Below are 57,671 nucleotides of genomic sequence, written 5' to 3'. Positions count from 1 at the left end.
AGCAAGGGAAGCTTCCATGACATATCTCATAAAAACTTGCATTGCAATAACTACAACCATAATCATAGAAAAAATAACGAGGAACACTTCCTCGATATGCTCATTTAGCCACCTTACTACAAACACTAAGCACCCCTCACTTTTTATGTTTCATTATTAGTTACTTTTTATTATTGAAGATCCTCAAAACTATATACCTTATTGGGAGATCATTAGCTATGTAAAATAGTTTTATGGTGCTAAGATATATACTTTTATGTTTCTTCATTGAATGAAGAGAATTAAGGGACTTGAAAAAGCTTCTTATTCAAGTCCCTTTACTTCGGATGGACTAATCTTCTTGTGCTTCCCGTATTGCTTCGTATACTTGATCAACAATATCTTGACCGATGCGTTCAGCATATTTATCTAATATAGGCTGAACAGTATCAATCATTTCTTGGCGCGCTTCTGCATCAATTTCTGTGTAAGTCATACCAGCTTCTTGTAAATCATCTAAATATTGGGCATTTGCTTCACGATTTAATTGACGTTGATGTTGACCAGCTTCTCTAGCTGCCTCGCTTACAATTTCTTGTTCTTCTTCTGTCAGTGAGTCATAGAATGTCTTTGACATTAAGAAAACAAACGGGCTATAAATATGATGCGTGTTAGAAATGTGGTCTTGAACTTCATGAAATCCTTGTAAATATATAGTTGCTACAGGGTTTTCTTGACCATCTACAGCACCTTGTTGCAATGCGGTAAATAACTCAGTGAAAGCCATTGGTGTCGGGTTTGCACCTAAAGCACGAAACGCTTCAAGGTGAAGTTCATTTTCCATCGTACGAATGGATAACCCTTGCATATCTTCCATTGATGCCACTGCCCGACGTGCATTTGTTAAATCACGGAAACCATTTTCCCAATAAGCAAGCCCGACTAAATTTTGATCTTCTAACTTATCTAACATCATTTGACCTACTTCACCATCTAATACTTCATCGGCCACTTCATTACTAGGAAATAAGAATGGGAAGTCAAATACAGTAAACTCTTGAACAAAACCTGCAATTGGTGCAGTAGATGGAACAGTCACTTCTTGAGTACCAAGTTGCAGTGCTTCCATCATCGACCGGTCATCCCCTAATTGACCACTGTGATACGTTTCAACGACAATCGATCCATCAGTTCTTTCCTCAACCAACTCTTTAAACTTGAGTAAACCTAAGTACTGAGGATGCTGATCATTTAAACCAATACCAGCACGGATTGTTCGTTGTACACCAGGTGCTTCTTCACCTGCTGTCCCTTCTCCTGCATCTGGCTCAGCTGGCGCTGTCCCACAAGCAGCAGCTACAAAAAACAATGTGAAAATAAAAAGCGTTGTAAAAATTGTTTTGAAGTAATTCACCCGTAATACCTCCTGTTTTTTCTTTATGATGAACTTTAGATTTCATCCAGCGGCAGTAAATACTAACCTTTTGCTTTTGAGTTTTTGAACTTATAAGTTCGCAAATTCACTTTTCTTATTTTGATTTAGGAAAGGAATATTATGCATTTCTACTAAAGAAATTATAGAAATTTGGTATTTCCTTTCAATCCGGATACAATGATTGAAATTGCTAATATTAAGGGAGATAAGTACTTCTCTTATATAGGGGTTGAGCTTTTTAACTGAAAGGAAGAACGTATCGTGGATTATGTTATTGGACTAGATATTGGCACAACAAGTGCGAAAGCTGTTCTTTTTACGAGAAATGGGAAAGTGAAAGCAGAAAGTGAAGAAACCTATAATGTCTATCACCCTCAACCATCATGGGTTGAGCAAGATCCTGACGAGATAGAAAAAGCTGCAAAAAAAGCGCTTAAAACCATTGTTGAAGCAGGAGTAACTTCTACTGATCAAATTATCGTTGTAGGAATTTCTTCAGCGATGCACTCTCTTATTTGCATGGACGATCAAGGAAACGCCATTTCACCTTCCATTACATGGGCCGATGGAAGAAGTGTTCACCAAGCAGAAACAATCAAGTCAACAAGTGGGCTTGATATTTATATGAAAACAGGAACACCGATTCACCCAATGTCACCATTAATAAAATTAATCTGGATGAAAGAAACCAATTTCCCCCCTTACCTAGAGGCGAATAAGTTTATTTCAATAAAAGAGTACTTAATCAAGAAATGGTTTAATCAATATATTGTCGACTATTCAATTGCTTCTGCAACAGGAATGTTTAATGTACATACATTCGAATGGGATGAACAAGCCTTAGCAATGACGGGTATTCAAAAAGAACAGCTTTCAACACCTGTTCCCCCAACTCATGTATTAGAAGGGCTATCAAGTAAAGTCGTAGAGGAAACTGGATTAAGCTTGGATACTAAGTTTGTCATTGGGGCAAGCGATGGACCTCTTGCAAACCTCGGGATAGGGGCAATTAATTCAGGGGATGTTGCCATTACAGTTGGTACAAGCGGAGCTATCCGGCAAATGGCAAGTAAACCCCAAACCGATGAGTTACAAGAGATCTTCTGTTATGGTTTAACGAGAGACTCTTGGATCATGGGCGGGCCTACAAATAATGGAGGGATTGTCCTCCAGTGGTTAAAGGAGATTGTTGGTGAGCATCAAGTTTACCTAGCGCAAAAAGATGGAAAAAGTGCTTATGAACAACTTGTTCAACTTGCTAAGACAGTCAACCCTGGGGCTAACGGATTACTGTTCTTACCTTATTTAAATGGAGAGCGTGCCCCGTATTGGGATGCAAATGCTAGAGGGAGCTTTATCGGATTAACATTAGCTCATAAAAAGGAACACCTTATTCGTGCAGGAATGGAAGGAGTCACCTTTAGTTTACTATCAGTAAGTGAAGCACTTGAAAGACTTGCTGGCCCTACAAAAAATATCTTCGCAAGCGGTGGGTTTGCACGATCTCCACTCTGGCTTCAAATTTTAGCAGATGTTTTTGGACAAGAAGTTCAAGTTCCTAAAAGTCATCAAAGTTCTGCCTGGGGTGCTGCTTGGATGGGACTCGTGGGAGTAGGAGAAGAAAAATCTCTGAAAGATATAAAACAGTTTATTCCAATGGAAACATCTTATTTACCGAGCGAAGAAAATCATAAAGTTTATCAAACCCTCTATCACACATTTAAAAATCTTTATATTTCACTTCAACCTCATTACAAAACGATAAGTGATTTTCAAAGACGTCATTAGAGGCATACTTGTAACTTATCAATAATAACGAGCACCTAACAATAACTTTCCGTTTCTATTCTATCGGCTGAAATTAGGGCTGGCAGTTTGGAAAATTTAAAACCACTAGGAATATCATTCCTAGTGGTTTATTCAATATTCTCTTACTTTTCCTCACCTTTACACTTCTCGCGCTTTCCTAACGGCCTCTACAAATGATTTGGAGTTTTGCGTTAATTCTTCGAAAAATTCGTCAGTCATTTCTTTTTTTGTGTTTACAAGTGCGCTACCTAGACCTACAGCCACGGCACCCTTTTGAATATAGTCCGCAACATTATGTAAATCGATCCCGCCTGTAGGCATCAACGGAATGTGCGGCAGAGGTCCATGTACATCCTTTAGATATCCCGGACCGTATATGTTGGCGGGAAAAACTTTAATTACGTCCGCACCATGTTCATACGCTGTTAGAATTTCCGTTGGAGTTAATGCTCCAGGGATGCTAATAACACCATATCTTTTCGTTAAACGAATCGTTGCTTCGTTTACAGTTGGAGAAAATATAAATTGAGAGCCAGCGAGAATTGCTGCTCGAGCTGTCTCCGGATCAAGAACTGTACCGGCACCAACAATTAAATCTGGGTATTCCGTACGAACCGACTCAATTAAAGTCATAACCTTTGGGGTCTCAACTGTTATTTCTAATGTTTGTATTCCACCTTCTTGAAGAGCTTTAGCAATATGTAAAATATTTTTAGGGTCAGCACCACGAATAATTGCCACAACCCCATTTTCTTTTATCCTATCTAGGTAACCCATAAGTGATAACCTCCATTATCGATTGACATCATCTTTGTCTGTCTCATTTATGAATAACTCTAAGTCACGTTTATCAGGTAAACCTTCCACATCACCGTTTACCATTGCGACCATAGCACCTACACCGTTACCTCGTCTTACAGCATCATATAAAGAAAGTCCATCTAACAGTCCTGATAAAAATCCACTACAAAAACCATCTCCTGAGCCAACTGGGTCAATAACCTTCTTTACTGTAAAACTCGGAACAAATTCTTTCTTTTCTCTTGTAAAGTATTGAGCACCTCTTGGTCCCAACTTTAAAACACAGGTTGTTGGACCATCTTCCAAGAAGTGTTCTCCTAAATGTTGCGGATTGTCTACTCCATATAAAAATTTCCCTTCAGCGATCCCAGGGAGAACAATATCACTTTCCTTTACGAACTCAAGTAGAACCTGTCTCGCTTTTTCTTCATTCCATAATGTTTTTCTCAAATTCGGATCAAAAACAACGGTTACTCCGTTTTTCTTTGCTAGATGAACAGCCTCTTTTAACATTTCATAACAACTATCACTCAAAGCTGGTGTAATTCCAGTAATATGAAGATATTTTGCTTGAGCAATATATTCTTCGTTCAAATCATTCTTAGACATTCTACTCGCGGCAGAGTTTTTACGATAGTAAAGTACCCTGACATCGTCTTCGCGCCGTAATTCCTTAAAATAAATTCCTGTCTGTGCACTTCTTTCGACTTGAACTTCACTAACATCAACACCTTCACCTCGAATAAATGAGACCATTGCTTTTCCTAATTCATCGTCCCCTACTCGGCTAATCCACCCCGAACGATGCCCTAACCGGGTTAACCCAATAGCTACATTTGATTCAGATCCACCAAACTTACGAGAGTAAGTATGAGCATATCTCATCAATCCTGAAGTTTCTGGTGTAAAAAGTGCCATTGTTTCACCAATTGTTACTACATCCATACTCTGAACTCCAATCCTTTTTTTATGTTATACCATTTCAAGTTGATCTTTCCTTTATAGTTTTAACGTTCTTTAACCTATCTATGAATGTTTCTTTTTTACTAAAAAACAAAAAAACATAACCCCACGGATTATGTTTTATAAAACTATATTTTTGTGCTATTCTCCGGGTCTTTACATAACCGCATGCTTTGTTGAAAAGTTATGATAAACGTTGTCCCCTGTTCACTCGTATCAATTTCAATATTAGCACGATTCCTTGCCGCGATACTGTAACATATCGCTAAACCTAAACCTGTCCCTTTATCTTTTGTAGTAAAAAAAGGTGTACCAATATTTTTTAGTACGTCTGGTTCAATACCTGGGCCATCATCGATAATTTTTAATATCGCTTTGTCACTTTCAACATAAGTTCGGATCGTAAGTTGTCCACCTAAAGGCATCGCCTCTAGCCCATTTAGAGCGATATTTAATATGAGTTGCCTGATTTCTTTTTCGTCAATGAATAATAGCGGGCAGTCTTCTAAATCTAAGTTGACATGTTTATTTCCTAACATCCCTTCAGCCTGCAATAATGGGTGTAAAGCATAAATAATGTCATTTAAATTTTCAAGACGAGGATCTGTTGCTTTATCTTTTGCTAATGCAAGAAATTCGGTGATAATTCCATTAGCCCTTTCTAATTCACCTATCATCAAGTCAATATACTCGATTGGGGTAGGATATTCTTGTTGTTTTTTCGAAAGTTGTAAAAAGCCAAGTACTGTCGTCATCGGATTACGTATTTCATGAGCAATCCCAGCTGCCATTTCACCAACTAAATTCAATCGATCTAAACGAGTAATTTCTTTTTGCATTTTGACCGACTCTGTAATGTCAGTTATGACACTTATAATACAGGGATGACCGTTGATATAGACTTGTTCGGTAGAAAGTAGACCATCTCTTGTTTCGCCGTTCTTCGTTACGTATGTTACTTGTTCATTGTATAACCCATCATGTAAATCTAAAGAGTGTGTACCATTAGTAAACTCCTGTGTAGCATCAGGTTTAAAATGTAATAAGTTATCAAGTACACCTTCTAGTTCTTCTAATTCATAACCGGTGACCTCAGACCATATTTTATTTACTTGCAAGTACTTTTTATCATATAGGGACCGGATTGCCATCAAGTTTGGGCTGCAATGAAAGATTTTCCTGAAACTTTCTTGAGAAACTTGTAATTCTTCATTTGCTAAAAGTAACTCTTTAGTTTTATCAGCGATAATCACTTCTAAGTTCATATACTTTTGCTTTAGGTCGGCGGTCTGCCTTTCTAATTCATTTCGTTGTACTTCAATCTCTTTTCTATTTCTATATATTTCGACAAACGCCTCTACCTTACTTCGTAACAAAGTCGGATTAAATGGTTTAAAGATATAATCCACTGCACCCGTTGAGTAACCTTTAGAAACGTGTTCAGACGCTTTGCTTAAGGCAGTAATAAAAATAATTGGGATATGCATCGAAGTTTTTCGTTGTTTTATTAATTCAGCAGTCTCAAATCCATTCATCCCTGGCATTTGTACATCTAACAAAATAACAGCAAAATCATACTGTAGGACATATTTTAAAGCTTCTTCCCCGCAATCAGCTTTAATAAGATTATAGTACGGTGACGCAAGAACGGCTTCAAGTGCAATAAGGTTTTCAGGTCGATCATCTACTAACAATATATCTACTTTCTCCCCATTCACCATATCTTTTATCCCTCAATTTCCTTTAAAGTAGTTTTATGTTTTTCGGTAATCATGTCTAGAATTTTGGTTGAGGCCAGCGGTAGCGTTTTTAGGCGTGCCTTTAATATATATCTTCTCATCCCTATCAACTTCTTGATAGAAGTGTGAGGTGTCACCACTAGTTAGTGTCTCTTTATTGCCTAAACCTAAAAAACCACCATCACTTAAACTATGAAAAAAAAGATCATAAACTCTATTTTTCAATGAAGTATTAAAATAGATTAACACGTTACGACAGATGATCACATGAAATTCATTAAAGGAATGATCAGTGACTAAGTTATGGTGGGCAAATACGATATTTTTCTTGAGCATTGGCTGCAAGAGGACATAATCATGGTGGGCTGTATAATATTCTGAGAATTCCTTGAGCCCTCCAGCTTGCTGATAGTTTTTCGTATACACTTGCATATAACTCAACGGTATTCTTGCTTCTCTCGCCTTTTCTAAAATATCTTCGTTCATATCAGTAGCATAAATTTTTGTTTTATCATATAGCCCTTCTTCAAGTAACAAGATGGCCATTGAATATGCTTCTTCCCCCGATGAACATCCTGCATGCCATATACGAATGAACGGTAAGTCACGTAAAGATGGAATTACTTTTTCTCGGAAAGATTTAAAAAAGCTTGGATCACGAAACATCTCTGTCACATTTATAGATAAGTCGTTTAGAAAACATTTTAAGACGACTGGGTCATGCAGCACTTTCGATTGTAATTCGGAAATAGTGTTAAGTTGCTCAGCACGAACCCGGTGCCATACTCTTCGTTTTACGGAAGAGTATGCATAATTTCTAAAATCAAATCCATAATGACGATATATACCTTCTAGCAATAGTTCAATCTCTATTCTTTCCACATCTAAATCTGCGTCTTCTGAAGTAAATGCCATTGTCATTCATTTCCTCACTTATATATCCATACTTTGATTAGGGAAAGCAGCTGTTCCATATTTACCGGCTTACTTATATAGTCTGAAGCACCAGCTAAAATACATTTTTCTTTATCGCTTTTCATCGCTTTTGCCGTTAATGCGATGATTGGAAGTTCCTGAAATTCATCCACTTCGCGGATCCGCTTCATTGCTTCATATCCATCCATTTCTGGCATCATTATATCCATAAGTACAATGTCAATTGACCTGTCACTATTTAAAATTTCAAGAGCCTCTCTCCCGTTTTCAGCAAACAACACTTTCATATTCTGCATTTCAAGAGCTGTTGTTAATGCAAATACATTCCGCATATCATCATCGACAACGAGTACCACTCGATCTTCAAAGGCTTCCTTTTGCTCTTCATTTACAACAGGTGTCTCAATCTTTTCTAGTTCTGTATGGTGATTAGACTCTACAATTAGTACATTATTTTCCTTGGTTGCAGCAACTTCTTCCATTACCGATTGTTGGATCTCTGAAAGCTCGTAATAATCTGGTATGTGAAGACTAAAAGTACTTCCTTTTCCTTCAACACTTTCAATCGTTACATAACCACCTAATAGTTGTGATAATTCACGAGTGATTGACAAACCAAGACCTGTCCCGCCATATTTTCTGCTCGTTGTTCCGTCCCCTTGGAAAAACGCTTCAAAAATATCTTGTTGCTTACTTCTCGGGATACCAATTCCAGTATCAACGACTGAAAAGACAATTTTTGACCTAACGTCTTCTCTTCCTTTACTTAATCGAAGTTCAACTGATCCTTTTTGTGTGAATTTAAATGCATTGGACAATAAATTTTTTAAGATTTGTTTTAAGCGTTGATCATCCGTAAATATTATCTTTGGTGCATCCTCTGCAAGGGTAATTTTAAAATTCAAGCCTTTTTGACGTGCAACAGGATTAAATTGCCGCTCAACAAAGCTTTTCACATCATTTAAAAGCACTTGTTCAGGATAGATATCTATCTTCCCTGATTCGATTTTTGATAGATCAAGTATATCGTTGATTAGATCAAGAAGATCACTTCCTGAAGAATGGATCGTTAAAGCATACTCAATTTGTTTTTCTGTTAAGTTCCCTTCTCCATTTTCAGAGAGAATTTGCGACAAAATTAACATACTGTTAAGAGGGGTTCGAAGTTCATGAGACATATTAGCCAAAAATTCTGATTTATATTTCGAGCTTAATTCTATGCCACGATTTTTCTCTTCCAAGTCCTTTTTGATTTTTTCCAACTCTTTTGTTTTTTCATCTGAAGTTTTATATTGCTCATGTAACTGTTCATTTGTAAGTCTAAGTTCTTCTTGTTGCTGCTGAAGCTCTTCTGATTGAGTTTGCAGCTCTTCAGTTAGTGTTTGTGACTCGGTCAATAGTTTTTCAATTTGCATATGATTTATTATTCGATTTATAATTGCCCCGGATGATTCACTAACTTGCTTTAATAGTTTTAATTGTAAAGAAGTGAACCTTTCAAATTTAGCTAATTCTAAAACCCCTAGAACTTCATCTTCTATTTCTATTGGAAGAAGTACTAAAGAAGTTGGAGCCGACTCTCCTAAACCTGATTTGACCGATATATAATCTACTGGGAGTTTATCAATCTTTAAGATCTTATTATCTAGTGCGCATTGTCCTACTAGTCCTTCTCCAATTTTAAATGTTCCTTCTCCAACTTTTCTATTTTCGCTTAATGCATATCCTGCAATTTGTTTTAGTTCGCCTTCTTCTTTTAAATAAACTGTACCATACGTAGCCTCAACGGAAGATGCCACTTTTGAAATGAACATTTCACCAAACCGTTCAATATTCTGCAAGCCCTGGAATTTAGTCATAATCTCTGCGTACTTTGTTTTAATCCAATTCTCATTTTCAAGGTACTTCTTTAAATCTTTTTCTTGCTTAGAATAATCCTCTAGAGCATGGGCCATTTCATTGTACGCTTTTGCAATATCACCTATTTCATCCTTAGATATAACCTCAATACGTGGTAAATCTTCATTTACATGTCCTGGGACGCTCGTTATTACATCTCGAACTTGATAGATGCTCTTTGTAATACTACGAACGACAGAAATTGTAATTCCAATAACAATAATTGCGGCAACTATAAAGAGTGAAAATAAAAAAATCACCGTATTCCGAAAATCACTCTCAATACTTGCTAATGCTGTATTCATTGCCTTTTCTTCTATTTCATTAAGACGATCAAACCCTGTAACGATTTGGTTTCTCATATCACGATTATCATCAATTAATTCCCTTATCCCTAGTTGATTATTTCCTTCTAAAGTATGTTCAATCGCCCGACCAACAACTGCAAAATAGGCGTTACTTAAATCATGTAATGTTGAAACGATTTGCTTACTTTCTGCATTCGAATAGGGCATTACATCCAATTGAGCAAATAATTCTGTTGTATCGCTCCTTGACTTTTGGATAATACTAATATGTTCTTCAATCACGATGTCGTCACTCATCAATAGAAGCTCCCTAATTTCTCTTGCTGTCGTATTAATCTCATTTCGAAGCAATTCGATGAGTTTAACACGTTCATAGTTTTCATAAACGATGGAATTCATATTATCCTTCTGCTGATTCATCGTGTAGTATACATTGGCACTGAGTATAACAATAATGAAGAGAATGGCGCCAAATCCAAAATAAAGTTTTGTTTTAAGTTTCATCTTTTCCAATACCTTTCAAAATTAATAAAATTCATTTCAAAATTTCCACTATTATTATGGTTATTTTACTATATCGGCAACTCTGATTCTACAAAAATTACAAACAATTCTAACATTTTGTCATTTCTTATGTTTTTTATGACTTTTAAAAAAAGAGCTGACTTTATAGAGTCAGCCCCAACATTTATTATTCTTTTACTTCCAACGTCCAACTATATGGATCTTGCTGTTTCCCTGTTTGAATAGCCGTCAAAGTCTCGTAAAGTTTTTTAGCAAGTTTCCCTGTATGCCCATCATTTATAATTATTTGTTCATCATTCCATGTAAGCTCGCCCACTGGCGAAACGACAGCAGCTGTCCCTGTGCCAAAAACTTCTTCTACTAATCCTTCTTTATGAGCTTGAAAAATTTCTTCGATTGAAACTCTCCTCTCAACAACAGGAATGTTCCAATCTTTTAAAAGTTCAATAATTGACAGTCTCGTAATCCCCTCTAAAATGCTTCCATTTAAGACCGGAGTGACTACTTCTTCTCCTATTTTAAAGAACACATTCATACTTCCTACTTCTTCTATATACTTTTTCTCTACTCCATCAAGCCATAATACTTGAGAATACCCTTTATCAGTCGCTCTTTGTTGAGCAATGTAAGCTGCTGAATAATTGCCAGCGGTTTTTGCCGTTCCTGTCCCCCCACGAACAGCTCTTGTAAACTCTTCTTCTACGAAAATTTTTACAGGGTGTATACCTTCACGATAATAAGAACCGACTGGAGATAAAATAATATAAAATTGATATGTATTTGATGGGGCTAAAGAGAGATTTGGTTCAGTTGCAATAATAAATGGCCGTATATATAGAGAGTATCCCGCTGTTTTTGGTACCCACTCCTTTTCAATACGAAGCAATTCTTCTAAGTAAGTTATAACAAGTTTTTCATCTAATAGAGGGATGCTCAATCTTGCACTTGATCGGTTCATACGTTGAAAGTTCTTTTCAGGCCTAAATAATAATATACGATCATTTTCTGTGCGATAGGCTTTTAATCCCTCAAAAACAGTTTGTCCATAATGAAAAATCATTGCCGCCGGGTCTAAAGTGATTGGTTCATATGGAGTAATGCGAGGATGATGCCAACCTTTTTCTGTTGAATAGTCCATAACAAACATATGGTCTGTAAATTCCTTACCAAAAGCTAATTGTTCTTCAGCCACTCGCTGTTTACGATTCGTGTTTTTTGTAACGGTAAGATTGTGTTGTTTATTCATTCTCCCCACTCCTTTTAAATTTTTTTATAGTTGTAAATAAATATCAATTCCGACTATTATTCTAATATATACCAATTAGAAGTTTCTAGACACCCCTATCTTTCTTTTGTTCTTTATAATTGCCATTATGTATTTCACCTTTTACATAAGGACCGATCTTAAACTCTGTAATATTCACTCAAAAAAAGGCACTGTGTACAGTGCCCTAAATCGGTAATCACATTTATTATGAATCTTGTTTTAGTTTTAATAACTCACTATTAAGATTGGCCAGCTTTAATTTTATCTGCTCTGCCGTTTTTTCGTCCCCACTTTTTAATAAATCATTCAATTCTAGTAAATACTTATCAATACGACGGTAAATTTCATCTTCTTTTTTGCTTCGCTCCTCTTGCTTCTTTCTATTAATTTCTACTGTTAGTGGGACTAATTTATCAATCGTTTGAAGCATTTTTTCAGTTTTTATATCAACTTCAATGATCTCAAGAAAGGTTTTATGTTTTATCATTGTCAGTGTATGATTTCCTTCAGCTGAATAAATGTTTAAAACCATCTTACCTGAGTCAAAACCCCAAAAAATACTATAATTAACACTTAATACCCCTTTTATTAACCGATCTAATTGCTCTTTATCTAATTTTATTGAAAGGTCACTACATTGAATTCGTTTCATGGTTTCACCTCGCTACAAATTAATTCCCTCCATTTTTTATCAACTTAGTAATCCCTTACAATAAACTATTTCAAGTGCACTCTTTTTATGTTGAAAACAGAAAAAAGAGGCCTATGCGTTAGGCCTCTCTCGGTTAACCTTTAATTCCTACAAGCCACTCCTTGTAGCATTCACTACAAAGCGGATGTTCAACATGATCACTATCTTGAATAAAAGAAGCGTAATGGAAGTTAGTCTCTTCTAGTTCACCGTTACAATAAAAACATTGCTGATCCAAAGTGAACGTCTCCTTTTAGAAAGTGATATTGAATACGTACCTGAAATGAACGATGTCTTGTACGTTAGTTGTTGTTATTGTTGTTATTGTTGTTATTGTTGTTATTACGGTTGTTGAAATCTTGTGCATCGTTCTCGTTTGCAAACTCAGTGTTTACATTGTCGATGTTTAATTCGTTGTTGTTGTTGTTATTGTTGTTGTTGTTTCTGTTGTTACGGTTGTTGTTGTTGTTAGCCATGACCTACACCTCATTCTTAATTTTTTTAGTATTAGGTTGAGATCGAAGTAAAAGTAATAAAGGATATCTCCTTTTTTACTTTTGCGTCTCACTCAGTTCCCGTAGTTATTTTTCTCAAAAATCAAAACATCATACATGAAAAATTAAAAATTCCTGAGTATTTTGTCCATACCAAACAGTCTTCTTGCAAATAGAATATATTAGCGAAGACTGAGGAGGGATAATAATGGAAAGAAATCAGAACGAAATGATAGTACTTAATGAAAAAATAGATCAACTAAAACAGGAAGTGGAAGCATTATCAAGAGTTGTTGAAAAAAAAACCGATAAAAATGATGTAAAAGTAATTATAGATGAACAAATGAAGGAAAATAAGTACATGACAAATGAACAAGTTGCATTAACCGTTGATAAAATTTTGACTGAAAAAGATTTTACAACCGAAACAGAAGTGAAAAATAAAACAAAGGAAATTCACTTAAAGATTGTCAAATGGACAATTGGGACTGGACTTAGTGTTGCCGCCATCATATTAGCGTTATTAAGGGTTATATTATTATAAAAAAAATGTTTCCTTTCAAATAAGCAAAAAGGACTTCTCAACAGGAGAAAATCCTTTCTGTGAATAGAACTATTTTAATGTTTGTGAAAACACATCTTTTACTTTCGGGACAACGTACCCGCTTCCACCTTCAACATCTTCAACCATCATTAGTACAAGTAATTCAGGCTCGCTTGTGTTCATAGCAATAAACCAGCCAAACTCTTTACCATCTTCATTTTGACTTAATTTATATTCTGTTGTACCCGTTTTCCCTGCAAGCGGTATACCATCAATTTTCGCATTAGATGCCGTACCGTTTGGACTTTCGATCACTTGTGACAGGTCAGATAGAATACGATTAGCGTTGTCCTTACTTATAACGCCTTCTTTCCAAATTTCCCGGTCTTCATCCTTGAAAAGTATCGGTTTTGGAATGTTTCCTCCATTTATAAAAGCGGTATACATTAAGGACATGTGTAAAGGATTTACTAACATCTCAGCTTGACCATAGGCGGTATCTGCTAATTGAACTTCTGTTTTTATCCCGTCATTAGCAATCTGAGATGTCGTTAATGGATATTTAAAAGGAACACTTTCTTCAAATCCAAATAATTGTAAACCATCAACTACATTTTCTTCACCAAGCTCGATAGCCATTTGCGCAAAGTAAATATTATCCGAATACACGAGGGCATCGGTTAAGTCAATATCGTGATTTGGATCTTTTACACGTCTTACTTCATAATTCCCCCATGAATCGTCCTTCCGCCACCCTAAACCGTCAATCTTGTGCTTTTCATTAGGGTCCCAGCCATCCTCAAGAGCAATTGCAGCAGTTACTGCTTTTACCGTTGACCCTGGTGCGTATGCTTGAGTGAAACGATTGAGTAAAGGTCTATGTTCATCTTCACTATAGTTAGTTTCAGATACACTTCCAATTACAAACTCATTAGGGTTATATGCAGGTGCATTTACTAACGCTAAAACTTCTCCGGATGTCGGATGTAATGCCACACCAGTTCCTGCATCATTATCTTTTTTATATTGCTCATATATTGAAACTTGTACTTCACCATCAATTGTTAGTTGTAACGTCTTTCCATCAACAGCCTCTTTTTTAGCTAAGATATCCTTCTCGTTCCCGCCTTCATCTAAAATAGAAATGACTGCGCCGTTTTCACCTCTTAGTTCGTCTTCATATAAACTTTCAAGGCCAGTCCGACCAATTAAAGAATTTGAGTTATATCCCTTATCTTCATTTTTTTCTAAAAGTTCCTTTGTTATCGGCGTAATATACCCGATTAAATGAGCTGCCGCTTCTCCCAGAGGATATTCCCTTGCAGGAACGGGTAGGTATGTTACACCTTCAGAGATGGCGCGTAACTCTTTAGCAAATTCCATTTGTTCGTTTGGAACTGTTTTAACTGGGACAAATGTATCAGGTCTTACCCACGATTGATCCAGTGCTGCTTCAATCTCCTCCACAGACACGTCAATTTGTTTACTTAATTCGCTAATCGTATATTCCTCTAGCCCTTCCATACGATCTAGTACAAGCCCAATCTGAATAACCTGTCCATTCTTCGCTAAATATTCTCCATTCCGATCAACGATTTCCCCGCGTATTGGAGTTAAAGTTTTTACCCTTACTTGATCTCCCTGCTCAAGAGGTGGTAGTACCATCGCTGGTGTCCAATTGACTTTCCACTGCTTTAACTCATCTGTTTCTTCCAATTGTAAGTCAACAGCAGAATAAAAATGAAGATTACCTGTAATTGTATCGAGCTCCTGCTCATATTCAAGGATTGCTTCTGTCAAATCATCTGTTATTTCATCTTCCGGATCTCTGGTAGGTGTTGTTATCACTATATTTTCTGCTTGTATTTCACTATAGATTTTAGTATACGTTTCTACAAACTCTTCCTTAGAAATCAAGTTTTTTGCCTGTAATGAAAGAAGTTCATACATTAAATCGTAGTTCCCTTCTTCCCAATGCGTTGCAAATTCACTTAATGCATCTTCAGGTGTAGGCAGTTCTTCTGAACAACCTACTAGTAAAAACAACGTAACAAACAGTGCAATAATACCACTTATCTTCATCTGTTTACTCATTGATTTCCCCTCTCACTACTTGTATATGTACTATTGTTTATATTAACAAATTTTACAATAATTTAGGGGATTTATGGTGGAATAATTTTAAACAAAAAGATTTAACAGATAAAATATACGCAAAAAAAGCTGATTGAACCAAAAGGTAACAACCAGCAATTTTTTAGTCTTTTTTTGGTTTAGGGACAATATCGTAAATCTTGCCACTTTCAAATAGTTCAATTACTTGACCGAGCCATTCATAATAACTTCTTGCTTTTTCAAGTTTATTTCGGTCTATTTCTATAACTTCTTTTAACTTATTGTCTTCAGTTTCAGCATACAGTTCATCTAATGCATGGCTTAACTCTGTACCAGCTTCTAGATTATCATCAACAGCTGAACGCCAACGGTTTACAAATAATGAAGAAAATGATTTATACCAATCCTCTTCTGTTTGATAAAGATCTTTTCTTACTCCTTTTTGCCACACTCGTTCTACCATATCAGAGTCTAACAAATTTCGAATACCAGTACTCATGCTGGTTTTACTCATTCCAAGTTCTTTACTCATTTCATCTAAAGTTAATGGTTCATCAGCAAAAAAAACTGTTCCATATAACCGTCCTACAGAAGGAGTTATGCCATATAAATACATATTCTTTGATATCTCTTGGATAAACCGAGTACGATACTGCTCTAACTTTTTCCACTCTTCCTGTTGACTCATAGCCTTCTCCTTTTCTATCACCAATTCACACTTTACATATTAACAAAGAACGGAAAAACATAAAAGTTATGCTTTTATGTAGTATTTGTTCGTAATTGTTAGAAATATGGTGCATTCTAAAAATATACTTTGTACAGTTTAAACTTTACAAACTTTTTGAACTAAATATACGAAATATAAGGTTTGATTTGGAAAAAAATGAGGAGTATAGTTATAAAGTCAGCATTCGTTCGTTATTCGAAATGATTGAAGTAAACGTAAAGAGGTGAAATAAGATGTCAAAAATTAAGGTTGAAGAGCTTACGAAGATATTCGGCAAAAAGCCTAAACGAGCCTTAGACATGTTAAATCAACAAAAATCAAAAGATGAGATATTAAAAGAAACCAATATGACAGTAGGAGTGAATAAAGCAAGCTTTGAAGTTGAACACGGTGAAATCTTTGTAATTATGGGTCTTTCCGGTAGTGGTAAGTCGACACTTGTCCGTTTACTTAACCGACTCATTGAACCGACAGATGGAAGTGTTTGGATCGATGGTGATGATTTAGCGAAAATGGATGAGAAAAAATTACGTGAAGTACGACGAAGTAAAATGAGTATGGTATTTCAAAAGTTCGGCCTCTTTCCTTTCCGAACGATATTAGAAAATGTTGAATATGGCTTAGAGGTACAAGGCATTCCAAAGCAGGAACGAAGAGCTAAATCTCAAACTTCATTAGAGCTTGTAGGTCTAAAAGGATATGAAAACAAATACCCGAATGAACTTTCCGGCGGGATGCAGCAACGTGTTGGTTTGGCTCGTGCATTAGCGAATGATCCTGATGTTTTGTTAATGGACGAGGCATTTTCAGCACTAGATCCTCTTATTCGTAAAGATATGCAGGATGAACTCCTCGATTTACAAGAACAAATGAAAAAAACGATTATCTTTATCACTCACGATCTCGATGAAGCACTGCGAATCGGTGACCGCATTATGATTATGAAAGACGGTGCCATTATTCAAATTGGAACGCCAGAAGAAATTTTAACTAACCCAGAAAATGAATATGTAGAACGATTTGTTGAAGATGTCGATCGTTCTAAAGTTTTTACAGCTAAGCACGTTATGATGCGGCCCGAAGCAGTAAACATCGAAAAAGACGGCCCACGAGTAGCCCTTCAACGTATGAAAGAAGCTGGAATTTCAAGTATTTTTGTTACGAAACGTAATAAAGAACTACTTGGCATCGTTCATGCGGATCAAGTTTCTAAGCTTGTAAAAGAAAATACTAATAGCTTAGAAGGAATAGTCCAACAAAATGTTCCTCAAGTCACTTCTGAGACAGCCTTACATGACTTAATGGATATTGCATCTACAAGTCCAGTACCAATCGCTGTAGTCGAAGACAATAAATTAAAAGGAATTATTGTAAGAGGCGCAGTTCTTGCAGCTTTATCAGGAAGTGAGGTGAATTTCAATGGATCTATTACCGAAGCTTCCATTAGCTGATTGGATTGATAGTTTTGTAGATTGGTTAAAAAATGCAGAGTGGTTTTTCTCAGCGATTACAGGGGTCATTCGTTTTTTAGTCGATATAAATGAATTTCTACTTAGTTTGCTTCCCAGTTGGTTATTCATTTTGCTATTAACAGGGATTGCTTATTTTGTCACTAAACGAAAATGGGGCTTAGCTATCTTTATCTTTCTAGGGTTATTCTTAATCGATAATTTAGGGTTCTGGCAAGATATGTTACTTACACTGTCTCTCGTGCTAACGAGTGCAATGATTTCTGTCATCTTTGGAATTCCTCTTGGAATTTGGATGGCGAAAAACAAAGTAATTGATAGTATTTTCAAGCCTATTTTAGACTTTATGCAAACGATGCCCGCTTTCGTATACTTAATTCCCGCTGTTGTTTTCTTTGGGATTGGAATGGTACCTGGTGTCGTTGCATCTGTTATTTTTGCTATGCCTCCTACCGTTCGCTTGACGAACTTAGGAATCCGACAAGTATCGACTGAATTAGTAGAAGCTGCTGATGCTTTCGGTTCAACTCCGGCACAAAAACTTTTTAAAGTTCAACTACCGATGGCCAAGACAACCATCATGGCTGGTGTTAACCAAAGTATTATGCTTGCCCTATCAATGGTCGTTATTGCTTCGATGATTGGAGCGATGGGACTTGGTACAAAAGTGTACTATGCTGTGGGTAGAAATGATGCAGGCGGTGGATTTGAAGCAGGGATTGCTATCGTTATATTAGCGATTATTCTCGATCGTTTAACACAAAGCTTTAACAGGCAAAAAGGAACAACACATTAGCTAACGCTCGTCACTCTTTTACTAGAGTTGACATAGATAAAAAACAAAAGGAGAGGGTCAAAATGAAAAAGTATTTAAAAAGGTTAGGAATAGCTACTGGTCTATCTTTAACATTAGTAGCTGCAGGTTGCGGTTCAGAAGATGCTAGTCAAGAAGCACCAACTGGCGATAGCAATGATGATGCTGTAACAGAAGAAGTATCTGTAGGAGAGCAACTAGACTTTACTATTACAGGAATTGATGCAGGTGCTGGTATTATGGCAGCAACAGAAGCTGCTATTGAGACTTATGGTTTAGAAGACTATCAATTACAGCCTAGTTCTGGTGCAGCGATGACTAGTGCACTAGACGCAGCAATTGAAAGAGAAGAAGCTATTGTTGTCACTGGTTGGACACCACACTGGAAGTTTGCTGCATATGATTTAAAATACTTAGAAGATCCTGAAGGGGTATTCGGTGCAGCCGAAAGCATCCACACGATCGTTCGTGAAGGTTTAGATGCTGACTTACCTGAAGCGTACCAAGTATTAGATAACTTCTACTGGACACCTGATCACATGGGAGAAATCATGGTAGAAGTGAACGAAGGTGCTGAACCTACTGAAGCAGCAGCTGCTTGGGTTGAAGCTAACCAAGATATCGTTTCTGAGTGGACAAACGGTGTTGATGCAGTTGATGGCGATGCTATTACACTAGCATTCGTAGCATGGGACTCTGAAATTGCTTCTACTCACATGATTGGTGCAGTTCTCGAAACTATTGGATACGATGTAACATTAATGTCAATGGAACCAGGTCCAATGTTTACAGCTGTTGCAACAGGTAGTGCAGATGCAATGGTAGCGGCATGGCTTCCAGGTACACATAAGTCTTACTACGAAGACTTCAAAGATGACTTTGTTGATCTTGGTGTAAACCTAGACGGTGCAAAAATTGGTCTAGTTGTTCCAGCATACATGGATATTGATTCAATTGAAGACCTAAAGAACTAGAGTCTAATAATTAGAAACTATTATGAATAAATATTGAGAGGCTGGCTTATAAGTCAGCCTCTTTTTTTATAAAGAAATCTTATTCAGCGTTCCAAAACATTTACGCACGAATGAAATTACATTTTAAATCTGGGCATACTATTATTATAAAACGTTTATAAAAAACTGAAGTGATATGTCGGATGAACTAATATTTAATAATCGATTGTTTTTTCTTCCTTATCTTTTCCCTTTATTGTATTCTTAATAATGAACAATATTCTTTATTAAGAACAACGCAATATAGGAGGTTGTTTCACTTGCTTGAATATATCCATAAACATCGAAAACCATACCTCATAACCTTTTGTCTCTTTCTATTGTCATTAGCTGATGCAATATTTACCGATTTCGGTTTACGTCAAGCTTTAATTACTGAACTCAATCCCATTATGAATTCAGTCTACCACACGAGTATCTCTTTATTTTATGCTTTAAAAATCATACTGCCTGTAATGTTACTCATTTTTATCCCCTATGCCTTTTCTAATCGTTTAGTCAAACGAACATTAACTTTCGCACTTGTAATTTACTTTGGAGTATTCATTTATCATGTTGGATGGACCTCTTATGTTTTTTACGTTTTATGACCAAAAAATGTAATGTAAAGTACTTATTCTTTATACTTTAATCTCCCATCTTCAATGCTAATTTTCAAATCGTCCTGCTACCATGTGCCCTTTATTGTAAATGAACATACAATTATGTATGATAGACAAGATAATACATATCGTGAACTTCCAACAGTTTCTATACTGAACAAGTTCAATCACCAGGAAAAATTGGAGTTGAGAATGTGGCAAAAGTAGTTTTAAATCGCAAACGAAAAAAACGACTAGAACAAGGACATCCATGGGTTTATCAGAGTGAGGTCGCTTCTATTGAAGGGGACTACCAACCAGGAGATATCGTTGATGTCTACAATCATCAAAATTTCTTTTTAGCAAAAGGTTTCATTAATCCGAATTCGCAAATGATTGTTCGCATTCTGTCTTACGAAAAAGACGAAGCTATTGATCAAGCGTTCTTTTATCGAAAAGTTCAAAAAGCTTGGGCACATCGTGAGCGCTTTGTTCCAAATGTACGTTCTTGCCGTGCAATCTATGGCGAAGCGGACTTTTTACCAGGGTTGATAGTTGATAAATATGAAGACACGTTAGTCGTTCAAAATATGGCTCTAGGCATGGAAGTACGAAAAGACCTTATATTAGAGGCTTTACTTGAGGTATTTAAACCAAAAGCGATTTACCTAAGAAACGATGTATACGTCAGAGAATTGGAAGGTTTAGAACAAGAAAAAGGATTTTGGTACGGTGAAGGCCCTACTGAGATTGAAATTGAAGAAAACGGTGTAAAATATATTGTTGATATTGAAGGCGGTCAAAAAACAGGCTTCTTCTTTGACCAACGTCAAAATCGTGCAGCAATTAAACCGCTTATTACTTCAGAATCAACAGTTCTCGATTGCTTTACTCACACTGGCTCTTTCATGTTAAATGCTTGTAAATATGGCGCCAAGCACGTTACAGCCGTCGATATCTCAGACCATGCAATTACAACAGCAAAGCAAAATGCAAGCCTTAATGGCTTTTCTAATGTAGATTTTGTTGTTGCTAACGCCTTTGACTACTTACGTGATGAAGTTCAAAAAGAAACTGAATTTGATGTAGTTATCATCGACCCACCGGCCTTTGCGAAATCACGTCATGCTGTAAAAAAAGCATTACGAGGCTATAAAGACGTCAACTTAAATGGATTAAAGCTCGTTCGTGATGGAGGTTATTTTGTTACAGCCAGTTGCTCGTTCCATGTCCATGGTCATATGTTTGAAGAAATGGTTCAAGAAGCAGCATTTGATGCACGTAAAGTTCTCCGTCAAATTCATTGGAGCGGCGCAGGTTATGATCACCCTAAACTGCTTAGTGCAGAAGAAGGAGATTACTTAAAGTTTGCAATTTATGAAGTCAATAATCGTGGCTAGGTAAAACTAATTATAGTCACGAAAAAATATTTAGCTCGGTTATCCCTTCATTAGGATAATCGAGTTTTTTTATTAGAACGGTGTAATGTTTGCTGTTCTTTCGGCTCGTCTTCACTCTCCCCTTTTATTGTAACATAGCTGTGTTTCTCGCTTTTCCGACCCTTTTATTTCTTTTAGGTGAAATAGCTCCAGCGTACGCTCTCTTTCTTTGCACTATTTATTCTTATTCCATAGTTAACATCATGTCCTTTTCTCTCTTGTCTAAATAAAAACCTCATTATAATACTGGATTCATAGAGTACCTTAATATAATTAAATTCATAACAAAAAAGCTCACCTCCTGTATGAACCGGATCATACAGAAAAGCAAGCTTATTAGCTTGATTTATTAGCCTAAATCAACATTATGGTACACTTGACCGACATCTTCTAAATCTTCTAGAGCATCCAATAACTTTTCGAATTGTTCTTGTGCATCTTCAGGAAGCGTAATGTCACTTTGTGCAAGCATCGTTAGTTCAGCAACATTAAATTCTGTAATGCCGTTATTTTTAAATGCTTCCTGCACTTCATGGAACTGATCAGGTTCAGCGTAAACAATGACTGTATCTTCTTCTTCTAAAATATCTCGAGGATCGATATCCGCTTCCATTAATAACTCTAACACTTCATCGGCTGTTTTTCCTTCAACACCAATAACAGTCGTTGCATCAAACATATAAGATACCGAACCACTAACACCCATATTTCCACCATTTTTTTTAAAAGCAGCACGCACTTCAGCTGCTGTACGGTTCACGTTATTTGTAAGCGCATCGACAATAATCATTGACCCATTGGGTCCAAAGCCTTCATAACGTAATTCATCATAGGTTTCTTCTGAACCACCTTTTGCTTTTTCAATCGCTCGATCAATAATTGTCTTCGGTACACTATATGTTTTTGCACGCTCAAGGACTACTTTTAAAGCTTGGTTAGATTCTGGATCAGGCTCACCTTGTTTTGCAGCTACGTAAATTTCACGACCAAACTTTGCATAAACACGACTCGTATTTTTGTCTTTTGCCGCTTTTTTCTCTTTAATGTTATTCCATTTACGACCCATAATGAACACTCACTTTCAAGTTTTAAAATCTACGTTGTCTATTATACATTATAATCAACATTTGGTTAACTAGACTGATTAAAAGTACCTCTAACTTGTACATCTTATCTTAGCATTTAAAAAGTTATTCTACTGTCCACCCAATCATTCAACCGTTTTTTTCCAATTTTATTTATATCTATTAAACTCCCTTCCTATTTATACTATAATGAACACTAGGAAAGGTGGTACGCGCATGAATCCATATAAAATACTTTGGTTACTTTCAATCGCTCAATTTTTAGCGATGCAAGTCTGGTTTAATTTTTCTGCAGTACTCCCAGTCGTAGAAAGTGAATGGGGATTAACTTCAACACAATCGGGTGTTATCATCGCTTGTTTCCACCTTGGTTATGTTATTGCTATCCTTTTTTATAGCTTTATGAGTGATAAGTATGATCCAAAACAATCTTTTGTTTATGGAGCTTTAATTGCAGGAACAGCTGGTATCTTACTGAGCTTCTTTGCCCAAGGTTTTTGGTCTACTCTCATTTTACGAACAATAAGCGGAATCGGAATTGCTGGAATTTATGTACCCGGCATGCGAATCATATCGCAATTGTTCCCTTCACATGAAAGAGGTAAGGCTCTTGGCATATTTGTAGGTTCATTAGTTGTTGGTTCGGGGTTCTCCTTACTCGTCTCCGGGCTGTTTATTGAAAGGATTGGATGGCAAGGTGTTGTATTTATTACTTCTAAATTTTGTTTAATCGCTAGCTTAATTGCGTTTTTTGTTAAAGTTCCACCAATGCCTTCTAGTAATGGAAGTGCTTTTGATTTGAAGAAAATAAAGAATGTATTTAAAAAGCCGAACCTACTAGTGAATGGCGGTTATGCTGGTCATTGTTGGGAATTATATGCAATGTGGGCTTGGATTGGGCCTTTTCTCGTGTACTACTTTCTCCAACAAGGATTTGAACAAGAAGCGGCGATCCGCTTTGGTAACATTGCCGGTGCTTTAGTCATTATGATAGGTGGTATTGCTACATATATAGGCGGTAGAGTTTCAGATTCTATCGGCCGAGTGAGGGCTGCAACATTCTTTTTAATCATTAGTATTTTTTGTTCCATCGCCATTGGTTGGTCAGTCCAACTACCAATCATACTTATGCTCTTATTAGCAGTCATCTATGGTTTTACCATTGTGGCTGATTCTCCTATTTATAATGTATCAATAACGGAAGTAGCTGACCCAGATGTAATTGCTCTGGCTCTTGGTGTCCAATCTGTTCTAGGCTTTACGGTAACTATTTTTTCTCCAATTGTTTTTGGGTATTTTCTAGATCACTTTAATTGGGGAATGGCATTTACAGTTATTGGGGTTGTAACGATAATAGCTCCTATTTGTATGCTGCTATTAGGCAGAATACAACATACAACAAAATTACATCGAGGGAATTTAAAATAGAAATGTAAAATTCTGAGATGACACGGTGAGCCCTACGAATGGAAAAACCTACCTTTCGGTGGGTTTTTATTTTCCTATATTCCTACGTAGATTAACCCAAGTTATGAACACTCGTTGGTGCGAATGACATATATATGTTGAGAAGTTCCAAGCAATAAATAAATGTTGTTGTGTCACGTAAATACCTCATTTTTTTGTTCTTTATATTATAGATACGACTGGACAGCAAAAGTGATATAAAAAACGTTCTTCACTGTGACTCACAGTATAAAAATTTTGGTGAAACTCGTTTCTGTCTTTTTATACGGAACCATAGTACAATTGGTTTCATATTTTATTTTTTTAGATAGAAATAATCTTATGCCTTGTTTGCGTTCGTTCCATTTTTAACGACTAACGCGAGTATTTAACGAACTTTCAGCTATGTGTATTTATGCAACTTTAATTTTGGAGTGAAAAACATGATCGAGATTGACAAAAATCAGCGGCAAATCCTAAGTAAAGCCTGTTTCAATTGCAGCGATCCATATTTTCAACCTGGGCATTCTAGTTTACCTGTTATTGGTTGTTGTAGTTACAGTCCTGTAATCAGCCTTTATGAAATTTACCAAATGGTACAACAAAATGACCGTAATTTTTTTATCAATACAATTTATAACAATGAAAATTGTACAATAAATGACTTTAACATTATTATTCATGCGCATGTACATCCTCTTTTTGAAGAAGACTACACCGGTCAGCTCTCGTCCATTGAACTATCTGATTTAAAATTAAGCTATTCGACCTGTCAATTCTTTGAAAGTAATATTGGCTGTTCGCTTAAACCTTCCTATAAAAATGCAACATGTCGATCGTTTATCTGCTCTACCGTTGAAGATCAGTTAGACACTCAGCACCAAAAACAGTTATCTGAATGGTCTCGAACGATACAACTGGAAACCAAAACGTTTAATGATACCCATCAAGCTATACTAAAAGAGAAAGGCTTATCGTTAACTAAAAATGTCAATACCGTACTCGATTACCTAAAAAACATCTAAAATGAAATAAATATTATAATTTTCTGCCTATTTTTATTAGATTCAGTTGACCAACAGCTACCTTCTGTTATAGTATAGATGTAAGAAAATAATCTGTTATAAAACAGATTAGAATTAGGAGGCGGTTGGTAATGTGTCAAACTGAAAAATATCGTCATGTATGGTTTCTTTATTTATCTAATTGTGAAAAATACGGGATTGAAAGCAAATTAGACTTTTATCAGTTTGTGAATTCAATGACCGTAGATCAAATTGAACAATTATTTGATCAATCACAATAAACTCAATGTAAGGTAGGTAATTTATGGAGGTTAGCGCATGAAGGATGATGTTAGTGCTGTCATAGTTCAAATATAGAAAATGTCTGTTTCAATCAGCATCGAAACAGACGTTTTTTTATTTTGATTAAGTTCTTATGATAAGATAAACATAAATAAAAAGAACGGGGAGATTACTTCAAATGAAAAGGCTGTTACTGGGCATTATATACTTATATCAAAAAATCATTTCACCACTAAAACCACCTACCTGCCGCTTTCATCCATCTTGTTCCCATTACGGCTTTGAAGCGATTAAACGATATGGAGCTATTAAAGGCAGCTGGTTGACGCTAAAAAGGATATTAAAGTGTCATCCGTTTCATCCTGGTGGATTTGACCCCGTCCCAGAAAAAGAAACCAAGAATAAAAATCAAACGAGGTGAACCTTTTGAATTATAATCATGATATCGACTACGATCGAGATGGCGATCGTGAAGATCGACTAACAGATACAGAAATCGTAAATTTGCTTAAGTCAAGTTTACAGCAAGAAGAAGAAATGTTAAAAACGTACACGATCTTAGCAGAGCGAATTCATGATAATGATGTATTAAAAAATCGCTTAGCAAATTTTGCACAAGGTAATGCCAAACGCTCCCGCCAACTTGAAGAGGAAATCAAACAAAACGAGGAAAGCCATTAAGTGTAGCGGAGTCACACAGAGGTGCTAATCATACAAGCACCTCTATTTTACTTACCTATTTCACCTGACGAATTTAATCAATAATGAGATTTCGTAGTCCTCAACTATAGTTTCTTCCTTTTCCTGAATCGCTAATTTCAACAAGTTCCTCAGGGTATGGCTCGAAAAATGTTTGTTCGAGCATATAATCATTATCAAATCGATACGCCCACGCTTTTAAAATACTCACAACGCTACTAATTGGAAGTTTTTTTTCACGATACTTTTCTAATGTTGATAAAAAATATTCCTTTTCTTTCGTTGATAAATGTGGTGAAAAATAGCCGAATATCCGCTGGCATACATTGATGTTCGACGTGTAACGAGGGATTCTGCTAAAAAGCTGAAACAGTTCATCTTCATATAAACTAAACGTTTCTTCAACCGGTCTGTTATCTTTATTACTTAGGATTTGACCTAAAATCTTCAACCTTTTTTGGTTATATGACATGAACAAATATTTATTTTTCTTATGGAAGTCATTGAGTTGATTTAGTTTTAAAGATGACTTTACTTTTTTAAACTCTGTCGTCGTAAATAATTTCGTTAAATAGTGTTCTCTAATCTTGAAATTTTTTAGTCTTCCTTCATCTTCAATCGAAGATTTCGGATAATACTGTAATACTTTTGCTGTGAAAGCACCGCTGCCAGTTCGAACAGTTGGAGACTTCTCTAATCCTGAATATACTTTTACATCTGTAATCCCACAACTTGGTGAACGGTTTTTCAGAATAAATCCATCCACATCTTTTAACTCCTCTAAAAAGCCTTCTGCAAATTCTTCCATATCTGACGTTAAGTCTTTTCCAGTCTTCGGTTGTACCAGTCGGTCTTTTTCACCTTCAGCGACGAGACGAATAACTTCTCGAGGCGTTCCTAAACCGATTTCCACTTCTGGACATACTGGAATGAATTCAACATACGGCTTTAAATTATGTACAGTTTTGTCTGTTAATTTATCTCCATTATAACGGCAAGCAGAAAATTCAATACATTTACTGACCACGACTTTTGGCTTACAAAAATCTTTCATACATCCACCAACCCATTCTTAGTTCATTCATTAAATAACCTGCAGTCCTAACGTTTTATTAGGTTATGTAATCTCAATTTTAAAATGCAAACCTTCACTTTATATCTTTATCTTTATAAGTGGTTCCCCTGATGATCAAAGCGTTTCCTATAATTCCCCTTGAGCAAAAATTTCATGCTCTAAATTCTTTAAGTACCCATGTATAAAATTGTACTGGAAAAAGGATAATAATCGAAGAAGAAAATGACAGGCATTAAGTTAAATTTATACGATTTTTGGTCGAAATCCAATGATAATCGTCCAATCATTTTAGAAATGGAAACTGTTAGATTATTTTTATTGTAAAGGAGATTTATTAACTTATGCACAAACTCGCTATCTTAATTGTCCTAACTGTTACGATACTTACGTTTACAGCTTGCCAAGATCGTCCTGAAGATATTACACAAAGTATAGAAAAACAACATATGCGTGCGACAGACGGAATTGAACCCTTGCATCCTTCAAATAAAGATCAAAATAAAACAAGAAGAGATGTAACTGAAAACGCTGTTTCTTATGCTTCGGAATTTGGATATTACTTAAACCAATTATACGCTCATCTGGAACCGTTAAATAATTTGTTCTATACAGAAAATCCAACTGAAAAGGATGTCCAAGAGGCTCAAGAACACGTTCAAAAGGCTCAGGATTGGAGTGAGTACATACTTAGTTTAGATACACCGCCAGAGTTCGTAAACCTTTATATAGGCCATAGTAGTACACTCCTTGAACTAGACTCTCTTATGAAAAGTCTAGAGGATATGGACTTAAATGAAGAGGTTGACTTTAGAAGAGCTCGTTTATATTACGAAAACACCATCATTGCCGTAAAGTCCATGGAACGTGAATATAAAGGAGTACTCGAAGAACACGGGATCAAATAAAAAAAGGTGCCAGGCACCTTCACTACATTAAAGAGGTGAAGGTGCCTGGCACCGATTAAATTATTCGTGTCTAGGGAAGACGTTTTTTCTGATCTCTGATAGTTGACCGCCAATACCTTGGAACGGTTCGGCAATATCGTTCCCTTCAAGCACTGCACGAATTCGATTGACATTTCTTCGATCTATAGCAATGCGCACTCGGTCAAGATCAACTACTTCAGAAAGCTCTTCTTCAACTTCTTTAACAAGCTTCGGTCGATTTTGTTCCGGTGATTCAATGCCAATAAGTAACATTCCGTCATGGGGGAGCACATAAACTTCGTTGATATTCTCAATTGCCAACAGTTTTTGTCGAATAGAATCTTTAGTATCTAAAGTTTGAAGTTTTTCGTTATCAATTTGCTTATGTCTTAAATGTGGACGATCTCCAAGCACATACTTACCTCTGATTGTATTAGGAATATTATTGTAAATCCTTGCCCCACTTCGATTTGTACCTTGTGTTTTAAAACCTAAATTTCGTTCGCTTGTATAGTACATATTATTTTCAGCAATCGGTTGTGCCCGATCGGTACGCCCTTTTGGTACACCATCAGGAACCATCATATCACTCAAAGGACCTTCATGATTTCTAGCTCGATTAGTCCCGAAACCACTAAATCCCTCTTCACGAAAATGATTTGCCCCCATTGGGTGCTTCTGTTCCACAACGCCACATCCGGAGAACATCGCTAAGAGCAACATAAGCATGACGATAACCGAGGTTAGTTTTTTCATCATAATTCTCCTTTCTTGTTACTTATAAGTTGTGTACTATTAGTCGATTTCATGAGAAGAAGTTAGCGGAAATTGTTTCATTACAAGAGAAAAACTTTTAGAAAAGAACTCACATCTTGTCGATTTGTTGTTTATTTTTAAAGTTCATGACTACTTTTAGGGAATGTATTTAATTATCAATAAAAATACGTATAATTGTCGTTGTGTGTAAAATAAATTCAAACTTTCTCACATAGTAGCAATGAGACAATAAGTTTACACAAATTAATATTGATAAAAAAATGGAGTGGAAGAAATGTTATTGTATGCGATTGAACGAAAAAGAAGTCAGATGATCTTATTAGCTGAAAAATATGGCTACACTTCCGAGGCAACGGTTAAGTGCAGTCAAGAGTTGGACAGGCTGTTGAACCTAGCCCAGCAAACAACCTGTATGAATGTGAAGATGGCTAAATAAATTACCATTTATAATTTACCTTTCACGGCTACTATTGTTATAATAAAAGTATCTTTACCACTATACTCATATAGTTAACCCCTTTGTTTAAAAGTACTTTCTTCTACTTCAATGTGTAAGGAGTTGTATTTGTGGATGGTGTAAAAATAGCCTGTCAGGAAATTCTTAAACGCCTTCAACTGATGGATGGTGTCAAAATCTCTTATCAAACACAAGATGAGATCGAACGTATCATTAGAAGTACATACTATCTTGGATATGCAGATGGACAACTGGAAGCCAAGAAAAAAACAAATAAAAATATCATAACGGCTGATCGCTGACAAACGAAAAAGTGCCAGCATCACTTTTTACACTTAAAAGAAACAAATCGTAGATCTTTCAAGGTATTGGTTTGTTCTGGCACTTTAGAAAAAATTAATTAATTACTCTTGCGCGTTCAAATGGACGCTGTAAAATTCTACCAAGGTCCCTCATGAAGTTTTCAGAATCTATACCTTCTTCATAAGGTGTTCCCTCTCTCAAGTTATACAGTTGTCTTTGGAATTCGGAAAAACCTTGATCATCATGAATGACGACGCGAACTTCCACATCATTTGCGATAGCTGAATGTACTGTTTCTTTCACCTTGTTTTCTATTTCATCGTTCCACTCTTCTGTTGTATAAACACCTACTAAGACTATTCTACCTTGAATATAAACATGTGCGTCTTCAACTTCTTCGAATTGCAACAGTTGCTTCGTTAAAGGTCTGTTTCCATTATAAAATTCAATGTAATCCGCATTATCAGTTCTAGTATTTGTCCCATGCCCTGTATTTCTTCTCGAAGTAATAAGTTGTCTACTCATTAATGGGGTTCTCCCATCAACAGCCATCTCTGGATCTAACTCTGGAACTTGTTGTTCTTCAAGAATTCTTTGTTCATTTTGTTGTACCCCTGCTCCTGTACCACAAGCAGTTGAAACAATAACTAAAACCATTAACGATAAAAAGCAGAAACATACTTTTTTCACGGTACACTCCCCTTTCTTTTATTATCGTTTAATTTTTTTCAACATAATAACCCTGTAAACTATAGGAAATTAGAAAAGCGAGGGAGATTTTTAGAAAACCTAAAAGAATTTTCGATTAACCATTGCAATCAATACTACAATTTGATAAGGTAGACACAACAACAAGTGAATATTCTTTACTTCGAAATTGAAGTGAGGATAGAGGTGCAAAGATCATGAGTAAACAATGCGAGGAGGATGAGCTCTATTGAACATTGTTGAAAGGGGGATTTGCCGAAGTCTACGGTTCTCATACTAACCAAGGGCTGGGTCTGTATTGAATAAATGCAGAACTGTCATATAGTACATACTATATGGAGGGCTATCTTACGCAAGGATAATGGTAAATGTCATTCCTAGCAACAATGAGCAGCTCTTCTCATTGTTGCTTTTTATTGTTATAAAATTGTATTTGAAATGCACTAAGGGGGAAGCTAAAATGAATTTTGGAAAAGTCTTAACAGCAATGGTTACACCGTTTGACGTTTATGGAAATCTCGATCTGCAAGCTACGGAGCAATTAGTAAATCACCTGATCGCCAATGGTTCCGACGGACTCGTTGTCGCAGGAACTACAGGTGAATCGCCTACTTTATCTGCAGAAGAAAAACTCACACTTTTCAAACAGGTTGTTGAGGTTGTAAACGGTCGAGTACCTGTCATTGCAGGAACAGGTTCAAACAATACAGCAGCATCCATTGAATTAACAAAACAAGCAGAAGAAATTGGTGTCGATGGCATCATGCTCGTTGCCCCTTATTATAATAAACCTTCTCAAGAAGGCCTTTATCAACACTTCAAAGCGATCGCAGAGCAAACGAAACTGCCTGTTATGATCTACAACATTCCTGGGCGCAGCGCAGTTGACATTTCAGTAGAAACGACTGTCCGTTTATCACAAATTCCTAATATCGTTGCAACGAAAGAAGCAAGCGGTGACTTAGAAGCAATGGCAAAGATTATTAGTGAAACAGATAGCAACTTTAGCCTCTATAGTGGAGATGATAGTCTAACATTACCGATCTTATCCATTGGAGGTACAGGCATTGTTTCGGTTTCTGCTCATATTATCGGGAATGAAATGCAAAACATGGTAACAAGTTTCTTGAAAGGAAATGTATATGAAGCTGCGGAACAACATCGCACCTTATTACCATTAATGAAATCACTATTTACAGCACCTAGTCCATCACCAGTTAAAGCAGCGTTAAACATGAAAGGAATTACGGTAGGTTCAGTTCGCCTTCCTCTCGTTCCTTTAACAGAAGAAGAAGAACAACAATTACGAACCACCATTTTCCCTGAAGTTTCTTACAATGTAGGGTAAAAACAACTCTATCAAATGAGGAAGCACTTAATAAACGACTAAACAACCCCGAGTTAACCTAATGAGGTTATTCGGGGCTTTCTTTATAAATTCTTAGCAAAGAATTACATTCGACGAGTAAGCAATTTCTAGAGAGCTTACTATGACTATGACACTTGTCTTCGCTTAAAGACTCGCCATTCGGCAGTTCTTTAACCTACCTTTTGCACATTCCTCTTTTTAAATACTCGCCTCGTCACATATTCATCAATGAAACCGGTACCTAATAAAACGCCTAGTACGATAAAAACAAAACCAGTTAATTGTAATAACGTTATTTGTTCGCCTAACCATAAAGCTGAAAAAACTAATCCAAAGAAAGGAACAAAATTATTAAATACAGCCGTCTGCCCTGCCCCAAGTCGGTGGATCGCAGCATTAAATAAGAAATGACCTAAAGCTGTAGCGAAAATCGAAGAAACTAAAAAGATGCCCCAGATCCACCCAGTTTGTTCGATCATTTGAGACGTTCCTGCCGGCTCTACAAATAAGCTGATCACAAATAAAAAACTGGATCCCACAACTAACATTACTGCTGTCATTACTCTTGAATCAATCGTATTTGTTCCTTTCTTAATATATATAAAAGAAACCGCCTGAACGAACATCGCAATAAATATAGAGACATCTCCCGCATTTATCGATGTGAAACTTTCTCCACTTTGTAAAATGATTGAAGCTACACCACAGAAAGCGAAAACAATACCAATAACCCGTAACCTCGATAATGAATCTTTTAACATGACAGAAGCCAAAATTGATGTTGTTAGAGGCAGTAATGCTAATATTAATGCTGTGTTAGAGGCGGTTGTCATTGTTAAACCCCAGGCCAAGAAAAAATGGTGACCCGTCACTCCGAAAATCGTTGCTATAAAAATGTATTTCCATTCTACCTTTGTAAATTTCCTTAATTGTTTAATCAGTATACATACTGTAATTGCTACAACTCCCGCTAAGAATACTCGAAAAGACGTCATGGTAACCGTTGGGAAAACGTCAACAAGCATTTTAATAAATACGACATTCATCCCCCAAATAACCATAACCATCATTAGCAATACGTATGTAAAAATATTAGAGTTTTTGTTATTCAAAGTTGATCTCCCCTTTTATAATAGCTGCAACCAATGGAACAGATAGAGGAATAATGCTAATACAAACATACAAACAAAGACAAATTGACTGTTCTTTTTGGCAATATCAATAGAAGAATAGTTCATCAATCCAGAAGCCATTAAAACCGATCCAGAAAAAGGTGACACTTGCGTTGCTAATGTCCATGCAATCAACAAAAGGATGGCCATGAACTCAGAACTAACAGAAAAAAGTTGCGGTGACAGTGCACTACCAATCCCAATTACGATAACAACGGGATGAATCCCAAAAATTGATAAAAGTACCGCAAAACTAATGACAATTAAAGCCATTACATAAATATATCCTTGAGAGACTGTCAAGATCATTTGAGATACATGGACTCCCATATCGGTTAGTGATAGTGCTGCACCAAAAAATCCGGCACTAATAAAAATAACAATTTCATTTTTCAAACGAGCAAAACATTGATTAATATAAGAAGCCAGTTCCCTTATATAATCTTTGAACTGTCTTGAAAAAACAGCCCATAATAGTGGATAGAAAAATCCGAGCAGAGATACAACGGTTAACATATTAACGGGCAGGATGAATTCCAATAGGAATGAACTTAAAAACAGCCCTAAACCAAACAGAACTAATAAACGCAGGGATGGAAGCTCTTTTTCATGTTCTTTTTTCACACCTTTAGGCAGAACATGATTTTCATCATGTTCAAATTTCAATCGAGGAAAGAAGATGATGGAAATTACCGTGTAAATCATTCCAATGATTAGTCCGTATAACCCGATTGAACTCCATGAGACATCGAAAAGTACTAACACAAGTCCCACATTTACAAAATACGGGGACCAGAACATACAAAACCCGAAAGCTCGGAGTAAGATCATTACCATTTTCTTTTTAAAAAAGTTGGATAAACTTCCTTCAATAATTCGATGTACTAGAACCATAGACCCTAAATTAAGTACGGCCCCCATCGTTGCTGTTAGTAGAAATCCTAGGCGGTAAGGATGCGAATTACTGTTATTTTCCTGTTCCAATCGTTCAATACGGACTTTTAACGTTGTCAATAAACCAGCTAACGAGATAAACACCCCTATTAACGGTACGAGCAAAAAGAGGGATAATAAATTAATGTTATAGCCAAAAGCTAATAAAAAAGAGGTCGCATCCGATTCCTCAACAAAAAAAACAACCATTCCAATCGTTAATAATGGAATAGTAATGAAAATGCTGCTCTTTCTAACAAAAGGTAACGCAGCAAACAACAAAACTGCTGCTAATAAACTATACGACACACTCAATAGCATACTAGAATAAAAAACCGATAATAAGTACAATGCCACTGTTAAAAAGCAGATCAAACCTATAATTGTATTCCACTTCATACTCATATATATCTGCTCCCCTTACAAATGAAAAAAGCTGCAAAATGCAGCTTGACCTTCTAAAATTATAAAAATGTAAACAAAGATATGATAAATATGGCTATACAAGAAAAACCAATTGCAAAAAATATAGCAGCTAGGCGCTTATTTGCCTTCATAATGAAGAAAAAACCTAGAGCACCAAACATCCCAGTTAATAGAAAAAAGCCAAACCCTAATAAAACAATCATCATTCCTGGATCCATATATACAATCTCCTAACATTTCTTTCTCTATATTAACAAATATTTTAGTTTTTGTAACGAATTACGATTTATTTAAGTTCAAGCCTTTTTAAAATGATATCTATCGGTACACCATCTGATGTATCAATATCACTAAAACTGACAGTTCTTAAATCCCTTTTACCCACTTCTTTTGTTCCACTAACTTGATGTTCTGTCTTCAGAATACGAGCATCCCAATCTTCTACCCAGGATATATCGACCTTTTCTTTTTCGACGCTTATTCGTTCTAAGCGAGAAACCGCCATTCCTGTCTTCGATTTTTCTTGTGCTGAAGCTAATTGTATAATTACAAAACTCCAAACGACTACAAATAGCAAAGCCGATAGAACTACTAAAAGTCGTTGTTTCACTAAGTCCATAAAGACTACTCCCCCACCCTGTCTACACCTCTTTTTATCTAGTATTCTTATATTATCATAGGTATATATTCTCTAATAGATGGGTTTTAGGCGTTTTTTTGACTTTTACTCTAATTAACAGCCAATTCATTAAGTTCAATGTACTCATATTTATTTCCTACTTATCCACTAATGTATCTATTTTCCTATTTCAAACTGGAAAACTTGATCTTCATATGCTTTTTGACCTTGTACATAAGTTCGTTCACAAAAGGTCAATTGCTTTGATTTGCTAATCGTTATAACTGTGGAACATCTCGTTCCGTAAGTCTCCATTTTTATAAACATCGGCGATAATTGTTTTTCTAGCTCTATCCCTACCCCTGTTTCAGGTAATAATTGTACTTCTGCTTTTTCGTCGTTTGTAAGACCATCTAATAACTGCCCTATAATATCCTCTTTCTCGATTTGAAGAGTTTGTTCTACTAATGTTTTCCCACGCTCAACTTTTGGCCAAGACGTATTTAAGAAAGCATTACTCACACTATGAATCCCAGGTTGTATTTTTTCAATGGTGTTTTCACGATTCGAGTAATAAAAAAGTTCCTCTACAGTACCACATAACAAATTAAATCCTAAATATTCATTCCTGTGATCTCTTACCATGTTTAAGTAGTCTCTTGCGGATAATTGACTTTTTAAGAAATTAACCACTAATTCTCCACGAGACTTTTCATCTTTCTTTTCTCGTACTTCACGATAGTTTGTAAGTGCAGCAAAACGCCCTTCTTTTGTAACACCCAGCCACGTTCCACCTTGCTCGAGGTCTTTTCCTGCAATGAGACCAGGTACCTCTTTCCAATAATTGGCTTTTGCTGTCGGCCTTATAAAGAATTCATCTCGGTTCGCAGCTAAGATTAAATCGTATTGGTCGTGTGCTTTATAAGCAAAATTAATTAAACACATCATTGACACTCCTTGTAGGTAAAGGTAAAAGATTGGTATAATTTTTAGACATAGTATAGTATGAAACTTTATTTCACTCAAATCGTAAATAATAATACGAATGGAAGAGGAGGCATTAAAATGACTGAAAAAGAAACGTATTCAAAAGAATTACTTGAAATGTTTAAAGAAGAACAAGATGTAGATAAAGTATTACATAAAATCGGCGGACTTGGTGAAGCTGCTCAAAAAGAAGCAGGGGAATCTCTTGAGGCCTTGAAACGACCTGTAAAAGAGATGTTGTCGCAGCCAAATAATGACTTGCCTGCTCAACTACATAAGTTAAAGGAAGTTGTGGGTGAACTCGAACCTGATTATTTAAAAGACGGTCAACTAAAAAAATTCGTTAATAAAGTATTACGTCGCAGTCCAATTGAACAATATGCTAAAAAGTATCAAACTGTTGAAGCTCAAATTGAGGCCATTATTGAAGGTCTGCTCCACGGTAAAGATAAACTTCAGGAAGATTCACTTATGCTAAAAGAATTAAAAGTAGTTGCAAGAGAGCGTATTACGAACTTAAATGAGCAAATCGAAATTGGTAAACAGTTAAATAGTATGCTTGAAGCTGAAATGACAACGGAAGAATGGAAAGATAACCCCACTGCCTTGCAAAAAGGACAGCAAAAAGTCATTTCCCGTATAAAAAATATGTCGCAGGCAATTATGGTATTGCAACAATCCGTTGCTTCTATCGATCTTATTATCGAGAATAATGATAAGCTAGAAGAAGCGATATTTAACGCAATTACTATGACGAAAAACATTATAACAGTAACTGCATCTATCCAACTTGCATTAGGGAATCAGCAAAAAGTGATCAAAGCCGTTCAAAATGTTAATCAAGCGACAGAATCCATGTTACTTACCAATGCACAGATGTTAAAAGATAATACAGAACAGACCTTAAAAACTTTAGAAGAGCCAGCAATTGCTCTTGAATCATTTAAAAAGGCCTATGAGGATGTGTTTTCTGCTATCCAACTTACTGAGCAATCAAATGAGCGCATCATTTCCAGTGGAAAAAGATTTATCGCAGAAATAGATGAATTAAATGATCGAATGAAAACAAAGTTACTTCAGTAAGAGTGCTCATTGGCCTTTAAAGGAGCGAAAGCGATGTTAAATCGTTTACTAGAAATTCCTTGGATAGAAAGTATTTTACCTGATCGACTTCGTCCCGTCCAAGATGAAATTTTATCAGACGAAGCTACTCTGGAAACTTTACATGAAGCTGAACGCATTCTAGAGCATGTCATTAAGCAATCGAGTAAATATAGTAAAAATCGGACCGTAAAAAAGAAGCATCATGAATATGTCATCACTGTAAAAATTAAAAAGAAAATGATTAGCCTAACGATCCTAGATACGTACTACTCTAAATCAAAGTATAAAAAACGTATTTACATTCACTGTTATCGTAAGTACTTTAAAGCAGATCACGGTGTTGGAAAATGTAAAGAAGCATCCATTCACTACACGAAAAATAAAAAAACTTTCGTACGAAGTGTCAAAAAATCACCATATACACAAAATTTATTTTATAAAATTGATAAATTAGATGATGCCCTACTTGGACAACTTATTCAAAGTGATAACGAAGAAGAAAATTACATTCCGCAAACGAATCAACTAAAAAGTAATGATCAAGTGAAAAGTTTAGTGATGGAAACAAATCGATTAATCAGCCATACTCGTAAGCTTCATATTGACCCACTTATTGAAAAGAGATTAGAACAAATTATCGATCATACTGAAATGTTACTACCTGACTTTTCGTTACTTGAAATTGAAGAAAGACATATGATGAAGCGGATGCTAAATGAAGACATTCCTAACCTAGTCCATACGTATCTCTCTTTATCTCCTGAGAACAAAAAAGAACAGCGAGAAAATGTGTTCGTAACTTTATCTAAAATGGAGTTAACTCTCATCCGTTTAAAAGAGGACCTTGAAAAAGCACGAGTCCAACGGATGGAGCATTTATTAAAGCTTAATCATTTAAGATATACAAATGACAGATACGAATAGCAAAACAGGTGACATGAGTGTCACCTGTTTTTAACTTTTAATCGTTTAAATTTTAGAAATATTATATCGATTGTAATTAAACTGCTTTACATCGCTCGTCCCTTCTTATAAACTCTGATTGTAAGGGTTTTCAAATATGGAAGGAATTGAAAAAGGAGGAAACTATGACACAAAAAATATTTGATTTGGGAAATCGAATTCATCTCATTGATGGGTTTGACCTTGGGTTACCTTATCGTACAGGTACATACGTTATCCAAGATGAAAAAATTGCACTTGTAGAAACTGGACCGAGTCTTTCTGTTCCTCATATTTTAAACGGTCTTAAAGAGCTGGAAATTGACCCTAATGACGTTGCATACATAATTGTTACCCATATTCATTTAGACCATTCCGGTGGCGCTGGATTACTACTAAAAGATTGCCCAAACGCTAAAGTAGTCGTCCATCCTAAAGGTGCTCGTCATTTAATTGACCCATCCCGCCTCATTTTAGGAGCAAAAGCTGTTTATGGAGATGACTTCGATCGATTATTTGATCCAATCTTACCTATTCCTGAAGAAAAAGTGATTATTAAAGAAGATTTAGAAACTATAGCATTGAGTGAAACATGTGAACTCACTTTCTACGATACACCAGGACATAGTGATCATCACTTTAGTATTTATGATCCAGTCAGTAATGGTATTTTCACAGGTGATACAATTGGTGTAAATTACAATCAAGTCCTTGAAGGTACTGATATTCAGCTTTATCTTCCATCAACATCACCAAATCAATTTAAGCCTGATGCCATGTTAGCTTCTTTAGAAAGAATTTATGCCCTGAATGTGGACTGTGTTTATTTTGGTCACTTTAATGTCGCCCGGGATGTTGAGGAAGTGTACAAGCAGATTAAGACATGGTTACCTATTTTTGTTGAGATTGGGGAAAAAGCTGAGGAAACAGGAAAAGACCACCACTGGATTGCGGAACAACTGTTACTAGCTGCAAAGGAAGATTTACAAAAGCATAATATTCCTGAAACACACCCTGTGTATGAATTTATTAAACTAGACTCATCTGTTTGTGCAATGGGCATTGCAGACTACCTTGCTAAGAAAAAACGGTAATGTAAAAGGCTGACACGATGTCGGCCTTTTTCACTTTAATCCATTCACTATACCTACTTTTCTAGCGAGGATTTCATAAACGAAATTTACAGAAGCCCATTTATCAGATAAAATGAAAATATACCACATTCCAAATTTCTATGAACATATTTTTTCATAAAGCGAGGGTAACCATGGACCGAAAACAAGCTGAAACACTAGTAGGAAAACTAGTTATTATAAACGAGAACGAACAAGGACAATATATTGGAACACTCGAAGAAGTTATTACAACACCTAGAAAACCGTGGCGAGGATTAGTGAAGATCGTCTCTGTCGAAACTCTACCAAAACCTACTATTAGAAACGGTGTAGAACTTGGTTTACCTCTTTATTCTGAAGGAGAAACAATTGAAGTAAGCGGTACTAAGATTGTAACCTTTGAAGCCGACAGTGCTGCTATTACCTACAAGAAAGGTCTAGAATTAGCGATAATTAAGCAACTTAACTATCATAAAGATAAAAGTAAAGAGCATTCTAGTATTTTTGAAGCATTAGCTGGTTATCTTCATGAAGTCGAACCTATACGGGCTCCTTCAATTCTAGAAGATTTATCACTAATAGAAGCAGATGATAGTGAGAAAACAGATTACTTATATTATACATTGGAAAATCGAAATAACAGTCCTATTTTAGTTGAGGAAATTCATAAAAAAGAAGTCCCGTTGGATGGTTGTCCGTTTGAATTTGAATTAAAAACTAGTCGTGGCTGGGTAAAAGGGGCATATTACTCAAAATGGCTGTTCGAAGCATTATCTGGTAAAAAATACAAACTGAAGGAAGATAAAGTTCTTCGTCTAAACAAAAAACATTTAGAACCGTATGAACTATTATTAAATGAGCTTGATAAACCAGCTCTTCAGTCATTTGAACATTTTTTAAAAACAAATCATTTAACTCATAAACAAATGATAAACTGTCATAACTCTTTAGTAGGGCAACTATTATTTTCTACTGAACAAAAAGAGTTTATTGGTACAAACTTTATTACGTATAAAGACCAGACCAACATGATCATTATTCAACATCACTATAAACGTAAATTAAATGAAGGATTAGATACCGTTTATGATCGCTTTGAGTTAACCTCCTCTACAGGGATTCGTTCTATCGTTACTTACACAAACTCATTTACATCATGAAGATAAGAAAAGCGGAAGGAGCCTGGTTATCGGCGACAAGCGCTGGAGCGCCAGCAGTAGTGTCCGTTTTTTGGACACGTTGATGGACGAAGCGACCTCGAGCCGATGGCGCCTGGAGCTAGACATAGAAAAACGCAAGTGCACGTTTAACGGCGAAGCTTATACTCAATTCATAGATTTCTATATGTAAAAAGGAGTGATCATAGATCACTCCTTTTTACTATGTGATAACCAACATAACAAGGCCAGCCCTGTTTTACGATCTAAATCAACAACCGAAAACGTCTTACCAAACAAGCTAGATAATACTGACAATTGTATTGTCGTTAATGACCGATAACGTTGGATAGGTGAAGAAACCAGCTCTCCGCTTTGCACCTTATTTTTTCTAATTAAAACGATATTCTTAGACAGGACTCGGTATGATAAGATTACTTGATTATCCTTTATTCCGATAGCTGCATCACGATATTGTAAAAAACCTACAAGCGAAAGGATAACGAAAATACCCGCAAAATAAACGACAGATGGAAAGAAATAAGCAATCGCACCAAAGATTAAAACCGGCAATAACAACATTCGAAATTGGAATCGGATCCAGGCTCGTTTTGGTGATCGCTCTAGCTCTTCGCTCATCCTATATTCGGATATAAAAACTTCAAGTGTTTTATTGATATCACGATGTCTGATCAGTGGAAACAATACTGTAGATCTTTGCTCCTCATTTGTCCCGCCACCTTTACTCTCGACATATACAGCACTGTAACCAAACGGTTGACGAAATATATTCCGGACGACTCTTACAGCCGTTATCCGGTCAGTTTGTAACGTAAGTTGTCTTTTTTCAAGTAAGCCCCTTGTAATCGTTAGCTCATTACCAATTTTTTCAACAGAAAAGTTCCCGTACTTAAATACTGTAATGACAATCGATATGAGCCAAGCAATCGCAATGATAAACAAACTATAAAGTAAAACTACTACGTAAGACGTACCTGTAAAATACTCAATGAACTCCTCAAATATCGTGATTGAAAAGAATTGTTCAATCTGCGGAAACAAAGCAATGACGGCAGACAGAACGATACCAATACCACTAGAAGTCATCGATGCGACCATCAAATCTTTTTTGGAGAGTACCCATTTACTAGCTTCTTCTATTTGAAGCTCTTTCTGAAAGCCGTCTTCAACTGGAGTTTCATTCGATTGAAATGAACCATCCTTTTGTAAAAGATAATTTCGAGTCTTTATACCTTCTTCTTTACTTACGGCAATTAAATGAACTTCAGGTTCGTTCCCACCGCCAGCTGTTTCAATTTTTACACTTACTAATCCGAACAACCTTTGTATTAATCCTGAAGTCAGATCAACGCTCTGTACGCGCTCTAGATGGATATATCTCCTTTTCTTGATGAAGACGCCCTCTTTCACTCTCAGTTCTCCTTCAATCCATTCATAACGAAAGGTGAACCAATACAAAATACTATGTATGAGTGAAAAAAGCATAAGGAAAAGAATGATATAAAAATAGATCGATCCAAATAGCGTTGTATCTCTTGTCGTTCCAAATATTAACCCAAAGAGTATAGGGACAATCAAATGTTTTAATGAAGTAAAAAAAGAAATCAAAATCGCTGACCAATGAAGTCGAATACTTTCATTATTCATCGGCATCATCATCCGCCACGGCTGCTAATTTAACAATTTGATTTCTCAATTCATCTGCAATTGAAGTCGTTAGAGCTGGAATTCGGTGCGTCGTTGCTGCTGTTGAAATGGTTACAGCGGCTAAATCAAATTTGCGTAATAGCGGTCCTTGTTCTGTATCAACATGTTGTACCCGAATCATTGGTATTAAGGTACGCCTTACAATAATTACACCATATTGCAGTTCAACTTCCTCATCATACACTTCATATTTAAATCTCTTCCAGCGAAAATAAGGGGCTACAATGACATTTACAATAACAAAAATAACAAATACAGGAATTAAGATATACAACATCCAAACAGGCATTGGAAAATAGAGCATTAGAATACCATACCCAATTGGAACTAAAGCGACAAATAGAGATTCAATACCTGCTCGGATCCGCCACACCGTCAGTGCTTTTCTAGCAATCGCACGACTCGGAGCAGGTCGTGTATTCAAAAACTCTTGACTACTCATCGTCTGTGACATAAATGATATTCACACCTAATGACTTTAATAGTTCAATCACTTTAGTGTTCAATTCATCATCGTGAACCAACCCTAAAGACTCAACGAGTTCCAGTTCCTCTAAGTATCCTTCTTCAGCATCTTCAATTAATTCAATAATATCATCTAATTGTTTTTCGGTTAATTGTTGAATTAACTCTTCTTTGTTCACTTAACAAACCCCCCATAACATACTCATTTTATTTTAGCGTGAATATTCATTAATTGGAACATTTGCCCATAAAAAGGATAGTATCTACCTGATTTTTTTCCTGAAATTCGTTTCATGCATCTGCGTAATCTAATCATTGCTATCTTTTTTTAATACTGCTTCCGTCATTTGTTTCCAAACAGAACCTTTAGCTTCCTCCCCTTTTTCAATTCGCTCAATAGCCATATTAATTTGCATACTAACTTCAAATTCACTATCATTTTTAGCTTCCTTCAATGCAGGAAGTGCCTGCTCATCGCCGACTTCATAAAGGAACATCGCAGCACGCCAACGAACCAGTTTACTTTCATCTTTTAATGCTTCAACCATTGCCGGGGTCGCCTCTTTATTACCAATATCTGATAGACAATCGCCTGCTGTTCTTCTTACTGTAACCGACTGATCTTTTAAGGCTTTATATAAGTATTGAAGCCCCGCATCTTCAAGCATTCCTAAATATACAGTCGCTTGTCTGCGAATGGAGGCTTTCTCATCTTCTAATGCTTTTAACAAGATTGGAAGATCTTCATCTGTTGGATTCATTCGGTCAAGAGCCTCATAACGTTTTTTCCAATCGGGGTTATCTAACATCTCCAATGTTACTTTTTTATACAGGTTTTGCTTATCGACTTGTTTTGATGAACTTTCTCCACTTAGTAGCTGGTTAATTCGTTCCTCTGAGTAGGCTGCTTCAATCTCTTCAGCAACGGTGTTAGCAACCTCTTCTAGCTCACCATACCTTACATCTTGCTCTACCCATTTTCGTTCTAATACAACATTATCGTTATCTGATTGAACTTTTTGTAATGCAGCCATAAACCGTTCAGGCAAACCAACACGTACTTCACGCTCTCCATCCGTTACTTTCACTTGCATTGGAATTTGTTTAAACATTTGAAGCTGTACTCGAACCTCTCCAAATGACTGCTCATTATTTTGTGAAACTTGGCCCTCTTTTTCATTTACCGGTTCCTCTCCAAAAATTTCACGAACTTTTGGCAAGATAACTTTCCAATCGAATTTGGCATTTCTCTCTAGCGCAATAAAATCCGCAACGTGATAAACCCCTTTTATCCCTTCAACCGTAAACAGTTGTTGAATGAATTCAGGTGCTTCATGTGCATTTTCCTTTGTATAATTATTACGTTTACCTGCTGCCAACGTTTCAGATAGTATTAACTTCATTGTATTTGGACTCGGAGTCGGTTCAATTGTTTTTATATACATGATCATCATCCTTCCACTGCGCATTTTTATTTATTATTATTATTATGCTACCATATCATTACATTCTGTTCTAACTATGTGCTTTAGATCGGATAATATAGTGTTTATGTATAAATAGAGGCTGTGTCAATAGAGACTCTATTAACACAGCCTTACATTACTTTTGCAAGTCCATTCATTATTTCAATGAAAGATGTTCGATCACCAAACGTCTCTATCACGACGAGTTCCTTATTTAGTATTATCGTAGTAGGTACACCTTTACATTCGAACAAATCATAAATTTTTGTACCTTCGTCTAATAATACTGGGAACTGAAACTGGTTTTGTTCTACGTACTTAATTCCGTCAAGTTTATTTCCTTCTCGCCCTACGACATTAATCGTAATAAAACCTAATTCATTTTTATCCATTTTCTGATAGAGCTGATGTTTTCGGACAAGATCCTGCTGAGAATCAGGACACCAAGACGTCCAAAATGTAATTATACACGGTTTACCTCTATATTCTGATAAACTGACTTCACGACTTTCTTGAATGTCAAATAAGCGAATACTTGAAATATCCATAGAACAAGTTCTAGCAGTGAGTATTAAATGCAGAAGTTAAATTAGTAACGATACTTTCAACGGATTGATCTTCAATTTGCTCTCTCGGGATGAAATGTACGATTTCTTTCCCTTTAAAAAGAGCCATTGACGGTGAAGATGGTTCATAGCCTGTAATATATTCACGTAGTTTTGCAGTTGCATCACGGTCTTGTCCAGCAAAGACAGTTACAATGTGATCTGGCTTCTTTTCGTTATTTTGAGAAACAACAGCTGCCGGACGAGCTAGTCCAGCTGCACAGCCACAAACCGAGTTGATAACAACAAGTGTTGTTCCTTCTACGGTTTCCATGAAATTTTCAACTTCCTCTACAGTAGTTAGTTCTGTAAAACCTGCATTTGTTAGTTCTGCACGCATAGGCTGAACCACTTGACGCATATATTCTTCATAAGACATTGACATATTTCTTTCCCCTTCCACAATCTGATGTTTAAAAGTTATTTCAAAAGGCTGTACTCATTTTTTGTGTCAACTAAAACAACGAGCAACATTCTTAGAGAAGAAAAGAGCCTTTTAATAAACCTTTCCATTCCATACAAAATCATCATACTATAGTAAAAACATCTAAATCAAATTTAAAACTACATATTAGTACGGTTCAAGTATTTTGCCCAAAAACTCTATTGAACGAAAAGCGTAAACTTCCTCAACAATTTTTCCATGTTTAATAATTAATAATAAAGGTACACTTTTAATTTTTAATGACTGAGCAACATCAGGAACTGCATTAATATTACACTTATTAATTTGTAAAGCTGGGTGTATCTCAGTTGTAATCACTTCTAACATTTTTGTTGCTAACTTACACGTCCCGCAAAAAGGGGAATAAAAGTAAACTAAAGATACTCCTACTTGACTTCCTAACATTTGAATTAGTTGATGTCTCGATATCTCTTTCATAAAACCACCTCTATCAAAATGGGAAGAAAAAAGGAATGGCAAACAACATAACGATAAATAAAATCAGTTGAAGCGGTACACCAATTTTAACAAAATCACTAAACTTATATCCCCCAGCTGTCATAACGAGAGCATTGGTTGGGGAAGCCACTGGTGTGGCAAATGCCATACTAGCAGCAATACTTACAGATAATAGCAATGGATAAGGACTAACTCCCATATTGACCGCTGCTGTAACTGCAATTGGTGCAAACAAAACCGCTGTGGCTGTATTTGAAATAAATTGACTAAAGAACATTGTTGCTAAATAAAAACCTGCCAATACAGCGAGTGGACCATACCCGCCTAAAACTGAGACAAGCCCATCAGCTAAGAATTGTACTCCACCAGTATTCTCAAGAGCCGTTGCCATTGGTAGCATCGCAGCAATTAAAATTACGCTTTCCCAATTAATTCTTCCGTATGCATCGTCCATATTACGTAAACAACCAGTAATGACCATTAATACAGCAGCAATTATAACCGCTGTTACAGCAGGTACAATCTCAAATGTCATTAAGATTAACATCATTAGCATTATAGCTCCAGCAATGGGAGCTTTTCCACTAGCTGCTGCCATACTAGCTTGTTCTTGCGGCTGTCCAACAACAACCACATCTTGTGTCTCTTTCGCTAACAATTCAATATCAGGCCATGCCCCTTGAACGAGGAGGGCATCCCCAAAACGAAGCTTTACATTGGACATATTATCTAGTACATACTGACCTTTTCGATTAATGCCGATAATGTTTAAGTTGTACTTTTCTCTAAATGCTAATTTTTGTATTGTCGAATTAATAAGCCTAGAGTGTGGTGTTAAAAGTACTTCAGCAATTCCTAATTCTCTAGAAACTAGTTTTTCTGCATCTGTTGAGCTCTCGGTGGTTAACTTTAATCCATAGTCTTTACAGAACTTTTCAATATTTTCTTGAGCCCCTTGCAGATATAAAATATCTTGTTCGTGAATTATGCTCTTTGGGCCTGCCATTTCATGATAAGTCACCGGCAAGATCTTTGTTCCATCTTTTGATTTTCGTTGAATTTTTAATACGCATAGTTGATAGTTAGCAGGAAGTCTAATATCTGCTAATTTTTGATTTGCCATGTAAGACCCTTGCAAAACTCTCACCGTGTATAGCTTATCAGTAATTTGATAGTTTTTTGCCATCTCCGTGACGCTTATTGTACCATCTCGCCGTTCTCTATTAAATTGACTATCTTTTGGTAACAAGAAAGGACCGAAAAAAACTAGAAAAATAATACCTGTTATAAAAGCAACGAGTCCCAATGGTGTAAAATCAAAAAAAGATAACCGGTCATACCCATAATCGGCTAACATTTGACTTACAATTAAGTTGGGCGGTGTACCGATCAAGGTCAGGACACCTCCAAGACTACTGGCAAATGCTAGTGGGATTAGAAATTTAGCAGGACTCTTTTTCATACTCATCGCCAAACTCACAACGACTGGTAATAAAACAGCAACGGTCCCTGTATTACTCATAAAACCGCTTAAAATACCTACAATGATCATAAGTAAAATTAGAAGCCTCAGTTCACTGTTTTTTGACGCCTTCATTAATATTTGTCCTGCTTGACTTGCAAGACCTGTTCGAAAAATTCCACCGCCTACAATAAAAAGACCTGCAATCATAATAACCACAGAATTTGAAAATCCATTCAGTGCATCCTGTGTTGAAATGATACCGGTTAATACTAGGGTTAACAACGATAATAAGGCCACAAGGTCGGTACGAATATTTCCTATCATAAAAAATACGGTTGTAACCGCTAATATTGTAAAAGTTAGAATTAATTCCGGCTCCACCTGCGCCACCTCGAAAAAAGAATGGAGCCTGACTTAATTAATAATTTACCTTTAAGTCAAGCTCAAATGAAAATTTCCTCTATGCAGTGTTTTTTCAATGGAGTATAAAATAGTACCTTGTATTAAGACATTATATTCATTAAACCAATACGTTTTCCTTTAATACTTCATTCGCTTTTGAAAGTGCTGCTCCATGTTCAATGGAAACCCCTTCTTCTAAAAGAATGTCTTCTAAAGCACTAAGCATTAATGTTACATTCTGTTGTCTTGCGTTATAACCCATCAACCCAATTCTCCAGACCTTTCCCTTCAACTCTCCTAAGCCGCCGCCAATTTCAAGATTATATTTTTCTAACAAGCGATTTCTTACCTTTGCATCATTCACACCTTCTGGAATACAAACTGAAGTTAATTGATGGAGGCGATGTTCTTTATTAACTAACAGTTTAAGCCCCATTGCTTCTAACCCCTGTTGAAGGGCTTCTCCATACAATGCATGACGAGCATAGACATTCTCTACACCTTCATTAACAATTAATCGTAATGACTCACGTAATGAATAAGCCATCGTTATCGGAGCTGTGTGATGATAGGAACGTTCTTCCCCCCAATAGCTGACAATCATAGATAAATCTAAATACCAGCTTTGTACTTTTGATTTGCGCTTATTCATAACTTCAACAGCACGGTCACTCATTGTTACAGGCGCTAAACCAGGAGGTGCACTTAAACACTTCTGTGTCCCGCTATAAGCAGCATCAATTTTCAACTTATCAATTTCAGTAGGACAGCCGCCAAGTGAAGTAACCATATCACACACAAGTAAAGCGTCCGTTTTATGTACAATTTCACTTATCTTCTCTAGTGGTTGTCTAACTCCAGTTGATGTCTCAGCATGGACGACCGCGAATAATTTAGCATCTGGGTGAGCATCTAACGCTTCTTTTACCTTTTGAGGCTCAACAATTTCTCCCCAAGGCACACTTATTTGAACCACTGTTGCACCGCATCGCTCAGCAACATCAACCATACGTGTTCCAAATAAACCATTAACTCCAACTATCACCTTATCTCCTGGCTCTACCAAGTTGACAAAAACAGTCTCCATTCCTGCACTACCGGTTCCACTCATCGCAATCGTTAATTTATTCTCCGTTTGATAAACTTTTCTTAATAAATCCATCGTCTCATTCATAATCGTTAAAAACGCAGGATCAAGATGTCCTAACAATGGAGTAGACATGGCACGTAAGACGTGTGGATGAACATTGCTTGGTCCTGGACCCATTAAAACTCGTTCTGGTGGTAATAATTCTGCTACCATTTGTTTCACACTCCTAAACAATTATTTACTACTACAATACCATATTTTTAATAATTCTCCTTTTATTTCTTAATATATTTTAAATTATAAAAAAGTTAAACTTTCTAGGTGATCGCCTACACACCTAGAACAATTTTTACATAGCTTATAACTGTAAGATGAATTAATTTTAGGAGGTGCTTAGAATGGGACACACTTATAGCGGTGGTTTCACTCTAATTGTTGTATTATTCATCTTGTTAATTATCGTTGGTGCAGCTTACACTTGGTAATTAAAGAAGCAACGGTCTTAGTGACACAAACTAAGACTAAGCTGAACAATAACAATGGCACTGGCACCATCTAGGTGACTTCGTGTTCATTGTTCACTCTCATAAAGAAAAGAGGCTGATTTGTCAGCCTCTTTTTCTCATTAATAATCTGATCGTTGTAAGATCATTTGATTTTGCAGTTGTCGAAGACGTTGTTGTGCTCTACCTAACTGGTCTCTTTGTTCGGGCGTTGCACTTCTTGATAACGCCTCAATTTCTTGACTGATTTCCTCTAATTGTTGTTGAGCATTTGTATACTCGGCAGCATCTCCCTCTTGAACTTGCATACCTAAATTCAATTGTTCTTGTGCTTGTTCAATGACCTGATTTGCTTTTAATAAATAGAAATCTACTTGTTGATGGATAGCCACACCATTTTCCTCCTCTTTACAATCACAATTCAATGGTATTAATTTGTCTTTTATTGAACAGTTTTATTCCTGAGGAATGAATATTTTCTTTTTCTATCAATAGGTCTTAGGTGCTTTTACTGCGCAACAAAGTATGTATATACGAATCGTAAGAAATATAAGTATTTGGAAACACTTCACGTGCTTCTGCTTCTAATAAATGCGATTTACCCTCATACCTGGCACTAATATGATTTAAGATTAGCGTCTTCACCTCTGCATTTCTGGCAATTTTAGCAGCGTCATAAGCTGTAGAATGACCATATTGATGAGCCATTTCTTGATTGTCAATACTGAAAGTTGCTTCGTGAATTAGTACATCTGCATCTACAGCTAATTTAACTGCTGCTTCACACGGTTTTGTATCCCCTAATATAGTAATTATTCGACCTGGAATTTCTGGTCCAACAAATTCGGCACCATCAATCCATTCTCCTGTATTTAATTGAATTTTTTCTTTAGCCTTAATTTTTTTATACAACGGCCCAGGCGTAATTCCTTTTTCTTTTAATTTATCCACTAGCAGCTCCCCACTTTGAGCTTTTTCTTCTATTCTAAAACCATAGCTAAGCATGACATGCTCTAACAATGCGCATTGAACTGAAAAGTCTTTATCTTCATATATGATCCCTTCTTCTAGCTCTACAACTGATAAAGGATACAGTAAAGTTGTATTTGAAAGAGAAAGACATTGCTCAATATATGCTTTTATCCCTTTTGGACCGTAAATCGTAAGTGGTGTAATCCCCCCTTGAAACGATCTGCTTCCAAGCAATCCTGGTAAGCCGAAAATATGATCTCCATGAAGGTGTGTAATGAATATTTTTTCAAGCTTACTTAACTTAATGGAAGACCTCAGAATTTGTTGTTGAGTACCTTCCCCACAATCAACCATCCACACACTTCCGTTGCACTGTAAAAAACGAATAGCCAGTGAACTCACATTTCGTTTTGTTGATGGTACGCCGGCTCCTGTCCCTAAAAAATGAAATTCCAACTAACTTCCTCCCTCTTTGAAGATCCTCATTTCTCTTTAAGCTCATGTCCCAAGATTAGACAGTTCATTTTACTATGTGAATTATCCCATTTTCAATTGAATACTAACCCAAATTTATTTATTTTAGTAATAAAGTATCAAGACAAACCTATCTCGTTCTATTGATTAGGAACACTCATACAATAGCTCATAAAGTGTCATTTTCATAAATTTTATATCGAATTCTGTTTGGAGTCTACATATGAAAATGATGATGTTCGTTGGTGAATTTTTGACATCATTCATTGTACCAGTAAAGAATTATTCAGGGCATGGAATGAAAAATCAACTTAGGAGGAAGATGATGACTCTTTATAAATATTCGACTGGAACTCTTTTAGCATCCTCTCTCATTTTAAGTTCATTGTTGAATGTAAGTGCAAGTGAATTAGATGTTAGTGAACAAACATTAACATCTACTGAACCAAAAGCAGAAAAAGAAGAGAATAAGTACGAACCGTATTCAACATTAAGTTTCAGTAAAGAAGGAGAAGCCGTATTCCAGTTGCAAATGTTCTTATCTACTTTTAACTACTATAACGGGAAAATGGATGGTCTATATGGAACGCTTACGAAACAAGCAGTAAGAGATTATCAAAGATCTCACTCTTTAAAAACTGATGGAATTGCAGGTCAGAAGACATTAAACCATCTTTATCATGAACATACGGATGTATTTCATACGAAAAGTAAGAAAAAAACGAATGACATTGTGCAATACCAAGAAGATATAAACGATACAACTGCTGTACTTCTTTCCGTAGCGCCAGCTGAAACGTTAACGAAAATATCCGAGCTCTCTTCAGAGCTTTTATTGAAGGTCGGTGATAAAGGAAAAGCTGTCACCTTAATTCAACAAAAACTTCAAGATTTAGGCTATTATAAACATGTAGATGGAATATACGGACCACAGACAAAAACTGCAATACTTAAATACCAAAAGGCTCATCAACTAAATGTTGATGGGATAGCAGGTCCTCAGACTATTCAACATATGACTAGTGATAGTAAAAAGAAGACGTATACAGATTACAACAAAACTAGAGAACAGAGAGCACCACAAAATATTCAACAAGAACGAACTGTTGTTACTTCTGAAACTGCAAATACACGTGTAGAAAACACCGTTGCAGCTACTGAAACGACAGTTGCTGGCACAGCTGATAAGAAGCCTAAACAAGTGGAGGAGACTGTTTCAACACCTCCAGCCAATACGGCGGTGATCTCAACTGCAAAATCCTTAATAGGAACACCTTATAAATGGGGTGGAACAACAAGGGCTGGATTTGATTGCAGTGGCTTCTTACAATATGTCTATAAACAACATGGAAAGTCCATTCCAAGAACAACATCATCTATTTGGGGTTCCAGTATCGCTACCTCTAACCCGCAACCTGGGGATCTTGTCTTTTTTACAACATATGAATCAGGGCCATCCCACGTAGGGATTTATCTAGGTAACCGTCAATTTATTCATGCAGGTTCATCAACCGGGGTAACGATTAGTAGTATTGATGGTTCATACTGGAACTCCCGCTTTCTTGGAGCAAGAACATTAAATTAAAAGAAAAGTTTGCCAAGCGTACAAAAAGCGGAAAGGTGAAAAAAATTCACCTTTCCGCTTTTTTATTTCCAGTCTATTTTTGAACTTGTGTTGACATAGCTTGGAATTGTGCATCTTCCTCTTGAACTTGTTTTTCATTAATAGGGCTCTTTTTATATCGCCCAATAATTGAACTTGCAATAAAAATAGCAGCTACAGAAAGTAACGCATTTGACCAACCGACTAATATTCCAGCTAAGAAGATAATTAAGAAATCACTTGCAAAGATAGTAATCCCTCGATTAATTTTAAATTTTTGATCTAAGTATAAAGCTAAGATGTGAATACCGCCGAGTGAAGAACCATTATTTAATACAAGCGTAACGCCGATTCCAATAAATAGTCCTGCAACAATCGTTGCAAGCCAATCTGGAAAAGGAGTCACTTGAAAAAACTGGAACCATTCACTAATAAAAGAAATCGCGGTAATAGAAACAAGACTTGAGATTGTAAACCTCATCCCTAGCTTTTGAATGGAGATGATGAAAAACGGCAAGTTTACAAGAAAGAATAAAATTCCCCAAGACCAATTCGTTAAAAAGTCTAATATGGTAGCAACTCCTGCAGTACCTCCAAAGGTGAAATGGTGGATGGCCAATATCCTTAAACCTAATGATGTTATCAATAATCCTACTATAATAAATAACCAACGTGTTATCAAATGACTCAATGAAATTCTCTCCTTCTATGTATCTAATATTAACAATACGCAAATCTACTAAACTTTTCAATGCATATTGATGAATATTTATAAATCGGAATTTTCTAATTAATTACAGTTTTTTGGCTAAGTTGTGAAAAGTAATGAAGGTGTGATTTTTATCACAGTAGAATTATTTCCAATCATTTAACATGTATTTTAAATACATGTTTATTATTGGAGGGGATCATTATGTTTTGTCATCAATGTGAGCAAACACCTACTGGTGGATGTAAGATCGTTGGAGTTTGTGGAAAAAATGAAGATATAGCCAGCTTACAAGATACGATTGTCTTTGCATTAAAAGGAATTGCTGCGTATGCTACTCATGCTAGACAATTAGGATATTCAGACCCAGAAGTTGATAAAGTAACACATGAAGCACTTTATATGACATTAACGAATTCAAACTTTAATATGCAAGAACATATCGATATGGCTTTAAAAGTCGGGAATGCTGCTGTACGTATAATGGAACTTTTAGACCGAGCTCATACAGATCGCCTTGGTATTCCCCAACCGATTACTGTTAGTCAAAATAAAGTGGAAGGAAAAGCAATTATCGTCACTGGACACAACTTACTCGCTCTTGAGGAATTATTAAAACAGTCTGAAGGTAAAGGAGTAAACATTTATACGCACTCGGAAATGTTACCTGCACATGGGTACCCGGAACTTAGAAAGTACTCGCATTTAAAAGGTAACATCGGTAAAGCTTGGTTTGATCAGCGACGTTTGTTTGAAAAATTCTCAGGGGCAATTCTTGCTACAACCAATTGTGTAATGCCAATTAAAGGTAGCTATTCTGATCGATTCTATTCATATGATATTACTGGTTTAGAAGGTGTCCATAAGATTGAAAATGATGATTTTTCTGGATTAATCCAAAAAGCGTTAGAACTACCTGACGCTGATATGGAAAGTGAAGATACATTGACAACTGGTTTTCATCATGAGACCGTAATCGGCTTAGCCCCTGAAATTATAGATGCGGTTAAAGGGGGAAAAATAAAGCGTTTCTTTGTTATTGCTGGTTGTGATGCACCTGGTCCTGGTGGCAATTACTATCGTGAGTTGGCTACTTCACTCCCTAATGACACCATTATCTTAACAACATCCTGTGGAAAGTTCCGTTTTAATGATGTTGAATACGGAACGATCGCTGGAACTAACATTCCTAGATTTGTAGACTTAGGTCAATGTAATAATTCCGTCTCAACTGTAAAAATTGCAATAGCTTTAGCAGAGGCATTTGGTTGTGAAGTAAATGAATTGCCAGTGAGCATCGTGTTATCATGGTTCGAGCAAAAAGCTGTTGCCATCCTGCTCGGACTGTTCAGCCTAGGAATTAAGGACATTAGAATCGGACCAAAGCCACCTGAATTTGTTACACCAGGGGTATTAAATGTACTGCAAGAAGCATTTAATCTTCAACTTATCAGCAATGCAAAAGATGACATGGAAAGCATGCTTGCACTTAACTAATTTAAAAGATAAGAACAAAAAAGAAATCGGGCTAACGTGTCAGTTATCGAAGAAAAATTATTACACAATACAAAAAATAGAGGTGCGAATCAATTTATGATTTGCATCTCTTTCTTTAGTGAGGACTCAGATACCGCTTGTTGTTTTACAACAAACGGACTCAAGAGCCGTTATTTCTGGAAAAAACAGTGTTTTCTAAGGTCTAACGGACTCTCAGGCTCTTATTGGATAAAAATTCAACCTTTTACACAAAAAATGCTACAAATAAGGTCCTTTCAGTCCGCTAACACTGATAACATGATAGATTTTAAGTAAATAAGGTCCTGTGAGTCCTCTAAAATATTTTTTCATCTTAAATTGGTAGTTAATTAGAGTTTTTTCTAAATCTGATCCCGCTGGTGCCAGGTACCTTTCTTTTTTACCATTGTTTAGTTGTGTGAAGAAGATTATCTGAAGCTGATGCGATGTTAGACGATGCTTTAGCAATTTCACCGATTACTCTCGTAAACTCGTCTAAATCGGTTTGAATTTCTCTATTTTTTTCTTTCGTTTCTTTCATTTGTTCTATAATCTCGATAAAAGAAGCTTCAGTATCCTTCATATTTTGATTACTTTGTTCTACCAATGTTTCTACTTTTTTCATGCTAGCATTATTTTTATAGATCTGTTCATTTGTTTTTTCGATTAATTTTTTTACGCCTTCAACCGACTGATTTGTTTGCTCCGACAGTTTCCGTACTTCTTCGGCAACGACCGCAAATCCTTTTCCATGTTCGCCAGCACGTGCCGCCTCTATAGCTGCATTTAATGCAAGAAGGTTCGTTTCATTTGCAATCGATTGGACAATCGTTACAATTTCATTAATTTGTTTTGCCGTGCCTTCAAGTTCAGTGATATCTTTGGTAATAATATCTGTTGTTTCCTTGATATATTTTATATTATTACTTAATTGGTCAATTTGCTTTTTACCATCGTTTGCTTTTTCTTCAGCAAGACTTGCAATTTCTAGCCCTTTTGATGACTTTACGGCCATTTCATCTGTTTGTGCATTAACTTCCTCAATCGCTGCATTTGTTTCTTGTGCTAGCGAGGCTAAACTACCAGACGTTTCATCCATTAATGCTTTTACTTCACTCTTCGTTTCTTCTTCTTTTTGTTTCAAGCGTAGTATTTCTTCATCATAAGCTTCCACTACTAATTGTTGTTCTAGATTAATTAATTTAGTAACGGCTTTCAGTGCAATTAAGGTATCACTAGCATTTTCAAATTCCTTCTCAATGAGTCCTGCAAAATGATTGAGCAAACCTTGATATGCACAAATATACCATTTCTGTTCTAAACCAATTCGAACATGCGCTTTTGCAATACGAATACGTTTCTCTATAAATACCTCATCTATTGTACCACTGAACATTTCTATTAAGTGAGTTTGTAGTGTTCCTTTTAATCTTTCTATTGTAGAGTGGCTAGAAATAATATTTACTAAGTCTGGTGACTGCCCTATTGTAGAATAAAACAGGTCTGTAAGTACTCCCACATTTCTTTCTACAAATGGCTTCAATTCCTGAATAACCTTTAAGTCATCCAGTGTTAAATTTATAATATTTACTTGCTCTTTCAATATTTTTTTATCACTAGGTATTATAAGAAAAGCCTCATGTTTAAGACTTTTTTCTGCTAGACTTTCCTCCTCTTGTTTAGATCGAAAAAATTGTGCAATCCCCACTACTTAACTCCCCCTACATTTTTACTATTTTTTCTTTTATTATACCAATTGAATTCTAGTAATTCTACATTCCCCTAAATTATTACAAAAAGAGACTGACTTTTTAGCAAAGTGTCAGCCTCTTCCTTTAATGAACTATATATATTAATCAGCGTTCATTATGAACATATTAATTTATTAAAACTTATATTAAAAATCAGCTTTAAATTATATGTTTATCAATGATATGAACGAGTTCTACAATTTCAGGTTTACTTACTTGTGCATCTGCACCTACTCTTATCCCTTTATGATAAAGGTCACCTGTAATTAATGACGAAAAAATAATAACTGGTAAGACACTTAAATGAACATCCTCTTTAATTCTCTTTGTTAAATGGTGCCCGTCCATCTTCGGCATTTCCAAATCTGTAATGACTAATTGTACCTCTTGTTCAACAGCTGCTTCCGATAGTTTAATCTGCTCGAGAAACTCCCAGGCTTCTTTACCATCATCGAAAAACTGGACGTTCACATAACCAGCTTCAGATAACGTATCTTGAAGTAATTTTCTTAAGATAGGAGAATCTTCGGCTGCTACAATTTTTTTCATACTGCGTTCACGTTTTCCAAGGGACTTTAATTGTCCAACATTAATTCCAGATTCAGGATTAATATCAACGACTATTTTTTCATAGTCCAATAGGAGAAGCATTTGTTCATCCATTTTCACAACACCGATCGTTGAAGCTTCCAGGCCTTGGGATAATTCAGTCGGTTTCTCGATTTGTTCCCATGAAATACGATGAATTCTTGACACATTATGAACGTGAAAAGCCACTTTCATTTGATTTAATTCAGCGACAATGAACTTATCTTTGTCGCTGTCTGCTGACGGTGGAAAACCTAGTACTTTTGCTAAATCGACTACTGTAATAACTTCATCTCGTAATCGGATAATTCCTTCTACATTCGGATGACTATTTGGTACTTTCACAATAGGTAATGGGTTGATAATTTCTCTTACCTTTAAAACATTTATGCCAAATGTTCCTTCATCAATCGTAAATGCTATTACCTCTAGTTCATTAGTGCCACTTTCAAGCAAAATTCCTTTATGTTCGGACATTTTACTTTCCTCCCCTACTCATCTCTCTTTGTAGTACTATACTACCATTAAACTTGTTAATAATCACTCTTTAGATGAGTAGGTTAAACAAACTTTCATTTTTATTAATTTCATCGTATTCAAAGCCTTTTTTATTTAAGCGTTCAATAAAGAGGTGATAATCCTCATCACGTTTTAGTTCTATTCCAACCAACGCAGGGCCATTTGCTTTATTGTTCTTTTTCGTATATTCAAAACGAGTAATATCGTCGTCTGGTCCTAGTACATCTTCAATAAATTCACGAAGCGCCCCAGCTCGTTGTGGGAACTGAATGATAAAGTAATGTTGTAAACCTTCATAAATCAATGAACGCTCCCTCATTTCCTGCATCCGACCAATGTCGTTATTTCCTCCACTAACTATGCATACAACCGTTTTCCCTTTAATTTCATCCTTATAAAAATCAAGGGCGGCGATTGGCATTGCGCCAGCAGGCTCAGCGACAATGGCGTTTTGATTGTATAATTCAAGGATCGTTGTGCATATTTTCCCTTCTGGAACCAGGACAATATCATCTAAAACATTTTTGCAAATATCAAATGGAAGTTGTCCAACCTTCTTAACTGCGGCACCATCTACAAATTTATCAATTTTATCAAGTTCTACAACTTCACCCGCATCAATGGAGTTTTTCATTCCTGGCGCTCCTGCAGGTTCTGCTCCGATAACCTTCGTTTTAGGACTAATACTCTTAATGTACGTACCTACTCCCGAGATTAAGCCGCCACCACCAATTGAGCTAAATAAGTAGTCGAT

The 57,671-nt window shown here is 36.1% G+C and carries 60 protein-coding genes and 1 riboswitch (2 of these 61 cut by a window edge); of the genes, 23 read left to right on the top strand and 37 right to left on the bottom strand.

Going from position 1 to position 57,671, the window contains the following annotated elements:
• Both AC2VNP_RS03110 and AC2VNP_RS03105 read right to left on the bottom strand, forming a co-directional pair.
• Nucleotides 1-126, bottom strand: the 5' end (the start) of a protein-coding gene (locus tag AC2VNP_RS03110; RefSeq protein WP_486915952.1) for a TRAP transporter small permease. The gene continues 441 nt to the left of window position 1, outside the view; the window shows 126 of its 567 coding nt (coding positions 1-126); it begins with the start codon at nt 124-126; the stop codon falls past the left edge of the window.
• A 205-nt stretch (nt 127-331) separates the two neighbouring features.
• Nucleotides 332-1,393, bottom strand: coding sequence for a TRAP transporter substrate-binding protein (locus AC2VNP_RS03105; RefSeq protein ID WP_486915951.1), 1,062 nt, complete (start codon nt 1,391-1,393; stop codon nt 332-334).
• Nucleotides 1,394-1,675: 282 nt separating this feature from the next.
• Between AC2VNP_RS03105 and AC2VNP_RS03100 the strand changes: the two genes are divergently transcribed.
• Complete coding sequence (locus AC2VNP_RS03100) at nt 1,676-3,202, top strand: gluconokinase (protein WP_486915950.1); 1,527 nt, start codon at nt 1,676-1,678, stop codon at nt 3,200-3,202.
• Nucleotides 3,203-3,361: 159 nt separating this feature from the next.
• On the opposite strand, the gene AC2VNP_RS03095 is transcribed toward AC2VNP_RS03100, so the two are convergent.
• The 9 genes from AC2VNP_RS03095 to AC2VNP_RS03055 form a co-directional block, all read right to left on the bottom strand.
• Nucleotides 3,362-4,000, bottom strand: coding sequence for a bifunctional 4-hydroxy-2-oxoglutarate aldolase/2-dehydro-3-deoxy-phosphogluconate aldolase (locus AC2VNP_RS03095; RefSeq protein ID WP_486915949.1), 639 nt, complete (start codon nt 3,998-4,000; stop codon nt 3,362-3,364).
• Between the two features lie 15 nt (nt 4,001-4,015).
• Complete coding sequence (locus AC2VNP_RS03090; RefSeq protein ID WP_486915948.1) at nt 4,016-4,969, bottom strand: sugar kinase; 954 nt, start codon at nt 4,967-4,969, stop codon at nt 4,016-4,018.
• Between the two features lie 146 nt (nt 4,970-5,115).
• The gene (locus AC2VNP_RS03085; protein ID WP_486915947.1) at nt 5,116-6,708 is read right to left on the bottom strand and encodes a response regulator; all 1,593 of its coding nucleotides are present in this window, start codon (nt 6,706-6,708) and stop codon (nt 5,116-5,118) included.
• Nucleotides 6,709-6,741: 33 nt separating this feature from the next.
• Nucleotides 6,742-7,647 carry a CheR family methyltransferase gene (locus AC2VNP_RS03080; RefSeq protein WP_486915946.1) on the bottom strand — a complete coding sequence of 302 codons (906 nt, stop codon included), beginning with the start codon at nt 7,645-7,647 and terminating at the stop codon, nt 6,742-6,744.
• Nucleotides 7,648-7,655: 8 nt separating this feature from the next.
• Nucleotides 7,656-10,373: an ATP-binding protein gene (locus AC2VNP_RS03075; protein ID WP_486915945.1), complete on the bottom strand. Its 2,718-nt coding sequence runs from the start codon at nt 10,371-10,373 to the stop codon at nt 7,656-7,658.
• A gap of 187 nt (nt 10,374-10,560) precedes the next feature.
• Nucleotides 10,561-11,640, bottom strand: a complete 1,080-nt coding sequence (locus tag AC2VNP_RS03070) for a branched-chain amino acid aminotransferase (RefSeq protein WP_486915944.1) — start codon at nt 11,638-11,640, stop codon at nt 10,561-10,563.
• Nucleotides 11,641-11,866: 226 nt separating this feature from the next.
• Nucleotides 11,867-12,313, bottom strand: coding sequence for a hypothetical protein (locus AC2VNP_RS03065; protein WP_486915943.1), 447 nt, complete (start codon nt 12,311-12,313; stop codon nt 11,867-11,869).
• Nucleotides 12,314-12,446: 133 nt separating this feature from the next.
• Entirely contained in the window at nt 12,447-12,590 is a 144-nt protein-coding gene (locus tag AC2VNP_RS03060; protein ID WP_486915942.1) for a hypothetical protein, read from the bottom strand.
• Between the two features lie 64 nt (nt 12,591-12,654).
• Nucleotides 12,655-12,828, bottom strand: a complete 174-nt coding sequence (locus tag AC2VNP_RS03055) for a hypothetical protein (protein WP_486915941.1) — start codon at nt 12,826-12,828, stop codon at nt 12,655-12,657.
• Between the two features lie 226 nt (nt 12,829-13,054).
• Between AC2VNP_RS03055 and AC2VNP_RS03050 the strand changes: the two genes are divergently transcribed.
• Complete coding sequence (locus AC2VNP_RS03050) at nt 13,055-13,390, top strand: hypothetical protein (RefSeq protein WP_486915940.1); 336 nt, start codon at nt 13,055-13,057, stop codon at nt 13,388-13,390.
• 69 nt (nt 13,391-13,459) lie between these two features.
• On the opposite strand, the gene AC2VNP_RS03045 is transcribed toward AC2VNP_RS03050, so the two are convergent.
• Both AC2VNP_RS03045 and AC2VNP_RS03040 read right to left on the bottom strand, forming a co-directional pair.
• Complete coding sequence (locus tag AC2VNP_RS03045; RefSeq protein WP_486915939.1) at nt 13,460-15,484, bottom strand: penicillin-binding transpeptidase domain-containing protein; 2,025 nt, start codon at nt 15,482-15,484, stop codon at nt 13,460-13,462.
• A gap of 163 nt (nt 15,485-15,647) precedes the next feature.
• Complete coding sequence (locus AC2VNP_RS03040) at nt 15,648-16,193, bottom strand: GbsR/MarR family transcriptional regulator (protein ID WP_486915938.1); 546 nt, start codon at nt 16,191-16,193, stop codon at nt 15,648-15,650.
• 275 nt (nt 16,194-16,468) lie between these two features.
• Here AC2VNP_RS03040 and AC2VNP_RS03035 point away from each other — a divergent pair, with 275 nt between their 5' ends.
• From AC2VNP_RS03035 to AC2VNP_RS03015, 5 genes are all read left to right on the top strand, one after another.
• On the top strand, nt 16,469-17,686 hold the full coding sequence (locus tag AC2VNP_RS03035; RefSeq protein ID WP_486915937.1) for a quaternary amine ABC transporter ATP-binding protein: 1,218 nt from the start codon (nt 16,469-16,471) through the stop codon (nt 17,684-17,686).
• Entirely contained in the window at nt 17,655-18,500 is an 846-nt protein-coding gene (locus AC2VNP_RS03030) for an ABC transporter permease (protein ID WP_486915936.1), read from the top strand. Before AC2VNP_RS03035 ends, AC2VNP_RS03030 begins: the two co-directional genes overlap by 32 nt.
• Before the next feature lie 62 nt (nt 18,501-18,562).
• On the top strand, nt 18,563-19,492 hold the full coding sequence (locus tag AC2VNP_RS03025; RefSeq protein ID WP_486915935.1) for a glycine betaine ABC transporter substrate-binding protein: 930 nt from the start codon (nt 18,563-18,565) through the stop codon (nt 19,490-19,492).
• A 299-nt stretch (nt 19,493-19,791) separates the two neighbouring features.
• Nucleotides 19,792-20,121, top strand: a complete 330-nt coding sequence (locus tag AC2VNP_RS03020) for a DUF5658 family protein (RefSeq protein WP_486915934.1) — start codon at nt 19,792-19,794, stop codon at nt 20,119-20,121.
• 206 nt (nt 20,122-20,327) lie between these two features.
• Complete coding sequence (locus AC2VNP_RS03015) at nt 20,328-21,512, top strand: class I SAM-dependent rRNA methyltransferase (RefSeq protein ID WP_486915933.1); 1,185 nt, start codon at nt 20,328-20,330, stop codon at nt 21,510-21,512.
• A gap of 388 nt (nt 21,513-21,900) precedes the next feature.
• Here AC2VNP_RS03015 and AC2VNP_RS03010 read toward each other — a convergent pair whose 3' ends face one another.
• The gene (locus AC2VNP_RS03010; RefSeq protein ID WP_486915932.1) at nt 21,901-22,617 is read right to left on the bottom strand and encodes a YebC/PmpR family DNA-binding transcriptional regulator; all 717 of its coding nucleotides are present in this window, start codon (nt 22,615-22,617) and stop codon (nt 21,901-21,903) included.
• Between the two features lie 235 nt (nt 22,618-22,852).
• Here AC2VNP_RS03010 and AC2VNP_RS03005 point away from each other — a divergent pair, with 235 nt between their 5' ends.
• From AC2VNP_RS03005 to AC2VNP_RS02985, 5 genes are all read left to right on the top strand, one after another.
• Nucleotides 22,853-24,064: an MFS transporter gene (locus AC2VNP_RS03005; protein WP_486915931.1), complete on the top strand. Its 1,212-nt coding sequence runs from the start codon at nt 22,853-22,855 to the stop codon at nt 24,062-24,064.
• Between the two features lie 461 nt (nt 24,065-24,525).
• Nucleotides 24,526-25,107 carry a hypothetical protein gene (locus AC2VNP_RS03000; protein ID WP_486915930.1) on the top strand — a complete coding sequence of 194 codons (582 nt, stop codon included), beginning with the start codon at nt 24,526-24,528 and terminating at the stop codon, nt 25,105-25,107.
• Nucleotides 25,108-25,238: 131 nt separating this feature from the next.
• Nucleotides 25,239-25,388, top strand: a complete 150-nt coding sequence (locus tag AC2VNP_RS02995; protein ID WP_486915929.1) for a hypothetical protein — start codon at nt 25,239-25,241, stop codon at nt 25,386-25,388.
• A 179-nt stretch (nt 25,389-25,567) separates the two neighbouring features.
• Nucleotides 25,568-25,810: a membrane protein insertion efficiency factor YidD gene (gene yidD / locus AC2VNP_RS02990; protein WP_486915928.1), complete on the top strand. Its 243-nt coding sequence runs from the start codon at nt 25,568-25,570 to the stop codon at nt 25,808-25,810.
• A 5-nt stretch (nt 25,811-25,815) separates the two neighbouring features.
• Nucleotides 25,816-26,070 carry a hypothetical protein gene (locus AC2VNP_RS02985; RefSeq protein WP_486915927.1) on the top strand — a complete coding sequence of 85 codons (255 nt, stop codon included), beginning with the start codon at nt 25,816-25,818 and terminating at the stop codon, nt 26,068-26,070.
• Nucleotides 26,071-26,170: 100 nt separating this feature from the next.
• On the opposite strand, the gene AC2VNP_RS02980 is transcribed toward AC2VNP_RS02985, so the two are convergent.
• Nucleotides 26,171-27,142, bottom strand: coding sequence for a YbgA family protein (locus AC2VNP_RS02980; RefSeq protein ID WP_486915926.1), 972 nt, complete (start codon nt 27,140-27,142; stop codon nt 26,171-26,173).
• Nucleotides 27,143-27,504: 362 nt separating this feature from the next.
• Between AC2VNP_RS02980 and AC2VNP_RS02975 the strand changes: the two genes are divergently transcribed.
• Nucleotides 27,505-28,068, top strand: a complete 564-nt coding sequence (locus tag AC2VNP_RS02975; protein ID WP_486915925.1) for a hypothetical protein — start codon at nt 27,505-27,507, stop codon at nt 28,066-28,068.
• 60 nt (nt 28,069-28,128) lie between these two features.
• Here the strand turns inward: AC2VNP_RS02975 and AC2VNP_RS02970 are convergent, their stop codons facing one another.
• The gene (locus AC2VNP_RS02970; RefSeq protein ID WP_486915924.1) at nt 28,129-28,848 is read right to left on the bottom strand and encodes a YhcN/YlaJ family sporulation lipoprotein; all 720 of its coding nucleotides are present in this window, start codon (nt 28,846-28,848) and stop codon (nt 28,129-28,131) included.
• 292 nt (nt 28,849-29,140) lie between these two features.
• On the opposite strand from AC2VNP_RS02970, the gene AC2VNP_RS02965 reads away from it, so the two are divergent.
• On the top strand, nt 29,141-29,302 hold the full coding sequence (locus AC2VNP_RS02965) for an aspartyl-phosphate phosphatase Spo0E family protein (RefSeq protein ID WP_486915923.1): 162 nt from the start codon (nt 29,141-29,143) through the stop codon (nt 29,300-29,302).
• Between the two features lie 131 nt (nt 29,303-29,433).
• Nucleotides 29,434-29,625 (top strand): hypothetical protein, encoded by a 192-nt coding sequence (locus AC2VNP_RS02960; RefSeq protein ID WP_486915922.1) that lies wholly within the window; start codon nt 29,434-29,436, stop codon nt 29,623-29,625.
• Between the two features lie 94 nt (nt 29,626-29,719).
• Here AC2VNP_RS02960 and AC2VNP_RS02955 read toward each other — a convergent pair whose 3' ends face one another.
• On the bottom strand, nt 29,720-30,316 hold the full coding sequence (locus AC2VNP_RS02955) for a YhcN/YlaJ family sporulation lipoprotein (protein ID WP_486915921.1): 597 nt from the start codon (nt 30,314-30,316) through the stop codon (nt 29,720-29,722).
• Between the two features lie 191 nt (nt 30,317-30,507).
• Nucleotides 30,508-30,688: riboswitch (Lysine riboswitch) on the top strand.
• A gap of 106 nt (nt 30,689-30,794) precedes the next feature.
• Here AC2VNP_RS02955 and dapA point away from each other — a divergent pair.
• Nucleotides 30,795-31,682 carry a 4-hydroxy-tetrahydrodipicolinate synthase gene (gene dapA, locus AC2VNP_RS02950; RefSeq protein ID WP_486915920.1) on the top strand — a complete coding sequence of 296 codons (888 nt, stop codon included), beginning with the start codon at nt 30,795-30,797 and terminating at the stop codon, nt 31,680-31,682.
• A gap of 191 nt (nt 31,683-31,873) precedes the next feature.
• Here dapA and AC2VNP_RS02945 read toward each other — a convergent pair whose 3' ends face one another.
• The 5 genes from AC2VNP_RS02945 to AC2VNP_RS02925 form a co-directional block, all read right to left on the bottom strand.
• Nucleotides 31,874-32,815 (bottom strand): DMT family transporter, encoded by a 942-nt coding sequence (locus tag AC2VNP_RS02945; RefSeq protein WP_486915919.1) that lies wholly within the window; start codon nt 32,813-32,815, stop codon nt 31,874-31,876.
• A gap of 15 nt (nt 32,816-32,830) precedes the next feature.
• Nucleotides 32,831-34,213 (bottom strand): hypothetical protein, encoded by a 1,383-nt coding sequence (locus tag AC2VNP_RS02940; RefSeq protein ID WP_486915918.1) that lies wholly within the window; start codon nt 34,211-34,213, stop codon nt 32,831-32,833.
• Between the two features lie 59 nt (nt 34,214-34,272).
• Nucleotides 34,273-34,452 carry a hypothetical protein gene (locus tag AC2VNP_RS02935; RefSeq protein WP_486915917.1) on the bottom strand — a complete coding sequence of 60 codons (180 nt, stop codon included), beginning with the start codon at nt 34,450-34,452 and terminating at the stop codon, nt 34,273-34,275.
• Between the two features lie 68 nt (nt 34,453-34,520).
• Complete coding sequence (locus AC2VNP_RS02930; protein WP_486915916.1) at nt 34,521-34,853, bottom strand: hypothetical protein; 333 nt, start codon at nt 34,851-34,853, stop codon at nt 34,521-34,523.
• 177 nt (nt 34,854-35,030) lie between these two features.
• A complete protein-coding gene (locus AC2VNP_RS02925) occupies nt 35,031-35,801 on the bottom strand; it encodes an NRDE family protein (RefSeq protein ID WP_486915915.1) in 771 nt (256 codons plus the stop codon).
• A 117-nt stretch (nt 35,802-35,918) separates the two neighbouring features.
• Here AC2VNP_RS02925 and AC2VNP_RS02920 point away from each other — a divergent pair, with 117 nt between their 5' ends.
• From AC2VNP_RS02920 to AC2VNP_RS02905, 4 genes are all read left to right on the top strand, one after another.
• Complete coding sequence (locus AC2VNP_RS02920; RefSeq protein WP_486915914.1) at nt 35,919-36,923, top strand: toxic anion resistance protein; 1,005 nt, start codon at nt 35,919-35,921, stop codon at nt 36,921-36,923.
• A 33-nt stretch (nt 36,924-36,956) separates the two neighbouring features.
• Nucleotides 36,957-37,868, top strand: a complete 912-nt coding sequence (locus tag AC2VNP_RS02915) for a hypothetical protein (RefSeq protein ID WP_486915913.1) — start codon at nt 36,957-36,959, stop codon at nt 37,866-37,868.
• A 164-nt stretch (nt 37,869-38,032) separates the two neighbouring features.
• Nucleotides 38,033-38,980, top strand: a complete 948-nt coding sequence (locus tag AC2VNP_RS02910; RefSeq protein ID WP_486915912.1) for an MBL fold metallo-hydrolase — start codon at nt 38,033-38,035, stop codon at nt 38,978-38,980.
• 173 nt (nt 38,981-39,153) lie between these two features.
• Nucleotides 39,154-40,161, top strand: a complete 1,008-nt coding sequence (locus tag AC2VNP_RS02905) for a DUF2777 family protein (protein WP_486915911.1) — start codon at nt 39,154-39,156, stop codon at nt 40,159-40,161.
• Between the two features lie 207 nt (nt 40,162-40,368).
• On the opposite strand, the gene AC2VNP_RS02900 is transcribed toward AC2VNP_RS02905, so the two are convergent.
• From AC2VNP_RS02900 to AC2VNP_RS02860, 9 genes are all read right to left on the bottom strand, one after another.
• Nucleotides 40,369-41,826: a PH domain-containing protein gene (locus AC2VNP_RS02900; RefSeq protein ID WP_486915910.1), complete on the bottom strand. Its 1,458-nt coding sequence runs from the start codon at nt 41,824-41,826 to the stop codon at nt 40,369-40,371.
• Nucleotides 41,819-42,340: a PH domain-containing protein gene (locus AC2VNP_RS02895; protein WP_486915909.1), complete on the bottom strand. Its 522-nt coding sequence runs from the start codon at nt 42,338-42,340 to the stop codon at nt 41,819-41,821. Before AC2VNP_RS02895 ends, AC2VNP_RS02900 begins: the two co-directional genes overlap by 8 nt.
• On the bottom strand, nt 42,321-42,530 hold the full coding sequence (locus AC2VNP_RS02890; protein ID WP_486915908.1) for a hypothetical protein: 210 nt from the start codon (nt 42,528-42,530) through the stop codon (nt 42,321-42,323). Before AC2VNP_RS02890 ends, AC2VNP_RS02895 begins: the two co-directional genes overlap by 20 nt.
• Before the next feature lie 129 nt (nt 42,531-42,659).
• Nucleotides 42,660-43,796 carry a conserved virulence factor C family protein gene (locus AC2VNP_RS02885; RefSeq protein ID WP_486915907.1) on the bottom strand — a complete coding sequence of 379 codons (1,137 nt, stop codon included), beginning with the start codon at nt 43,794-43,796 and terminating at the stop codon, nt 42,660-42,662.
• 152 nt (nt 43,797-43,948) lie between these two features.
• A complete protein-coding gene (locus AC2VNP_RS02880; protein ID WP_486915906.1) occupies nt 43,949-44,365 on the bottom strand; it encodes a TlpA disulfide reductase family protein in 417 nt (138 codons plus the stop codon).
• 10 nt (nt 44,366-44,375) lie between these two features.
• Nucleotides 44,376-44,807, bottom strand: a complete 432-nt coding sequence (locus AC2VNP_RS02875) for a BrxA/BrxB family bacilliredoxin (protein ID WP_486915905.1) — start codon at nt 44,805-44,807, stop codon at nt 44,376-44,378.
• A gap of 186 nt (nt 44,808-44,993) precedes the next feature.
• On the bottom strand, nt 44,994-45,305 hold the full coding sequence (locus AC2VNP_RS02870) for a thioredoxin family protein (protein ID WP_486915904.1): 312 nt from the start codon (nt 45,303-45,305) through the stop codon (nt 44,994-44,996).
• 13 nt (nt 45,306-45,318) lie between these two features.
• Nucleotides 45,319-47,172: an SLC13 family permease gene (locus AC2VNP_RS02865; RefSeq protein WP_486915903.1), complete on the bottom strand. Its 1,854-nt coding sequence runs from the start codon at nt 47,170-47,172 to the stop codon at nt 45,319-45,321.
• A 139-nt stretch (nt 47,173-47,311) separates the two neighbouring features.
• Nucleotides 47,312-48,496 carry a pyridoxal-phosphate-dependent aminotransferase family protein gene (locus tag AC2VNP_RS02860; protein WP_486915902.1) on the bottom strand — a complete coding sequence of 395 codons (1,185 nt, stop codon included), beginning with the start codon at nt 48,494-48,496 and terminating at the stop codon, nt 47,312-47,314.
• Between the two features lie 185 nt (nt 48,497-48,681).
• On the opposite strand from AC2VNP_RS02860, the gene AC2VNP_RS02855 reads away from it, so the two are divergent.
• Complete coding sequence (locus AC2VNP_RS02855; RefSeq protein ID WP_275116904.1) at nt 48,682-48,768, top strand: YjcZ family sporulation protein; 87 nt, start codon at nt 48,682-48,684, stop codon at nt 48,766-48,768.
• A gap of 140 nt (nt 48,769-48,908) precedes the next feature.
• Here the strand turns inward: AC2VNP_RS02855 and AC2VNP_RS02850 are convergent, their stop codons facing one another.
• Together AC2VNP_RS02850 and rnz are read right to left on the bottom strand one after the other, a co-directional pair.
• Nucleotides 48,909-49,178, bottom strand: coding sequence for a DUF2524 family protein (locus AC2VNP_RS02850; RefSeq protein ID WP_486915901.1), 270 nt, complete (start codon nt 49,176-49,178; stop codon nt 48,909-48,911).
• 106 nt (nt 49,179-49,284) lie between these two features.
• A complete protein-coding gene (gene rnz / locus AC2VNP_RS02845) occupies nt 49,285-50,214 on the bottom strand; it encodes a ribonuclease Z (RefSeq protein WP_486915900.1) in 930 nt (309 codons plus the stop codon).
• A gap of 241 nt (nt 50,215-50,455) precedes the next feature.
• Between rnz and AC2VNP_RS02840 the strand changes: the two genes are divergently transcribed.
• A complete protein-coding gene (locus AC2VNP_RS02840; protein WP_486915899.1) occupies nt 50,456-51,817 on the top strand; it encodes a C40 family peptidase in 1,362 nt (453 codons plus the stop codon).
• Between the two features lie 73 nt (nt 51,818-51,890).
• On the opposite strand, the gene AC2VNP_RS02835 is transcribed toward AC2VNP_RS02840, so the two are convergent.
• Nucleotides 51,891-52,526, bottom strand: a complete 636-nt coding sequence (locus AC2VNP_RS02835) for a YitT family protein (RefSeq protein WP_486915898.1) — start codon at nt 52,524-52,526, stop codon at nt 51,891-51,893.
• 222 nt (nt 52,527-52,748) lie between these two features.
• Here AC2VNP_RS02835 and hcp point away from each other — a divergent pair, with 222 nt between their 5' ends.
• Nucleotides 52,749-54,041, top strand: a complete 1,293-nt coding sequence (gene hcp, locus AC2VNP_RS02830; RefSeq protein WP_486915897.1) for a hydroxylamine reductase — start codon at nt 52,749-52,751, stop codon at nt 54,039-54,041.
• 418 nt (nt 54,042-54,459) lie between these two features.
• Here the strand turns inward: hcp and AC2VNP_RS02825 are convergent, their stop codons facing one another.
• The 3 genes from AC2VNP_RS02825 to ilvA form a co-directional block, all read right to left on the bottom strand.
• Nucleotides 54,460-55,767: a protoglobin domain-containing protein gene (locus tag AC2VNP_RS02825; protein ID WP_486915896.1), complete on the bottom strand. Its 1,308-nt coding sequence runs from the start codon at nt 55,765-55,767 to the stop codon at nt 54,460-54,462.
• Between the two features lie 202 nt (nt 55,768-55,969).
• The gene (locus AC2VNP_RS02820; RefSeq protein WP_486915895.1) at nt 55,970-56,875 is read right to left on the bottom strand and encodes a chemotaxis protein; all 906 of its coding nucleotides are present in this window, start codon (nt 56,873-56,875) and stop codon (nt 55,970-55,972) included.
• A gap of 70 nt (nt 56,876-56,945) precedes the next feature.
• Nucleotides 56,946-57,671, bottom strand: the 3' portion of a protein-coding gene (ilvA, locus tag AC2VNP_RS02815) for a threonine ammonia-lyase IlvA (RefSeq protein ID WP_486915894.1). It continues 522 nt past the right edge of the window; only the last 726 of its 1,248 coding nucleotides appear in the window; its start codon lies off the right edge, out of view; the stop codon is at nt 56,946-56,948.

It is taken from the genome of Alkalihalobacterium sp. TH-98 (assembly GCF_057473385.1).
The sequence above is the reverse complement of the archived record's forward strand: the minus strand, read 5'-3'. Positions and strand labels throughout refer to the sequence as shown.

Bases quoted from the DNA above. Each gene is read 5' to 3' on its own strand.
- AC2VNP_RS03095 (WP_486915949.1), bottom strand. From the start codon at position 4,000: ATGGGTTACCTAGATAGGATAAAAGAAAATGGGGTTGTGGCAATTATT.
- AC2VNP_RS03090 (WP_486915948.1), bottom strand. From the start codon at position 4,969: ATGGATGTAGTAACAATTGGTGAAACAATGGCACTTTTTACACCAGAA.
- AC2VNP_RS03085 (WP_486915947.1), bottom strand. From the start codon at position 6,708: ATGGTGAATGGGGAGAAAGTAGATATATTGTTAGTAGATGATCGACCT.
- AC2VNP_RS03080 (WP_486915946.1), bottom strand. From the start codon at position 7,647: ATGACAATGGCATTTACTTCAGAAGACGCAGATTTAGATGTGGAAAGA.
- AC2VNP_RS03075 (WP_486915945.1), bottom strand. From the start codon at position 10,373: ATGAAACTTAAAACAAAACTTTATTTTGGATTTGGCGCCATTCTCTTC.
- AC2VNP_RS03070 (WP_486915944.1), bottom strand. From the start codon at position 11,640: ATGAATAAACAACACAATCTTACCGTTACAAAAAACACGAATCGTAAA.
- AC2VNP_RS03065 (WP_486915943.1), bottom strand. From the start codon at position 12,313: ATGAAACGAATTCAATGTAGTGACCTTTCAATAAAATTAGATAAAGAG.
- AC2VNP_RS03055 (WP_486915941.1), bottom strand. From the start codon at position 12,828: ATGGCTAACAACAACAACAACCGTAACAACAGAAACAACAACAACAAT.
- AC2VNP_RS03050 (WP_486915940.1), top strand. From the start codon at position 13,055: ATGGAAAGAAATCAGAACGAAATGATAGTACTTAATGAAAAAATAGAT.
- AC2VNP_RS03045 (WP_486915939.1), bottom strand. From the start codon at position 15,484: ATGAGTAAACAGATGAAGATAAGTGGTATTATTGCACTGTTTGTTACG.
- AC2VNP_RS03040 (WP_486915938.1), bottom strand. From the start codon at position 16,193: ATGAGTCAACAGGAAGAGTGGAAAAAGTTAGAGCAGTATCGTACTCGG.
- AC2VNP_RS03035 (WP_486915937.1), top strand. From the start codon at position 16,469: ATGTCAAAAATTAAGGTTGAAGAGCTTACGAAGATATTCGGCAAAAAG.
- AC2VNP_RS03030 (WP_486915936.1), top strand. From the start codon at position 17,655: ATGGATCTATTACCGAAGCTTCCATTAGCTGATTGGATTGATAGTTTT.
- AC2VNP_RS03025 (WP_486915935.1), top strand. From the start codon at position 18,563: ATGAAAAAGTATTTAAAAAGGTTAGGAATAGCTACTGGTCTATCTTTA.
- AC2VNP_RS03010 (WP_486915932.1), bottom strand. From the start codon at position 22,617: ATGGGTCGTAAATGGAATAACATTAAAGAGAAAAAAGCGGCAAAAGAC.
- AC2VNP_RS03005 (WP_486915931.1), top strand. From the start codon at position 22,853: ATGAATCCATATAAAATACTTTGGTTACTTTCAATCGCTCAATTTTTA.
- AC2VNP_RS03000 (WP_486915930.1), top strand. From the start codon at position 24,526: ATGATCGAGATTGACAAAAATCAGCGGCAAATCCTAAGTAAAGCCTGT.
- AC2VNP_RS02995 (WP_486915929.1), top strand. From the start codon at position 25,239: ATGTGTCAAACTGAAAAATATCGTCATGTATGGTTTCTTTATTTATCT.
- yidD (WP_486915928.1), top strand. From the start codon at position 25,568: ATGAAAAGGCTGTTACTGGGCATTATATACTTATATCAAAAAATCATT.
- AC2VNP_RS02980 (WP_486915926.1), bottom strand. From the start codon at position 27,142: ATGAAAGATTTTTGTAAGCCAAAAGTCGTGGTCAGTAAATGTATTGAA.
- AC2VNP_RS02975 (WP_486915925.1), top strand. From the start codon at position 27,505: ATGCACAAACTCGCTATCTTAATTGTCCTAACTGTTACGATACTTACG.
- AC2VNP_RS02970 (WP_486915924.1), bottom strand. From the start codon at position 28,848: ATGATGAAAAAACTAACCTCGGTTATCGTCATGCTTATGTTGCTCTTA.
- AC2VNP_RS02965 (WP_486915923.1), top strand. From the start codon at position 29,141: ATGTTATTGTATGCGATTGAACGAAAAAGAAGTCAGATGATCTTATTA.
- dapA (WP_486915920.1), top strand. From the start codon at position 30,795: ATGAATTTTGGAAAAGTCTTAACAGCAATGGTTACACCGTTTGACGTT.
- AC2VNP_RS02940 (WP_486915918.1), bottom strand. From the start codon at position 34,213: ATGAGTATGAAGTGGAATACAATTATAGGTTTGATCTGCTTTTTAACA.
- AC2VNP_RS02935 (WP_486915917.1), bottom strand. From the start codon at position 34,452: ATGGATCCAGGAATGATGATTGTTTTATTAGGGTTTGGCTTTTTTCTA.
- AC2VNP_RS02930 (WP_486915916.1), bottom strand. From the start codon at position 34,853: ATGGACTTAGTGAAACAACGACTTTTAGTAGTTCTATCGGCTTTGCTA.
- AC2VNP_RS02925 (WP_486915915.1), bottom strand. From the start codon at position 35,801: ATGATGTGTTTAATTAATTTTGCTTATAAAGCACACGACCAATACGAT.
- AC2VNP_RS02920 (WP_486915914.1), top strand. From the start codon at position 35,919: ATGACTGAAAAAGAAACGTATTCAAAAGAATTACTTGAAATGTTTAAA.
- AC2VNP_RS02915 (WP_486915913.1), top strand. From the start codon at position 36,957: ATGTTAAATCGTTTACTAGAAATTCCTTGGATAGAAAGTATTTTACCT.
- AC2VNP_RS02910 (WP_486915912.1), top strand. From the start codon at position 38,033: ATGACACAAAAAATATTTGATTTGGGAAATCGAATTCATCTCATTGAT.
- AC2VNP_RS02905 (WP_486915911.1), top strand. From the start codon at position 39,154: ATGGACCGAAAACAAGCTGAAACACTAGTAGGAAAACTAGTTATTATA.
- AC2VNP_RS02900 (WP_486915910.1), bottom strand. From the start codon at position 41,826: ATGAATAATGAAAGTATTCGACTTCATTGGTCAGCGATTTTGATTTCT.
- AC2VNP_RS02895 (WP_486915909.1), bottom strand. From the start codon at position 42,340: ATGTCACAGACGATGAGTAGTCAAGAGTTTTTGAATACACGACCTGCT.
- AC2VNP_RS02885 (WP_486915907.1), bottom strand. From the start codon at position 43,796: ATGTATATAAAAACAATTGAACCGACTCCGAGTCCAAATACAATGAAG.
- AC2VNP_RS02880 (WP_486915906.1), bottom strand. From the start codon at position 44,365: ATGGATATTTCAAGTATTCGCTTATTTGACATTCAAGAAAGTCGTGAA.
- AC2VNP_RS02875 (WP_486915905.1), bottom strand. From the start codon at position 44,807: ATGTCAATGTCTTATGAAGAATATATGCGTCAAGTGGTTCAGCCTATG.
- AC2VNP_RS02870 (WP_486915904.1), bottom strand. From the start codon at position 45,305: ATGAAAGAGATATCGAGACATCAACTAATTCAAATGTTAGGAAGTCAA.
- AC2VNP_RS02860 (WP_486915902.1), bottom strand. From the start codon at position 48,496: ATGGTAGCAGAATTATTACCACCAGAACGAGTTTTAATGGGTCCAGGA.
- AC2VNP_RS02855 (WP_275116904.1), top strand. From the start codon at position 48,682: ATGGGACACACTTATAGCGGTGGTTTCACTCTAATTGTTGTATTATTC.
- AC2VNP_RS02840 (WP_486915899.1), top strand. From the start codon at position 50,456: ATGAAAATGATGATGTTCGTTGGTGAATTTTTGACATCATTCATTGTA.
- hcp (WP_486915897.1), top strand. From the start codon at position 52,749: ATGTTTTGTCATCAATGTGAGCAAACACCTACTGGTGGATGTAAGATC.
- AC2VNP_RS02820 (WP_486915895.1), bottom strand. From the start codon at position 56,875: ATGTCCGAACATAAAGGAATTTTGCTTGAAAGTGGCACTAATGAACTA.